We start from the raw sequence: 56,359 nt of genomic DNA on the forward strand, positions 1-56,359 counted from the left end.
CACCCCTGGGCAGCGTGGCGATGCGCCACTCGCTCCGGCTCTGCTCGACGGCCTCTCGCCGCGCCGGGTGCTCGCCGGCAAGGCCTATGATTCCAATGCCCTGCGCGACCTGATCGCTGCGATGGGAGCCGAGGCGGTCATCCCCTGCAACCCCACCCGCAAGCAGACCATCCCCTATGACTTCGAGGCCTACAAGGTCCGCAACACCATCGAGCGGTGCTTCAACAAGCTCAAGCACTTCCGCCGCATCGCAACACGCTTCGACCGACGAGCCGTCCACTTCCTCGGCTTCCTACAACTCGCCGCAGCTTTGCTCTGGATGCGTTGAATGTCGATTCAGCCTAGAGCAATCCAGGACAAATGTGACGGTTTTCCGTCCGCAATTGCGTAAAAACAAAGAGATAGAGCGGTCCTGACCTTTTAGATTTCCAGGGCTTGCGCGGCGCGTTTTATGAGCGCGCCGCGTTCCAGGGTAAAGCCCGACTCGACCCATTCCCTCTCAAGATTCTTCAGTGTGGCGCCGAGCTTCGGCCCCGGCGAAGCGCCAAGCGCGGTCAGGTCGGCGCCCTTGATCGGAAACACCGGCTTTTGCCATTTCAGGGTGAAATTGAGCAGGCGTGAGAAACCGCCGGCCTCCATCATCGCCTGGTTGTCCTCGACCGCGCGCGTCCGCGCCGCGGCGAGCGCCAGCCGGATGCGATCAAAATAGCCTTCGCGATTGCCGTAATAAAGTTTCTTGGCCAGTTCGGTCTCGGTCGCCTTGGCATCCGGCGTGACGGTCAGCGCCCAATGCCGTAGCCGGTCGGCATCGTCGTTCGACAATCGCAGCCGCTCGCCAAGCGTCTTCATGCGGATGGCATCGGGCGGGACGATCGCCTCCAGTCTCAGCATCGGATCGGCGGCCCAGCCGAGATCTTTTCCAGCCTTGACCAGGCCATGGATGGTGTCGATGCCCCATTTCTCGCTTTCCGGCAGCACGGCGGAAAGCACGCCGGCCTGCCGCATCCAAAGCAAGGCGCGCGACGGATCCGCGGCCGACAACAGCTTCTTCAGCTCGGACCAGACCCGTTCGGCGGAAAGCTGGGCAAGCCCGTCCTTCAGCCTTGCGCAGGCCTTCAGCCCTTCCGCGTCCGGCCGTCCCTCGCCATACCAGGCAAAGAACCGGAAAAAGCGCAAGATGCGCAGATAATCCTCGCGGATGCGCGCTTCCGCGTCGCCGATGAAGCGCAGCCGCCGCGCCTCGACATCGGCGATGCCGCCGACGAGGTCGACGATCGTGCCGTCGGCTTCGGCATAGAGCGCGTTGATGGTGAAGTCGCGCCGCGCCGCGTCCGCTTTCCAGTCACGTCCGAAGATCACTTTTGCCCGCCGCCCGTCGGTCTCGACATCGGCCCTGAGCGTCGTCACCTCGTAAGGCCTGCCGCCGGCAATCACCGTGATCGTGCCATGCTCGATGCCCGTCGGCACCGTCTTGAAGCCGGCCGCCTCGGCGCGCCGCATCGTTTCCTCGGGCACGGTGGTCGCGGCGATATCGATGTCGGCGACCGGCTGACCGATCAGCGCGTTGCGCACCGCGCCGCCGGCGACACGCGCTTCCTCGCCGCCCTGCTTCAGCGCCGCAAGAAGTTTCTGCAGATGCTTTTCGGCCAGCCAATCGGCCCTGCCCGAGAGTGACGCCTCAGCGCTCAACCATAAAGCCTTTCATAGAGCGTGCGAATGATGCCGGCGGTGACGCCCCAGATGCGCTGGCCGCCATAGGGCATCTCGTAGAAGAACCATTCGAGCTCGTTCCACATGCGGCTGTCGCGCGCGTGATTGGCCGGGTCCATAAGGAAGCTCAAGGGCACCTCGAAGGCGGCGTCCACCTCATCGGCATTGAGCGTCAGCGAAAAGCCGGGCTGCACGATGGCAAGCACCGGCACGATGCGATACCCGCTGCCCGCGACGTAGTCCGGCATGCGGCCGATGATCTCGATATGGCCACGATCGAGGCCGATCTCTTCGAAAGTCTCGCGCAAAGCGGTGGCCTCGGGGCTTGGATCGGTCGTATCGATGGTGCCCCCCGGAAAAGCCACCTGGCCGGAATGGCTGCGCAGCTTCTCGGCGCGTTTGGTGAGCAGCACCATAGCGCCCTCGGCGCGGTCGATCACTGGGATCAGCACCGCCGCGTCGCGCAATGGCTTGACGCGTTCGAGCCTGGGATGGCCGGGATTGAAGCGATGATCGCCGAAATCATCACCCGGCTGCGCCTCGGCTTGCGCCGCGACGCGCGCCCGAAAATCCGCAATTGAAAACGGCGCCGGCGTCACCTGGTCCATCACGCGCTCAGCCGCTTCAGCTTCTCGGCCGGCATGATCGGATAGACCTCGCCGCCCGAGCGGACCGAGAACATCGTCTTGCCGTCGATGTCGATCTCCTCGCCGTGCTCAACCAGTTCGTACATCACCGGCCGCGCCACCAGGGCTTCCAGCCGCCCGCGCACCAGCACATAAGGCTTCAACCCGCCGGTTTCGTCCTCGTCGACGAAGCGCAGCGGATGGCCGGGCCCGGCGGCGACGACGTCGCCGACGTTGGTGCGGAAGGTGATGACCTGGTCGTCCCCGCTTCCGGAAACGTTCATCTCGACGGCGATGAAGGGCGCATCGGCGACGCGTATCCCGACCCGCTCGACCGGCGTCACCAGATAGGTCTTGCCGTCGGCATCCTTGCGCAGCACGCTGGAAAAAAGCTGCACCAACGGCATGCGTCCGATCGGCGTGCCAAGGTAGAACCAGGTGCCGTCGGCCTTGATCTCCATGTCGAGGTCGCCGCAGAAATCCGGGTTCCAGCGCTCGACCGGCGCCGGTCCCTTGCCGGCCCGCGCCGCGCGCGAGATCAGCGCCTCCAGGCCGCGCGCCTCCGTGGCGCCAACCAGGCTCTGTTTGCCCAGGCTCTGCCCGCCCCGGCTTTGTTCACGATGTTCGCTGCGTTCGGCCATGGTCACGAAATAGTCACTGTTCTCCCGATTGTCAGCCTTGTCCGCCCGAGTCTGTGATTTAAGTTCAATTACAAGCGTCAGGTGAGGCCGAATCGCGGCATTCTGCGCCATCGAGAATGCAGGCCGGTATCTCCAACCACAAGGATCGAGCGGCATGAGCGTGATGATCAAGGAAAGCCCGATCAGCGAAAAAGCGATGATCGAGGAAGCCGAAAAGGCGCTGGCTGACATCTCCAGGGTCCGCGATGCGGTCGGCCGGGTGATCTTCGGTCAGGAATCCGTGGTCGAGCGCACGCTGGTGGCGCTGCTGGCCGGCGGCCATGCGCTGCTGGTCGGCGTGCCGGGCCTCGCCAAGACCAAGCTGGTGGAGACATTGGGCATCGTGCTTGGCCTCGATTCGCGCCGTGTCCAGTTCACGCCCGACCTGATGCCGTCGGACATTCTCGGCTCGGAGGTGATGGAGCAGGACGAGTTCGGCAAGCGCTCTTTCCGCTTCATTTCCGGGCCGATCTTCACGCAATTGCTGATGGCGGACGAGATCAACCGCGCCTCGCCGCGCACGCAGTCGGCGCTGCTGCAGGCAATGCAGGAATATCACGTCACCATCGCCGGCGCCCGCCACGACCTGCCCTCGCCCTTTCATGTGCTGGCCACGCAGAACCCGCTGGAGCAGGAAGGCACCTATCCGCTTCCCGAGGCGCAGCTCGACCGCTTCCTGATGCAGGTGGATATCCTCTATCCGGAAATCGAGGCGGAACGCCGCATCCTGCTCGAAACCACCGGCGTCGACGAGGCAAAGGCCGACAACGTGCTGCAGCCGGCCAGGCTCAGGGAAATCCAGACGCTGATCCGCCGCATGCCGGTGCCGGAAAGCGTCGTCGAGGCGATCCTCAAATTGGTGCGTTCGGCCAGGCCGGGCCAGGGCAATGCCGAGACCGACAGGCATGTCGCCTGGGGGCCGGGCCCGCGCGCCAGCCAGGCGCTGACCCTGTGCGCCCGCGCCCGCGCCCTATATGATGGCAGGTTGGCGCCCTCGGTCGACGACGTCCGTGCCTTGGCCGAACCGGTGCTGCAGCATCGCATGGCGCTGACTTTCGCCGCCCGGGCCGAAGGCACATCGGTGCGCGACGTGGTGGCGAAGCTGGCAAAAGGCATCTGATGGGTCGAATAGGCGAGGTCCAGGCACCGGTTGCGACGCGCGACGCGCTCGCCCGCGGCCGGTTGCGGGCTTCACTGGTGCCGGACCTGCTGGTCGAGGCCCGTCGTATCGTCAACACGGTGATTGCCGGCTGGCACGGCCGCCGCAAGCGCGGCATCGGCGAGAATTTCTGGCAGTTCCGGCCCTATGTCGAGGGCGATTCCTCGCGCATCGACTGGCGCCGCTCGGCGCGAGACGACCATACCTATGTGCGCGACCGCGAGTGGGAAGCCGCGCACACAGTCTGGCTCTGGGCCGACCCCTCGCCTTCCATGCTCTACAAATCCGCCGGCGCAAGCGTCTCCAAGGAATCGCGCGCGCTGGTGCTGGCGCTCGCCTTGGCCGAGCTTTTGTCGCGTAGCGGCGAGCGCATCGCCTGGCCGGGCCTGACCGACCCGTTCACCGCCCGCAACGGCGCCGAGCGCATCGCCGCCCAGTTGAGCCACACCGCCGCGCTGCCCGCCAAGCCGGATCTGTCGGCCATCCGCCGCTTCTGCGATATCGTGCTCGTCAGCGATTTCCTCGATCCGGTCGAGGAAACCAAGGCTTGGCTCGACGTCCTCGCCCGCCACGGCGTGCGTGCGCATCTGATCGAGGTGGCCGATCCGGCGGAGGAAACCTTCCCCTACGCCGGCCGCACCGAGTTCACCGATCCCGAGACCGGCGACAAGCTGACCGCCGGTCGCGCCGAGATGCTGGCCGAGGAATATCGCCTGCTTTACCAGGCCCGCCGCGAGGAACTGGCCGCCTGGTGCAAGCGTCTCGGCTGGAGCTACACCGTCAACCACACCGACCGCCTCGCCTCGGAGGCGCTGGTGCGCGTCCACCTGGCGATGACCGCTGACGGCGTCAATTTCGGAAAGGCGGTCGCATGAGCTGGCTGCCGCTTTCCTTCGGGGCGCCCATGGTGCTGTGGGGCCTTCTGGCGCTGCCGGTGATCTGGTGGCTGCTGCGCCTCACCCCGCCGAGGCCGCAGACGGAGGTTTTCCCGCCGCTGAGAATTCTCGCCCGGGTCCTGAGGCGCGAAGAAACCCCGCAGCAAAGCCCTTGGTGGCTGACGCTGCTTCGGCTGCTGATGGCGGCGCTCGTCGTGATGGCGCTGGCCGAGCCGGTCTTCAATCCGCGCGAAAAACTACCGGCGGAAGGTGCCGCCCTGGCGCTTGTCATCGACAATGGCTGGGCGAGCGCCGCCGACTGGAACAAGCGCATCGCCACCGCCGAGCGGCTGATCGCCGACGCCGGCTCGAACGGCGTGCCGGTGGTCATCGCCTTCACCGCCGAGAAGCCCAATGCCGAGATCGGTCCTTTCGACGCCTCGGCCGCGCTCGACCACCTGCGCGCCACCAAGCCGCGGCCGATCCCCACCGACAGGCCCGCCGTCTACGCCCGCGTCGCCGCCGCATTGGAGCGCCTGCCGGGCGCCAGCGTCGCGGTGCTCGCCGATGGGCTTGCCGCCAAAGGCGACGAGGCCGCTTTCAAGACGCTGCTCGAAAAGCACGCGACACGGCTGGTCTGGGCCACATCCGACCGGCCTTCGGTGACCGGCCTGATCGGCGCCGACAACCAGGTCGACGGTTTCGCGCTGACTGCCATCCGCGCGCCTGGCAACCCGGCGCCGGCGCAGGTCACCGCGGGCGCCTTCGACGACAAGGGCCGCCGCATCGCCGATGCGACGCTGACCTTCGCGCCGGGCGAAGCCACCGCCACGGGGACGATGGCGGTTCCCTTCGAGTTGCGCAACGATTTCGCCTCGATCGCGCTCGACGGCGAGCACCAGGCGGGTGCCGTGCGCGTATTGGACGAGAGCTCGAAACGCCGCCGCGTCGGCCTTCTGTCGCAGGCCGAGGCCGATCGGGCGCAGCCGCTTCTGTCGCCGCTCTACTATATCCGCCGTGCCCTGCAGCCCTTCGCCGACCTGGTCGAGCCGTCGAGCGCCGATCTCGCGGACGCCATTCCGCAGCTTCTCGACCAGAAGCCGGCGATGATCATCATGGCCGATGTCGGCACCATCCCGGCACAGGTCAAACAGCGGCTGGTCGACTGGGTCGACAAGGGCGGCACACTGGTGCGTTTTGCCGGTCCCCGCCTTGCCGCGGCCGGCAATGACGACGACCTTTTGCCGGTCAGGCTGCGCGGCGGCGAGCGCGCGCTGGGCGGCGCGCTGTCCTGGACGACGCCGCAGGCGGTGACCGAATTCCCGAAGACCGGTCCTTTCGCCGATCTATCGCCGCCCTCCGAGGTGACGGTGAGCCGGCAGGTTCTGGCCGAGCCGACGCCCGACATCGTCGAGCGCACCTGGGCCACGCTTGCCGACGGCACGCCGCTGGTGACGGGCATGAAGAAGGACAAGGGCACGCTGGTGCTCTTCCATGTCACGCCCGAGGCGACCTGGTCGAACCTGCCGATCTCCGGCAGCTTCGTCGAAATGCTGAGACGCGTCGTGCAGCTGTCGCGCAACCAGGGAGCGGCGATCGCCAATGCCGAGGCCACCGCCGCATCGCTCGCGCCATACCGCATGATCAGCGCCGACGGCATGCTGACGCCTCCCTCGCCGGATGCCCGGCCGCTGGTGCCCGGCGCCGGCCCGCTGCCGGTGACCTTGGAAAATCCGCCCGGCCTTTATGGTTCCGAGACGGGCGTCTTCGCGCATAATCTGCTCGATGCTTCGAGCACGTTCGCACCGCTGCTCCGTCCGCAGGTTTCGCTGCCGGTGACGGCCATCCCCTATGCCTTTGACGAATCGCAGAATCTCAAGGGGCCGTTGGTCGCCATCGCGCTCCTGTTGATGGTGCTCGACACTTTGGCCGTGTTCTGGATGGGCGGCCTGCTGGCGCGCCGGCCACGCCGCGCAGGCACGGCGGCGACAGCCGCGGCCGTTCTGGTCGTGCTGGGCGGCCTCTTCGGCCATGCCGATCTTGCCCGCGCCGACGATTCGAAGCCCGGCGACACCCAGGCGATCGAAGATATTTCGAAAACCCGCATTGCCTATGTCATCACCGGCGAGCCGGGCGTTGATTCGATCAGCCGCGCCGGCCTCGAGGGCCTCACGCGTTTCCTGATCGAGAAGACGGCGCTCGAGCCCGGTCCGCCGGCCGGCGTCGATATCGCCAAGGACGAACTGTCCTTCTTCCCACTGATTTATTGGCCGATCGATGCGACGGCGCCCATGCCGAGCCAAGCGGCGATCGCCCGCATCGATGCCTATATGCAGCAAGGCGGCACGGTTCTGTTCGACACGCGCGACCAGTTCTCGAACGGCATCGGCGCCGGCTCGGCAAGCCCTGCGACCGAGCGGCTGCGCGACATATTAGGCAATCTCAACGTGCCGCCGCTGGAGCCGGTGCCCTCGGACCATGTGCTGACCAAATCCTTCTTCATCCTTCCGGAATTCCCCGGCCGCTTCAACGGCAGCCCGCTCTGGGTCGAGGCTTCGCTCGACGCCAGCAATACCGAGAACCGCCCCGTGCGCACCGGCGACGGCGTCTCGCCGATCATGATCACCGCCAATGATTTCGCAGGCGCCTGGGCGATCGACGAGAACGGCGATCCGATGCTGCCGACCGTGCCGCCGGACCCAATGCAGCGCGTCTACGCGCTGCGCGCCGGCGTCAACATCATGATGTACATGTTGACCGGCAACTACAAATCCGACCAGGTGCATGTACCGGTGCTGCTCGAACGGCTGGGGCAGTAGATCATGAACTGGTCGATCTCGTTCGAACCGCTGGTCTCCTGGCCGCTCTTCGGCCTGCTCTTCGTGCCGTTGCTCCTGCTTGCGCTGGTCGGCCTGTGGTTCCGCCAGCGCGGCTCGGCTTTGCGCTTCATCGCGCTGCTCGCGCTTGCCGCGGCTTTGCTCAATCCGGTTTTCCTCGCCGAGGAGCGCGAGGTGCTGAAGAGCGTCGTCGCCCTCATCGTCGACCGCAGCCAGAGCCAAGACATCGGCGACCGCGCCAAGCAGACCGACGAGGCGCTGGCCGGCCTGCAGCAACGTCTTGCCCGCTTCAAGCAGTTCGATGTCCGCGTCGTCGAAGCCGGCAAGTCCGAAGCCGCCGACGACCGCACCGAAACCAGGCTGTTCAGCGCGCTGGAGGGCGCCTTCCGCGACGTGCCGCCGTCGCGCATCGGCGGCGCGGTCATGATCACCGACGGCGAGGTGCATGACGCGCCGGCCGGCGCGCCGGAGTTCAACGCTCCGCTGCACGCGCTGATCACCGGCAACGAGCACGAGAAGGACCGCCGCATCCGTTTCGACAACGCACCGCGCTTCGGCCTCGTCGGCAAGCCGCTCGACATGACCTACCGCGTCATTTCGACGGAAGGCGACGGCGCGCCGGTGGACGTGCGCGTCTCGGTCAATGGCGAACAGGTCTCGGTCGAGCACGCGACCATCGGCCAGCCGATGAAGCTCTCGGTCACGATACCCAATGCCGGCCGCAACATCGTCCAGCTCGGCATCGACCGGGAGCCCGGCGAGCTGACCGACGCCAACAACCGGGCGATCGCCCTGGTCGACGGCATCCGCGAGAACCTGCGCGTGCTCCTGGTCTCCGGCGAGCCGCATGCCGGCGAACGCACCTGGCGCAACCTTTTGAAGTCGGACGCGTCGGTCGATCTCGTCCACTTCACCATCCTGCGCCCGCCGGAAAAGCAGGACGGCACGCCGATCAACGAATTGTCGCTGATCGCTTTCCCGACGCGCGAGCTGTTCGTCGAAAAGATCAAGGATTTCGACCTGATCATCTTCGACCGCTACCAGCACCGCGACGTGCTGCCGATCCTCTATTACGACTACATCTCCGAATATGTCGAAAAGGGCGGCGCGCTGCTGATTGCCGCCGGCCCCGAATATGCCGGCGAAAACTCCATCGCCCGCACGCCGCTCAACGCCGCGCTGCCCGCCTTGCCGACCGGCGAGGTGGTGGACAAGGCCTTCTATCCGCGCCTGACCGATCTCGGCCAGCGCCACCCCGTGACGCGCGGGCTCGACGGCTCGGCGAGCGAGCCGCCGCATTGGAGCCGCTGGTTCCGCACCATCGGCGTCAAGAACCCGGAAGGCGAAGTGGTAATGAAGGGCGCCGACAACCGGCCCCTGCTCCTGCTCGACCGCAAGGGCGAAGGCCGTGTCGGCATGCTGCTCTCCGACCAGGGCTGGCTGTGGGCGCGAGGCTTCGAAGGCGGCGGCCCGCATGTCCAGCTCTACCGCCGCATCGCGCACTGGCTGATGAAGGAGCCGGAGCTGGAAGAGGAACGGCTGACCGCCGACGGCCGCGGCATGGTGCTTGAAATCCGCCGCCAGACGATGAGCGACGATCCGGGTCCCGCCCAGGTCATCACGCCGTCCGGCAAGACTGTGACGGTGAAGCTCGAGAAAGCCGAGCCCGGCATCTTCACCGGCAGCCTGCGGACCAGCGAGATCGGCCTTTACCAGATCGGCAATGGCGATCTCACTGCGCTTGCCCATGTCGGCCCGATCAACGCGCCGGAATTCCAGGACGTGGTCTCGACCGAAAACCGGCTCAGGGCGCCGGCTGAAGCGACCGGGGGCAGCGTACGGCGGCTGGCGCCGTCATCGACGCTCGCCAATCTCGCCGGCGGCGTGGCCCTGCCGTCGATCGTGCCGATACGCTCCTCGGCAGCCACCTCGGGCGACGATTGGATAGGCCTGCGCACGACTGACGACAGCACCCTCAAGGCCGTGTCGCGCGTGCCTCTGTTCGGCGGCTTTCTCGGCCTCGGCCTCTTGCTGCTCGCCATCGGCTCGATGTGGTATCGCGAAGGGCGGTGACTTTCTTACCTTCCCCTCGTGGGGAAGGTCGGATTGCCCCCGATTGTCCTTCACAAATCGGCTGGCAATCCGGGTGAGGGGTAGCGGCGCCAAACTGGAACACCCTCATCCGTCTCGGCGCTGCGCGCCGATCCACCTTCTCCCACGAGGGAGAAGGAAAAGCGTCTGCCCCTACTCTTCCGGCTCGGTCGTGAACAGCAGCGGATAGCCCTTGGCCTTGCCGGCATCGGTCGCGCGCGTCGCCTTGGTTTCGGCGACGTCGCGCGTAAACACCGCGACCACGCACACGCCGCGCGTATGCGCGGTGATCATGACACGGTGCGCCTGATCCTCGCTGAGCTTGAATTCGCCCTTCAGCACCGTCACCACGAACTCGCGCGGCGTGAAATCGTCATTGACGAGGATGACCTTGTAGAGCTTCGGCCGCTCGGTCTTCGGCTTGGTCTTGGTGCGGGGCTTGAGGACGGTTTCAGGCATCGGAATCCACCAGTGATGAACTGGGTTCGTCTCACTTTGTCACGCAGGAACGCGCACGTCCATTTGTCCGCGCGACGGCAACGGGGCCAAGACGATGAAAACTCTATGTGGGGAAGCGTCGCCTGCCGGTCAACGCCCCTGCCGCCCGGCCGTGCGCGACCTGCCGGGAGCGCCCGATCCGCGCTCCAGCAGCGCGAAGAGCATCCAGCCCACAAAGCCGATCATCGTCGCGCCCGTTAGCACGAGCAGAATCCAGGACTGCGCCGGCGTGATGTAGTCGAAGCTTGAAGAGATCAGCGGCGCGAACAGCTCAGGCTCGGTCCTGCCGCTGGCGGGATCTGGCACGGGGCTTGCGGTAAACATGATCAACGATCGCGCGGCCGCGGTGACGATCAGGCCGCCGAGTGTCAGCAAACGCATCGGGGAGGAAAACCGCTTCTTCATGCGGATTGTCCTACAGCACTGGCATTGCAATCAGGTTAAGGGTCGCGCCAGGCGCGACGGAAATTGCCGGTTGAGAAGGCTTCCGTCGCGCGTAAGCCGCTCCGGCCGAGTTGGCCGGAACGGCTTTGCAAGATGATGCCGAAGCCTGGATCAGGTCTTCGGGGCGTCCTTCTTGTCGGTCTTCTTGACGACCTTCTTGACAGCCTTCTTGTGCTTCTTGGCCTTCTTGACGACTTTCTTCGCCGGCTTGGCGGTGCTGTCGGCCGGAGCGGTCGTGGTGGTCGCGGTCGAAGCAGCCGGAGCGGTGGTGGTCGTCTGGGCATTGCCGAGAGCCGGCATCGCGAAGGCGAGAGCAACACCGAGGCCAAGGGCGGAGAGGATGGACTTCTTCATGGCTTCATTTCCTTTTCTTGCAGGTCTGGATGAGCGTCACTGAGCGGGATCGATCGGTGTCACTCCAAGCAGCTTCAAAGCGTTTGCGAGCATCCGGATTCCCTGTGCCTGTTTCTTGTTGGCGCAGAACCGGTTTCCCTTTCTTTGCAGTGCCTTCGCCGCGGTGACCTGCGTTGCCGCGGCATGGGTTTCGAGGGCTTCGTCAACCTGACGGCTCAGATTGGTGCAGCGCTCGGTCCGGGTGAGCGGGGCGACCTTTGCGGTGGAGGCGCCGGCCGCGGCTGTGATGAGCGATATGCTGAGCAAAGCACCCATCACGCTGATCCAGAACCTCTGCATTGGTCTTGTCCGTTACTCCGAAACTTGCGTCGCAGCCGATGACCTGACCGCCACGCCACCGGTTATGACCTTTAAATTTTTCACCAGTTTTTCCCGACTGTAGAATTTTGTTTCTGGATTGTTTCTGGGGAACCCGGCCGGCGCGGAGGATGCGACCACTGGCCAAGATGTGGCCCGAATTCTATCGTGTGGGTGTTCCGCGAAGAATGTCCGGCAAAATAGAATGATAGGTTTCGAGTGAAATCCGATGCGCACATACTGATCGTCGACGACGACAAAGGCATACGCGACCTGCTGCAGGAATTCTTCCAGAAGCGCGGCCTGCACACGACGGTGGCCGGCGACGGCACCGAGATGGAAGCGGTCCTGCGCCGCACGCCGGTGGACCTGATCGTTCTCGACGTGATGCTGCCCGGCAAAAGCGGCCTCGAGCTTTGCCGCGAGATCCGCGCCAATTACACGACGCCGATCATCATGCTGACCGCGGTCACCGAAACGACCGATCGCGTGGTGGGCCTCGAAATGGGCGCCGACGATTACGTGCCCAAGCCCTTCGATCCGCGCGAGCTTCTGGCCCGCATCCGTGCGGTGCTCAGACGCAACGGCAGCACCGAGCCGCGCCGTCCCGACGCCAAGCAGGTCTACCGCTTCGCCGGCTGGACGATGGATTGCGCGCGGCGCCGCCTGACGGCGCCCGACGACGTCCGGGTGGAGCTGACGATGGCCGAGTTCAACCTGCTGCAGACCTTCGTCAAGAGCGCCCAGCGCGTGCTCACCCGCGAGCAGCTGATCGAGCTTTCGGGCGGCGACACCGGCTACAGCTTCGACCGCAGCGTCGATATCCTGGTGAGCCGTCTGCGCCGTAAGATGGAAGACGACCCGAAGACGCCGAAATTGATCCTGACCGTGCGCAGCGGCGGCTATCAGTTCCTGCCCGAGACCACCTCCGAATGAAACGCTTCCTGCCGCAGACCCTGCCAGTCTGGGTGCTGCTCATCGTCATTGCCGGCCTCATGATCAGCCAGGTGGCGACGCTCTATATCGTGGCGCGCGACCGGGCCGCCGCCAACGGCATCGTCGATCTCTACCGGCTGAACGACCGCGCCTACTCGCTGGTGCAGCTGATGCACGACGCCACGCCCGAAGAGCGCAAGGCGACGGCGTCCGGCCTGTTCAACTCGACTTATGCGCTTACGGTTTCGGACACGCCCGCCGTCACCTCTTCGATCGCCGGCGATGACGAGCTGGCCGAGCTCGAGGACATACTGGTCGGGCGCCTGTCGAAATTCGGCATCACCGACGCACGCGTGCGGCGCGATCCGGCCACTCAGGAATCCGACGTCCCGGACGGCGAAGCTGTCAACAAGGATGTTGGCCAGGTCGAGCGCGACCTGCTGGTGCTGGGCGCGGATTTCGCACAGAGCGACAAGCTCACCGCATCGTTGCGCTTTTCCGATGGGCAATGGCTGAATTTCACCGAGCCGATCACGCCTCCGGGGCCGATCCTCAGCCTCGACAGCTTGCCGCTCTACTCGCTGATTGCCGGTTTGATCGTGGTGATGTCGATCTGGTCGCTGCGCCGCCTGACCGCGCCCTACCGGATGATGGAAACCGCGGTGAAGCGCATCGGCAACGACCTGAAAAGCCCGCCGATCGCCGAGAGCGGCAGCCGCGAGATCCGCGCCGCGGCGAAGGCGATCAACGCCATGCAGATGCGGCTGCGCGATTATGTCGAGGATCGCGAGCACCTCGCGGCGGCACTGGCGCACGACCTGCGCACGCCGCTGACCCGCATGCGCCTGCGCCTTGAACTGCTGCGCAAGTCGCCGGCGCGCGAGGCGCTCGCGCACGACCTTGCCGATATCGAAAGCATCGCGAGCTCCGTCATCGACTTCGCCAAATTCGAGGTGACCGAGGAAAAGGCCGAGCGGATCGATTTCTGGTCGCTGGTAGAATCGGTGGCGGACTCCTTCGACGGCGCGTCCTTCGACGAGGACGTGGTCCCTTCGCGTGGCCTGATCTGCATCGCGCGACCGGTGGCGCTGCGCCGCTGCGTCACCAATCTGATTCAGAATGCGGTGATTTACGGCAAGAAAGCGCATCTCGGCGTGCGTCGATCGGGCGACACGATCACGCTCTCGATCCGCGACGAAGGCCCTGGCATCCCGCAGGCCAAGCTGGATGCGGTGTTCGGCTCCTTCGTTCGGCTTGAGGAATCGCGCAACCGCACGACCGGCGGGCTCGGCCTCGGCCTGACCATCGCCCGCAATATCGCGCGCGGCGCCGGCGGCGAGGTCAACCTCTCCAATTATCCCGGCGGCGGCTTGTTGACGGAGCTGAAACTACCGGTGGCAGCTTGAGTCAGCAGGTCGTCGTTCCGCCGCATTGCGTCACTGGATCGGCCGCCTCTTCCTTGTGATAGTGCAGCCCGCTTGGTCACGAGGGAATCCATCCATGTTCTACGCCGTCCTTGCCTATCACGCGGAAGACACCGTGCAGTCCTGGACGCCCGACGAGGACGCGGCACTGATGAAAGACCTGCTCGCGGTCAACGACAGGCTGACCCGCGAGGGCAAGCTCGGGCCGGCGGCCCGGCTTGACGCGACGACCAAGGCCGTGACGCTGCGCGGCCCGGGCGACGGCATGGTCATCGACGGTCCCTTCGCCGAGACCAAGGAACAGTTGCTCGGCCTCTATGTCCTCGATTGCGCGAACCAGGACGAGGCGATCGCCGCCGTGCGCGATCTCAAGCGCGTCAACCCAACCGCCGTCTACGAGATCCGGCCGATCATGCTCTATCTGCCGGGCGCCGCGCTGCAGGCCGGTTGAAATAGGCCCAAAGCGCCTCGCGATCTTTCAGATTCGCTCCCTGCGCTTTAAGTCTTTGTTTTGATGCATGTCGTTGTCCCAGAACCGCTGCACACTTCTGGGCGACATGCATTAGGCTTTTGATTTTCCGCATGTCTTTGCCCCGAAACAGGTTTCCACTTTCGGGAGACATGCTTAGGCAGCACGCTTCACAGTGATGTCGCGACAGCCGCGATTTCCCGCCCCAGCCGAAGCATCTCGCCGACCAGCAGGTCGAGATCGTCGCGTCGCGTGCGGTGATTGGTAATCGCCACCCTCAGGCAGTGCCGGCCGTGGACAGTCGTGTCGGACAGAGCCGCGATGCCCTCTTCCTGGAGTCTCAGCATGATCTCGGTGTTGAAGGCCTTAAGCCGCTCTTCGGACGCGCCGGCCAACCGGGAACGGAAGCTGACGATGTTGATGGTGGTCGGCGCCATCAGTTCGAACGCCGGCTCCGCCTCGATCAGCCGGGTGAGGTAGCGGGCCTGGGCGATGTTCTGGTCGATCAGCCGGCCGAACTTTTCGACACCATGCTCCTTCAGCGCCATCCAGATCTTCAGCGCCCGGAAACCACGCGACGTCTGCAGCCCGTAGTCATGCAGCCACGCCCCGGAGGCAAGGCCGCGCGGCGTCGATTCCAGATATTCCGGCGTGACGGCAAAGGTGTTGCGGTGCTGGGACGCGTCCCGCACCAGCGCGCAGCCCGCCTCGAACGGCGCATGCAGCCATTTGTGCGGATCGAGCGCGATCGAATCCGCCTGTTCGATGCCGGCAACGAGCGATCGGCTCTCGGGCGCGATAGCGATCAGCGCCCCGATGCAGCCGTCGACATGGAACCAGAGGTCTTCTTCTGCCGCAATGGTTGCCAACGTTTGAAGATCATCGACGGCGCCGGTGTTGACCGTGCCGGCGGTGCCGATCACGCAGGCCGGCTTGAAACCCGCGTCGCGGTCCTCGGCGATTGCCGCCTTGAGAGCGGCGATATCGATGCGCAACCCTGCGTCGGCCGGGATCCGCCGCAGCGCACGATTGCCGAGACCCAGCGCCTCCATCGCCTTGCGGTGACAGGAATGGACCTGGTCCGAGGCGTAGTAGCGCAAGGGTTTCGGCATTGCCCCGACGCCGCGCTCGCGAACGTCGACGCCCGCCTTGACATTGCGCGCCACGGTCAGGCCGATGATGTTGGCCATCGAGCCGCCGCTGACCAGCGTGCCGCCGGCCGTGGCCGGGAAACCCACCATCTCCTTCATCCAGTTGACGACCTGGCTGTCCATCAAGCCTGCGGCATGGTTGCCGCCGCCGAGATTGGAGCCCTGGACCGCTGCCAGGAAATCGCCGAGCGCGCCGGTGAAGTTGCTGGCTCCCATATACCAGGCCCAGAAGCGCGGATGCACGTTGCCCATCGGGTAAGGCATGACGTTGCGGGCGACATCGTCATAGACCTCGGCCACCGGCGCCGGCGAACGCGGCAACGGCGCCGAGAAGAAAGATCGCACCTCGGCCGGCATTTCGCGCCAGACCGGGCGCTCGCGCACATCCTTAAGATAGACGATGGCGTCGTCGAGGACCCGGTGCGAGAGTGCTCCCACCTCCGTCCAGTCCGGCGGATCGAGCGTTTCGTCCGTAGTCGTCGCTTCCTGAAGGCTGTCCATCCGTATCTCTCGCCGGCATGTGGATGATGATGTGCACGTAGCGACGCCGCCATTTCGAACGGCGGCGTCGCGCTATCGATCTTCAGACCTCGAACTGGCAGCTCGGCGTCGAGCGCGACAGCGCCGTCTCCTCGGCGTCCATCTCCGCCTCGATGCCGTCGAAGAGCGGCGTCGACATGTAGCGCTCACCGGTATCGGGCAGCATGCACAGGATCACCGAGCCGGGCGGAGCCTTGCCCGCGATCTGGCGCGCGACGGCGAAGGTGGCGCCGCCGGAGATGCCGGTGAAAATGCCTTCCTGCTGCGCCAGCGCCTTCGCCCATTTGATGCCTTCGGGACCCGGGATCGGCACCACCTCGTCATAATAGCGCTGGTCGATCGCTTCCTGCAGGACATTGGGGATGAAGTCCGGCGTCCAGCCCTGGATCGGATGCGGCTCGAAAGCCGGATGGCTGGCGGCCGGCGCACCGCCGGCGCCGCGCTCCTGGGCCTTGCCGCTGCCGATCAGCTGCGCGTTCGCAGGCTCGGCAAGCACGATCTTCACCTCCGGCCGCTCGCGGCGCAGCACCCGGCCGACGCCGGCGACCGTGCCGCCAGTGCCGTAGCCGGTGACAAGCACGTCCAGCCTGGAACCGGCGAAGTCGTTGATGATCTCGCGCGCCGTGGTCGCCTCGTGGATGGCGGCATTGGCCTCGGTCTCGAATTGGCGCGCCAGGAACCAATCATTGGCCTCGGCAAGCTCGACCGCTTTGTTGTACATGCCGAAGCCCTTCTGGGCGCGCGGCGTCAGCACCACCTTGGCGCCGAGCATGCGCGTCAGCTTGCGGCGCTCGATGGAGAAGCTGTCGGCCATCGTCACCACCAGGGGATAGCCCTTCTGCGCGCAGACCATGGCAAGGCCGATGCCGGTGTTGCCGCTCGTCGCTTCGACCACGGTCTGGCCGGGCTTGAGCTTGCCGCTGCGCTCGCCCTCCTCGATGATGTTGAGCGCCAGCCGGTCCTTCACCGAGGCCGCCGGATTGAAGAACTCGGCCTTCACATAGATCGTGGCGTGACCCGGCCCGAGATTGTTGATGCGGATGACCGGCGTGTCGCCGACCGTGTCGAGAATGCTGTCGAACAGCCGGCCGCGCCCGGCCGTGGTCCGGATTTTCAACTGATGCAACATGGGGCTTTCTCCTCGAAATCTCACATACCGGTTACAAACCGGCGGATTGGGCGGCGCGGTTTCGACACCTTGCCGCGTTAGGTTGCTTGATCTGCCGCAAAATGCGGCAACGGCGGCGTTCCAGCGCGGAATGGGCTGCCGGCTGCCTCCTGTCATCTTTGGTGATAGTATATGGACCAACTGGCCAGCGTTGGAGAAAGCGTGGAAACATACGTGGAATCCACCCGATCGAGCCTGAACGATTCCGTTGGATTGTCCGTAAGGCTGCTCGGGCAACTGACGATTGCTCGCGACGGTATGCCCATTACCTTGCCGTCGTCACGCAAGCTGCGCGCGCTGCTCGCCTACCTCGCTCTGGCGCCCCACCCTGTTAGCCGCGGCCGTCTTTGCGAACTTCTCTGGGATGTGCCCAACGATCCGCGCGGCGAGCTGCGCTGGTGCCTGAGCAAGCTGCGCGCCGCGCTGGACGAACCGGGCTTGCGCCGGATCGAGACGGAAGGCGACACCGTGGCGCTTCGCCTCGGCGGTGCGAGCGTCGATGCCGTCGAGGCGGCTGCTGCGGTGGCGGAAGGGATCGAGACGCTTGGCCTCGACCGTCTGCGGACGCTTGCGCAACTGTTCGCTGGCGACTTTCTCGACGGGCTGGAGCTCGATCGCAGCCCGCATTTCGGCAGTTGGCTGACGGCGCAACGCCGCCGTTTCAGCGCTTGCCATGTCGCGGTTCTGGAGCACATCATCGGCCTTGTCCCGCAAGGAGCCGACGAGGCCGGCGCCTATATCGACAAATGGCTGGAGCTGGCGCCGTTCGATAGCCGCGCGCATGTGGCGCTGCTGGAAAACCTGGCCCTGCACGGGCAGTTCGGCGCCGGCGAGGAGCACCTTGCCACGGCGGCCGAGCTGTTCCACTCGGAAGAACTGGATTTCACGCCATTGCGCGAGGCCTGGCAGGAGATAAGAGCCCGCAACGCCGGCGCAACGCCATGCGCCCGGTCCGGGCCGGCCTTCCCGGCCACGGACCTGCCGGTCGCCACGATCGAATCCGAACCGGCGGCGACGCGCCGGGCGTCGCTCGCGGTGATGCCGTTTGCGGAGAGCGCCGGCACTGGCGGTTTCCGTGGCGGGCTCGCCGACGGCCTCACGCATGACATCATCACGCGGCTTGCCAAGCTTCGCGATTTCTTCGTCATCGCCCGCGGCTCCGTCTTCGCGCTCGCCGAAAAGAACATCGCGCCGGAAGACGCCGGACGCAGGCTGAATGTCGACTATGTCGCGACAGGCGCGGTGCGGTCTCTGCCGGGCCGGTTCGTCATCTCGATCGAGCTTGTCGAGGTCCGCACGGCGAGGATCGTCTGGGCCGAGACCTTCGAGCACAAGCCCGACGACATCTTCATCGTCATCGAGGATATCGGCAACAGCATCGTCTCCTCCATCGCCGCCGAGATCGCGACGGTGGAGCGCAACCGAGCATTGCTGAAAGCGCCCAATTCGCTCAACGCCTGGGAGGCCTATCATCGCGGCCTCTGGCACATGTATCGCTTCACCCGCCAGGAAAACGAGCTGGCACAGCATTTCTTCGGCGAGGCGTTGAAGTTGGACCCCACTTTCGCGCGCGCCTATGCCGGCATGTCCTTCACCCACTGGCAGAATGCTTTCCAGCGCTGGGGCGACCGCGACCGCGAGGCCGCGCTTGCCTTTGAAAGCGCCGGCCAGAGCCTGCTGGTCGACGACCGCAACCCTGCCGCCCACTGGGCGATGGGCCGCGCGCTATGGCTGCGCGGCGAGCAGGACGGCGCGCTGCTGGAACTGGCGAGCGCCGTCGACCTCAGCCCCAATTTTGCGCTCGGCCATTACGCGCTGTCCTTCGTCCATTCGCAGTCGGGCGATCCGCGATCGGCGATCGGTTCGTCCGACCATTCGCGCCATCTCAGCCCCTTCGATCCGCTCTTGTTCGGCATGATGGGCGCGCGCGCCATGGCGCATGCAAGGCTCGGCGAATTCGAAGCGGCGGCCGAATGGGCGCTCAAGGCGGCCGCAAGGCCGAACGCCCATGTCATCATCCTGGCGATCGCCGCCCATTGCCTGGCGCTGGCCGGCCGGCAGGACGAGGCGCGCAGCTTCGCCAACGCGATCCGCAACACATTGCCGAACTATCGCGCCGACGATTTCATCGCCACCTTCCGCTTCGACCGCGATGCGGAAGCCCTGTTCCGGAACGGCGCCAAGCTGATCGGGCTGAACTGAGCAGCCAGGCCAGCATCGCCTGCAATCGGCAGACTCCTAAGGTGTGTTGAAATTCAGGTCAGGCCGAGTCGAAAATGGTGGGTTCCGGGGAACCGGAGCGGACGTACTTAAGTACGTGAGCACCGGAAGCGCAGGAAACCGCCATTTGCAGGCCAGCGTCACCTGAATATCAACACACCTTAGTGCATCAGCGGGCCGCTGGCCTTCCGCCATGCATCGATGCCGCCCTGGATGTGGCGGGCGCTGGAAATGCCTACATCCTGCGCCGCCTGCACCGCCATCGCCGAGCGCTCGCCGAAGGCGCAATAGAACAGGAGCTGCTTGCTGGTCGATTTCGCTAGCTCATGCAGCATGCCGCCGGCGGCGATGTTCTCCTGCAGCCGCGCATAGGGCAGATGGATCGCGCCGGGAATGACACCGTGCCTCTCGCGTTCCGACTGCTCGCGCAGATCGATCAGCGCGACGTCGGGCCGCCCGACCAGCGCCAGCGCCAGCTCCGCGCTCACCGCCCAGCCGCGGGCGGCGATATCGTCCTGATGCAGCCCGACCCGCATGTTCGCCGGCACGGCCACGTCCATCATCTTCGGATTGGACAGGTTGAGATTGTTCATGATGTGGACGTACTCGTCGACCGATTTCACCTGCAGGCGCGGGTTGAAGGCCTTCTCCTCGCCGATCGTCGAAACGGTCTCGCCCTTATAGTCGTGGGCGGGGAAGATCATCGTCTCGTCGGGCAGCTTGAGCAGGCGGCCGAAGATCGATTCATACTGCTGGCGCGGATCGCCGTTCTGGAAATCGGTGCGACCGGTGCCGCGGATGAGCAGCGTATCGCCGGTAAAGACCCGGTCGGGCAGGACGAAGCTGTAGGAATCGTCGGTGTGGCCTGGCGTGTAGATGACGTCGAGCGCCAGCCCCTCGATGCCGAGCTTGTCGCCGTCGGCAAGCCGCATCGATACCACGTCGGCCTTGGTCTGCTCGCCCATGACGGTCACGCAATGGGTCTTGTCACGCAGCGCGCCAAGGCCGGTGATGTGGTCGGCATGAAGATGCGTGTCCACCGCCTTGACCAGCCTCAGGTCCAGCTCGTTGACCAGTTGCAGATAGCGATCCACCTTCTCCAGCACCGGATCGATGATCAGCGCCTCGCCGCCGCGCCGGCTGGCGAGCAGATAGGAATAGGTGCCGGAAACGGAATCGAACAGCTGACGGAAGATCATTCGCGCCTCTCTCGCCTGAGGCCGGTGGCCCGGCTGTCGGCCAGTCTAGAACAAGCGCGCTGTGCCCGCCAGCAGCAGACCGCTTGCCCGTCCAAAGGCTGGAAACCCCTACCGCCTCAGCACCGCGCTCAGCACGTCGCGGATGCCGATCGCGCCGACGAAGCGCGAGCCCTCATCGAACAGCGCCACCGGCGCCGTCTGCGAGCGATGCATGGCGAGCATCACCGTTTTCAGCGGCGTGCCGGGATTGGCCCAGAACACCTGGGCCCCTTCCTCCGGCTGACGCTCAACATCCGCGCAGGAGACCCACACCGCCGGCTTGCCGTCGCGTTCGGCTGCCGCCACCAGGCCATGCTCGTCGATCTTGAAGCGCGTCGTCTTGCGCCGGTCGAGCCACACCCATCCATTGTCGCCCTGCTCAAGGTCGCGGCGGTCCCGCATCACGTTCCACGCTGTCAGCACCGACAGGGGATTCACATTGGCGATGAAGTCGCGGACATAATCATTGGCGGGCCGCAGAACGATGTCTTCCGGCGCGCCGGTCTGCACGATGCGGCCACCTTCCATGATCGTGATGTGACTGCCGATCTTCAGCGCCTCCTCCAGGTCGTGGCTGACGAAGATGATGGTCTTCTTCAACTCCGCCTGCAGCTGCAGCAGTTCGTCCTGCAGCTTGGTGCGGATCAGCGGGTCGAGCGCCGAGAACGGCTCGTCCATCAGAAGGATCGGCGCCTCGGTGGCGAAGGCCCGGGCGAGGCCGACGCGCTGCTGCATACCGCCGGAAAGCTCATGCGCGTATTTCTTCGACCACTGGTCGAGATGGACAAGCTGCAACTGCTTCTGCACCCGCGCCTTGCGTTCCGCCTCCGGCACGCCGGCAAGCTCGAGGCCGAAGCCGACATTTTCCTCGACCGTGCGCCAGGGCAGCAGGCCGAACTGCTGGAACACCATGGCGACCTGCTTCTGCCGCAGCCGCCGCAAGGTCGCCTCGTCGCAGGTGACGACATCGACGATGCGGTCGCCGTCCTTGACCAGCACCTGGCCGCGCGACACGACGTTCAGCCGGTTGACGGCCCTCAGCAGCGTCGACTTGCCGGAGCCGGACAGCCCCATCAGCACCGAGATCTCGCCTTCGTGCACGGTGAGGCTGGCGTCGGCGCATCCGAGCACATTGCCGGTCTTTTCCAGGATCTCGGCGCGGGTGGCGCCCTGATCGATCAGCGCCAGCGAACCGGCCTGATCGGCGCCGAAGACGATGTCTACATTTTTGAAATCAACCGCGACGGTCATTTCTTGCCTCCAACGCCGATGCGGGTCATGCGGTCGAGCACGATGGCGAGCACGACGATCGCAAGGCCCGCCTCAAGCCCGAGATCGATGCGGCGCGAGCCGAGCGCGCGGTTGATTTCCGTGCCGAGACCGCCGGCGCCGATCAGCGCCGCGAACACCACCATCGACAGCGACAGCATGATCGATTGGGTGAGACCCGCCATGATGGTTGGCAGCGCCGAGGGCAGCTCCACCTTCCACAGAAGCTGGCGCTTGGTGGCGCCGAACGCCTCGCCCGCCTCGATGATCGCCTTGGGCACTGAGACCACGCCGAGATGGGTGAGACGCACGGCCGTCGGGATAACGAAGATGATGGTGACGATCAGGCCGGGCGCGTTGCCGAGCCCGAACAGGGTGAGCACCGGTATCAGGTAGACGAAGGTCGGCAGCGTCTGCATCAGGTCGAGCACCGGCAGCATGACACGGTAGACCTTCGGCTTGTGCGCGGCCCAGATGCCGAGCGGCACGCCGATCGCCATCGCCATGGCGGCAGCGGCAACGACCAGCACCAGCGTCTGCACCGTCTGCTTCCAGAGATTCTGATTGATGATGAAGATCAGGCCGAGGAAGACGCCGATGGCGAGCGGCCGCGAACGCTGCAAGAGCCAGGCGATGATCGCGATGACCAGCGCCAACAGCACGGGCGGCACCATCAGCAGCAGGTTCACCGCTCCGTCCAGGATGAAATTCAGCCCGTTTGAGAAGGCCCGGAAGATGGTGTCGAAATTATCCGTCAGGAAGTTGAAGAAGGCCTTGCCCCATGGCCCGATCGGGATCTTGTAGTCGGTCAGCAATTTGGAAATCGGATCCATCATCCCCTCTCAGCCTCGCCACGCTTGCACGGTCATCTTCACACGTCCGGGCATATGAAAAAGGGCAGCCTCTTCCAGGGCTGCCCTTTTTCGGAAATCATGCCGGTCCCAAGCGGATCAGCCTCCGAGCGCGGTCTTGATCGCAGCCGCCGCGTCACCGCCGTCGAAGGTGGTCACGCCGGCGATCCATGGCTTGACGGCATCCGGGTTTTTCTTGAGCCAGTCGGTCGCCACAGTCTGCGGATCGCCACCCTTGAGGATTGCGTCCATCATCTGGCCTTCCATATCCAGATTGAACTTCAAATTGGCGATGAACTTGCCGGCATTGGGGCATTCCGTGGTGTAGCCCTTGCGCACGACGGTATGAACGGTGGCGGCGCCGAAGCCGCTGTCGCCCATGCCGTCGAGATAGGTGATCTTCATGGCGCCCATCACCGGATGCGGCGTCCAGCCGAGGAAGGCGATCCACTCATTGTTCTTCATCGACTGCTCGGCCTGCGTCAGCATGCCAGCCTCCGAGGACTCGACCAGCTCGAACCCGGCCAGATTGTCCTTCGGGTTCTTGATCATGTCGAGGATGATGCGGTTGCCGTCATTGCCGGCCTCGATGCCGTAGATCTTGCCGTTGAACTTGTCCTTGAACTTGCCGAGATCGGTCAGCGTCTTGACGCCGGCATCCGCGACATAGGTCGGCACGACGATGCCGTAGCCGGCGCCGGTCAGATTGGTGCTGATCGTCTCGATCGAGCCTTCCTTGGTGTAGTCCTTGATGTCGTTGGTCATCGACGGCATCCAGTTGCCGAGGAAGACGTCGAGGTCCTTGTTCTTCAGCGAAGCCATGGTCACCGGCACCGAGAGCTGGATCGTCTGCGGCGCATAGCCGAGCGCGGTGAGCAGCACCGAGGCGAGGCCCGTCGTGGCCTGGATGTCGGTCCAGCCGACATCGGACAGACGGACCGCCTTGCAGCTCGCCGGATCGCCGGCATAAGCGGCGGTCGTGGATAGAAGCGCCGCGAGGCCGAGGCCTGCGACGAAGGATTTCATACGCGACATGAACTTTTCTCCCATTGGAACTTCGAGGCAAAGCGAAGTCACGGTTCTTGCGCCCGCCTTGTTTCGTCAGCCAAACACCATTTTGAAGTTGTTTCAAGCGGTTCAACGTCACGACGAGCGGCGCGTGCTGGCCATTAAGCGACATGACAGGTTTTTGAACGACATCGAGTTTTGGACGGCGGGGAGTTTTTGGTGGACGGAGCCTCGGGCCCTCTCCCTGTGCGCCGATATGTGGGCGTAGAAGGACGGCATGGCCAAGCTTTACTTCCACTACGCGACGATGAATGCCGGCAAGACGACCATGCTTTTGCAGGCGTCCTATAACTATCGCGAACGCGGCATGTCGACGATGCTGTTCGTCGCCGGCCACTATCGCAAGGGCGACAGCGGCCTGATCTCGTCGCGCATCGGCCTCGAATCCGAGGCCGAGATGTTCCGCGACGGCGACGATCTTTTTGCCAGGGTCGCCGAGCATCACCAGCATGCCCCGGTGCATTGCATCTTCGTCGACGAGGCGCAGTTCCTCAAGGAGGAGCAGGTCTGGCAGCTCGCCCGCATCGCCGATCGCCTAGGCATTCCGGTCATGTGCTACGGCCTGCGCACCGATTTCCAGGGCAATCTGTTCCCCGGCTCGCGGGCGCTGCTCGCCATCGCCGACGACCTGCGCGAGGTGCGCACCATCTGCCGCTGCGGCCGCAAGGCGACGATGGTGGTGCGCTTGGGGCCTGACGGCAAGGTGGCGAAGCAGGGCGAGCAGGTGGCGATCGGCAAGGATGTCTATGTTTCGCTCTGCCGCCGCCATTGGGAAGAGGAGATGGGCAGGGCCGAGCCTGATGACTTCATCGGTTTTGTCGGCTCCTGAGCCGGAGCCTTATGGCTGCCGGCCGTTGGGTAGCCGGCTGCCACCGGATGCAGTTGCGCGGCCTTATGCTGCCTTTGTTAAGGCCCGCGCCCTATCTTTCGCTGCAGCTGAATGCCATCGGGAGGATCCCTTCAATGCTTCGAACCATCTCGTCCGCCGCGGCCCTGCTGCTTGCCGGCGGCCTTGCCGCGCATGCCGGTGGCGATGCGGCGCTGGGCAAGAAGGTCTTCAACCGTTGCATCGCTTGCCATGAGGCAGCGACGGATCGCGACAAGGTCGGACCGCATCTGCTGGGTGTCGTCGGCCGCAAGGCCGGCTCGGCGGAAAGTTTTCAGAGCCATTATTCGCCAGCCATGAAGGATGCCGGCGCCGCGGGCCTCGTCTGGGACGAAGCCAACCTCACCGAATATCTCAAGGCGCCCAAGCAGAAGGTTCCCGGCAACAGGATGGCCTTTACCGGCCTGACCAGCGATGACGACATCGCCAACGTGATTGCCTATCTCAAGGCCGACCCCAAACCATGATCGCTATCGGAAGAAATGGGGATTGCAGCGCAAGAGCAATTCCCAGGAAAAGTGTGAGCGGTTTTCGTCCGGAATTGCGCAAAAACAACGAGATAGAGCGGTTGGCCGTTTCCGGGAAACGGTGAACCGCTCTAGAGATTTGCCGGCGCTGCTTCATCGCCTTGGCCGTCCGTAAAAACAACAACTTAAGGCATATAAGCTGAAGCTGTTCGAGGCGGCGTGCATTATTGGACACCATGCGCATGCTTGCCTTGTCTTTCAAGAGTCTAACCAAGTCTTTTGTTTTGACCCCTCTGTTTGTCTTCCTTCTTTCAATCGCTTGAAGCCCCACATATATTCGCCGCCGCGACACGGAAACGGATGCCGAAGCGGGAGACCCCAATGGCGACATTGCAGAATTTCGATGCCGAAATTGCCAAGACCAAGCAGGTCGTGCAGGACATGCGCACCAAGATCGAGCAGTCCGGCACGGTGCTCGACACGCTCGCCCAGGCCGACAAGAAGATCGGCGACGCCAATTTCGACATCGAGAACGCCCGCATCGAGGACGTGCTCAAGCAGCAGAAGGTCATGGAAGGCAACATCGCCGACCTGATCATCGGGCTCGAGGACGCAACCAACGTCTTCGGCGCCGAATTCGAGAGTATGAAGAACTACACCGGCTGGGAAAACTTCGTCGGCATCTTTTCGGCGCACCGCAAGCAGCGCATGCGCACCGACCGCGTGCGCAACATGTCGCTGGCCGGCAATCTGCAGGAGCTTTTGGCGAAGTCGGATACCATCGTCGGCATCCTGAAGGCGCAGAAGCAAGTTCTTGACCAGCGCTACAAGACCTCCGAGACCAGCCTGTCGCAGGTGATCGAGCGCCGCAAGACGACCATGTCCAACCTCGAAGCGGTGCAGAAGCGCATCGAGGAACTGAACCCGCTGCTGCTCGACATCGAAAACAAGATCGCCGCCTCCACGACCCAGAAGGAGCGCACCGAGCTCGAGGGCGAGCGCTCGAAAATGGCGACCGAATACAACGAAAAACAAGCCAAGGAGCAGGAGCTTCTGGCCGAAAGCCAGACGCTCGAGCGTTACACCTCGATGTTCCAGACCTTCGTCGATTCGCTCAACAATCAGATCGCCGCGCAGTCGACGCTGATCAACAAGCTGACCATCGACACCGAGCAGCGCATCGTCCTCTACAAGGCGCTGGAGGATTCGCTGAAGACCGCCGCCCAGCAGGACGTCGCCCACAAGATCAACACGCTGGGCAGCCAGGTCGACAACACGGCGGAAGAGACCATGGCCGGCATCGGCGCCGCCTCGCAGAAGCACATCGGCGACCTGCTCGAGATGCATGAGAAGAACATGGTGGCTTCAGCCGACATCCAGCGCCGCAAGAAGCTTGCCGACGATGCCTTCGCCCGCCGCTTCGACGAGATCATGAAGAAGCACAATGCCGCCAATTATGTGCAGTCCTAAGCAGGTTCCGCAAAAGTGTCCCACGGTTTTGCGGTCAGAACCTGCGAAAAACAAAGGAATCCAAGCAGATGTTCGTGGAGCATTCCACGAATATCTGCTTGGGCGGCGCCGCTGATTTCATTGCAACGGCAGTTCCCATGACACCTGAGAACGACGCGGCGGCACGCTATTTCTCCGCCATCACGGCGGCGCTGAGCGGGCTGGAAGTGTTCATGCGCGACGACCGCTCGCCGCTTTACCGGCACGGCATCGTCGCCAGGATCGTCGCCGAGTATATCGCACGGCTGGACAAGTCCTTTGCCTGCTGGCGCAACCGGCTCGGCTTCATGGACACCTTCCGCATCTCGCGCGCCGAGAGCGGCTATCCCGTCTTCCAGAACCTGCTCGAATTGGAAAACGACCGCCAGCAGGCCGATGCCCGGCTGGCCAATATCCCGCAGGCCGCCGAGCTGCGCGAGGAGATGGCCGACTTCATCCTGCGCCACAAGGAGTTTCCCGCAGCGCTGCAGAAGTCGATGGCCGAGTGGCTCTATCTGGAGGACGTCAAGAGCGAGGCGACTTTCGGTCCGTTCACGCTTGCGCAGACGGCCAAGGTCTCGGTCAACCCGAAGACCATGCGGCCCTATTACCTCGTCCATTGGGCGACGTTCGACGGCAGCGCCAACCTGCCGCTGATCTACATGGTGACGGTGGAGGACTCCTCCGAAAGCATGGTGCGCCAGCTGGTCGACAACGGCACCGGCAAGCTGAACGAGAAGGTCGAGATCCCGCTGCCCGTCGACGGCCTGCTCAACCCCGAGCTTGCGCACCGCTTCGACGACTTCACCGAGAAGAACTCCGCCTACACGCTCTCGCCGGTGACGATCGCGGTCAATCTCGACAAGGATTTCGAGCCGCTGCATCCCAAGCAGTTGCGGCGCGTCGTGCTCGGGCCCTTCTACTCGGCCGGCATCACCGACAACAATTCGACCGTGGCCGAGGTGCTCTCCAAGGTGCGGAAGCCCGAGAACGCCTGGCTGCTCACCTGGACCATTCAGGAGGTCTTTTCCAAGAGCGAGAAACCCGGCCGCAAGGGACTGTTCTCCAGCGAGAAGACGACGCAGGAATTCTTCATCAACACCGACGATCTCGAAGCGGCGCGGCAGGGCGTTTCGAGCTACGAGAACCACGCGCTGATCCCGCACGAGGCCTACCAGGCACTTTACGCCGCGGGCGAGGCGCAGAAGATCTTTTCCGGGTACAAGGTCCACATCCTGTCCAACGGGCAGGTGATCAGCGACGTCTGACCGTCAAATCGCGGAGCATCCTTCATGGACACCGGCCTGACAACGATCTCGGAAGTCGCAATCGGAAAGCACCGCGCGACCGCGCAGAGCTTCATCACCCGCATCGTCGTGCTGGAGGATCCTGCGCGCGAATCCGGCACGGCGATTGCCGGCACCAACCGCCGCTTCGTCTCGACCGTGTCGGTCGGCTCGGTGCGGCGCACGCGCGAGGTCGAGCTCACCAAGACGGTTGCGGCGATACATCCCGACGACCAGTTGATGACGATCCCGCAGCACACGCTGCTCTACCGCGCCCGCCGCGGCCTGGCGATCGCGCTCGCCATAGCGGGTGTCTTCGCCGAAGGCTCCGACCTCGAAAGCCTGCAGGCGAAAAATGCCCGGGCGCCGCTGGAAGGCGACGAGGCAGCCACCTTCAAGAAGCTTCTGTCGGCCTCGGCCTACGTCTCTGCCTTCAGCTTCGCCTCTTATTTGTTCCAGCTTATCGACAGCGACGGCGAGGCGCCGAACGACATTCCCGAGCCCGACTTCCTGTTTGACACGCCGCAGGACGCGGTGAAGTCGATCGTCGCGGGCCTCGACAAGGCGATCGCCGGTTCGAAGGATGACGCCGATCTGACGACGCGGGCGCGGGCCTTTGCTCGCGTCGCCATCGACGGGCTTCTGGCGCGCAAGGGCCGCTTCGACGGCATCGGCCCGTTCGAGAACGCGCATATCCGCATCGATGTCGATGACTTCACTCTCGATGGCTTCGACGTCGCGCCCGGCAAACGCTCCAAGCCGCTGGTGATGACCTTCAAGAAGCCGGAAGAGGTCGTCGGCAACCATATCGCCAAATACCAGTCGGTCAAATTGGCCAAGATGCTGATGGCCTATGATTTCGAGCGTGAGCTCAACCCCTTCGTCGAGCTCGGCGGTTTCCTGTTCACCTTCATCGGCGACGGCGCGCCTGGCACCGGCAAGACGACGCTGATCCAGATGATCGCCGGCCTCGTCAATGGCTACTGCCAAGTCGCCGGGTATCCGTTCGCCTACGAGAATTTCGGCGTCGACCAGATCTCGTCCTATCAGGGCAAGTCGGGTCAGAACTGCCGCCGGTTCATCAACAATGTGCTCAATCCGCGCGTCATCGGCTTCGGCACCATCGACGACATCGACCAAGTGGCGGCGCGCCGTTCCGACGACCGCGCATCGGCCGGCCAGCAGGAGATTACCGGCGTCTTGATGGACGCCTTCGCCGGCGCCTCGACGGTGGTGCGCGGCAATTGCTCCTTCGGCATGTTCTCCAACTATCCGGAAAATGTCGACGACGCGCTGCGCCAGCGCGCCGGCGCCCGCTGGCTGGTCGACGGCCCGCAGACGCGCGACGACTATATCGACATCTTCGTGCTGCTCGCCGGCAAGAACCACAAGATCCCGCTCGGGGACCACGAGCTCTATGCCGCGCAGGAAATCCAGCGCACCGTGGCCGAAGCCTATGAAGAGCACGAGAAGCCGCAGGAAGACGGGCTGATGAAGGTCTATGAGCGCTACATGAAGGAGAATGGCGCGCCCAAGACCATGGCCGATGTCGGCACCTACCTGCACCTGATCAAGGACGCCGAGCCGCGCTTCACCGGCCGCGCCATCAAGAACGTCACCGATGCGATAAAAATGCGCGCCATGGACATCGAGCTGCCGGACGATTGGTTCGAGAAGCCGGAAGCCTTCATGCATAAGAGCTACGACGACAAGAAGGCGATGATCGAGGAACTGCGCGGGCCATTTTCGATGGACATGGTCATGCAGGAGATCAACCGCTACGCCGATTCCGAGTTCCGTTATTCCGACAAGTCCGACGATGCCGCGGTGGAGAAGCTCCTGCGCGACGCAAGGCTGCGCGAGCGCGCCACGCGGGAAATGGAGGAGCTGAAGAAGAAGGGGGCGTGGTGATCTTTTCCTTCTCCCCGTTTACGGGGAGAAGGTGCCCGAAGGGCGGATGAGGGGCAGCGCCATGCGTGGCAGAAATGAACCGAAAGTAGCGAGAGCCCGCGAGCTGCGGCAGGTTGAGAACGATGCTGAGGAACGGCTGTGGCATGAATTGCGAGGGCGACGATTGAATGGCCACAAGTTTGTTCGCCAACTACCCATCGGCCCCTATTTCGCGGATTTCGCTTGCCGTGAAGCCAATCTGATCGTGGAAGTCGACGGCAGCCAACATGCAGGTCGGTCCCGGGATCGATACAGAGATGAGACGATGAATGGAAATGGTTGGTCGGTACTGAGAGTTTGGCATGCGGATGTCTTGACCAGCCTCGCGGGCGTGCTCGACACGATCGTTGCAGCCTTGGATGGTCGGCTGGATCGCAAGATGATTGGTGTCGATGCGAAATTTCTGCCTGCAACGAACTCGGAGCGAAGATGATGAGCGTCTGCGCCGCCCCTCATCCGCCCTTCGGGCACCTTCTCCCCGTGAACGGGGAGAAGGACAGATGAAAGCCGCCAAGAAACCAGACCTTCTGCGCGACAACGAGCTGATCTACGGCCGCTTGCTCGCCATCGACGAGCCGCACCTCATCCAGCGCTACAACAAGGCGCTTGCCGCCTTCGGCCTCGAGCCCACCAAGCTCGCAAGCTTCCAGATCGACCGCACCGGCTTCTCACCGGAGATCGCCGAGGAATGCGGCGACTATGACTATCTCGACCCCAACGAGGTCAACCGCCGTTTCATCATCCTGACGCCGTCGCAGATCGACCTGCCGGTGGTGCATACCGCCTTCTCCAACACCTCGCAGCTGATGTTCGAGTTCATGTCGAAGAACCAGCGCGCCATCGACGCGCTGACCATCAAGGACGTGATCTACGGCGAGATCGAGGACTCGGTTCCCAAGGTCAACGACATCGAGGACCTGCTGTCGATCAACCAGGTCGAGTTCAAGGTACTGTCAGCCGAGGACGTACTCGGCAAGGCGGCCGAGCTCGGCAAGCTGGTCGACCGGCTGAAGCAGGAGCCCGACGCCTGGCGCGACAACGCCATGCTCCAGCGCATGGTCGATCTGGCCAAGGTCTGCGGCGACATCCGCGAGAACGCGCTGGTGCCGGACCAGGTGATCTTCCGTCACAACGCCTACTGGACCAGCCATTTCGGCGGGCTCTACGTCTTCGTCGACCCCGATATGACGACGGTGATCAGCGATCCGGCCGCCCCCGGCTTCCGCCGCTCGCGGCCCTGGCAGGTGAGCTATCTGTCGATCAACGACGCCGACAAGGTGTTCCACTTCCTGGCCGCCACCGGCCGCCTCGACCTGCCGCGCGCTTCATGGATCGAGGCCTCCGGCTATCTCGAGCACCGCGCCGAGATGATCGTGCGCGCGCTGATCCGCGATGCCGAGCCCAACCGCAATCTGACCGATGTCGACAAGGTGTGGCTGCAGACCTGGATCCACGGCCATGCCGATCTGATCGCCCAGGACGGGAACTTTCCCTTCCTCAATGCCGCCAAGCGCGAAATCGCCCAGTTCGGCCATCTCAAGATCGAGGATGTGCGGCCGCGCCAGCGGTTCCTCGTCGTGCGCGCCAAGCCCGACCACCCCGATGCCTGGCTGACCGACCAGTTGATCTCGGATTTCGTGCCGCAGGACTTCGTTTCGCGCTACGTCTTCAACAAGCCCGGTTTCTACAAGGACTATGACGGCTTCAGCGACGCCTGGCGAAGCCATGTTGTGGACGTTCTGAAAACCACATATTTGAAGGACAAGGCGGCGTTCCGCGCGCGCCTTTACGGCTTGACTGACTGAGGGGGTGACGAGAGCCATGCTTGACCCGATCGTGAACTTCTTCACCCGGATTTTTCAATGGATCGGTCGCGGCATCGGCTTCGTCATCGGCGTCGTTCTGTGGCCGTTCATGTGGGTCGGTCGCTGGTACGGGCAGCGCGGCTGGATCGTCAAGGCGGTGGTCGGTCTTGCCCTCCTGGTGCTGATCGGCCTCTATGTCAATTTCTTCTACGCCACGCAGTGGTGGAATAATTTCGATCCGAATTATCCCGACAAATATGCCTTCGAGAAACGCAACGTTTCAGCCGGCGAGCAGGTTTCGGCCGGCACCGGCACGGATACCGCAAAGACCTGCGGCAACTCGGCTATTGCGCAGGTCGCGGCTGACCTGACCGACTTCAACGTCAACCAGAATGCCTGGATCTCCTCGATGATCCTCTACAAGCTGGGCCTGTTCAGCATCAACTGGGACGACACGCCGTGGATGGACAACAAGGCGTCCTTCCAGCGTGGCATCAACCAGGCGGTGCGGCGCACCGCGACCGAGCTTGCCGACAACCTCGGCCGCGTGCGCACGACCTCGCAGATCGACGCTGACCTGCAGGATGCGCGCGGCAATCTGCAGTTCGACGAATACACTTGGTATTTCGGCCTGAACCCGTTCGGGCCCAAAACGCCGACGCCGAGCTACTATCGCGATGCGGTGCGCAAGCTGCGCTCCTTCAACGCCCGGCTCGCCACCTGCCAGGCAACCTTCGATGCGCGCGCCGACAATCTCAAGCAATATATCGACCGCATCGCCAGCGACATCGGCTCGACCTCCGCCATTCTGAAGGAACGCGCCGAGAACCATAATGACGGCTGGTTCGACTTCCGCGCCGACGACCGCTTCTGGTTCGCCTATGGCCAGCTCTATGCCTATTACGGCCTGATGAAGGGCGCCCAGGCCGACTTCGAGGACGTGATCAAGGAAAAGCACCTGCAGAACCTGTGGGACACGATGGACCAGCAATTCGTTTCGGCGCTGCGCATCCAGCCCTTCATCATCGCCAATGGCCGCGAGGATGGCTGGCTCCTGCCGACGCATCTGACGACAATGGGCTTCTATATCCTGCGCGTTCGCTCCAACATGGTCGAAATCAGCAACGTGCTGACGCAATAGCGCCGTATCGAGACGGCAGTGCGGTGGCGGATTTGCGTCGTCGCCTCTGTCGCTTTTCGCGTATTCAGCGGCTGTTTTGAGACGGCGAAGCGGCATCCGCTCTGGCTTCTATACGCCCCAACGACCAGGCCCGGAATGATCGCCTTGAAGAGGCCAGGCGACAGGAACGCTCTTTCTTAACAGGAAACATAGTTGCATGGAAGTTGACGTCGTGAGAGCGACAGGGTTACATGCCCTTGCGTCCGGGCGGCGTTTCGACCATGCACGAATGATCGAACCCCTCCCCTCCACCGCCTACCCCAGAGGAAAGCCGTCATGGCCGAAGTGAAGTCCGACATCGAGATCGCCCGCGCCGCCAACAAGAAACCGATTCAGGAGATCGGCGCCAAGATCGGCATCCCCTATCAGCACCTTTTGCCTTACGGCCACGACAAGGCGAAGGTCTCGGCCGAGTTCATCAAATCGGTGAAGGGCAACAAGGACGGTAAGCTGATCCTCGTCACCGCCATCAATCCGACGCCGGCCGGCGAAGGCAAGACCACCACCACGGTCGGCCTCGGCGACGGTTTGAACCGCATCGGCAAGAAGGCGATCATCTGCATCCGTGAAGCCTCGCTCGGCCCGAACTTCGGCATGAAGGGCGGCGCCGCCGGCGGCGGCCTCGCCCAGGTTGTGCCGATGGACGACATGAACCTCCACTTCACCGGCGACTTCCACGCCATTACCACCGCCCATAACCTGCTTTCGGCGCTGATCGACAACCACATCTACTGGGGCAATGAACTCGGCATCGACACCCGCCGCGTCGCCTGGCGCCGCGTCATGGACATGAACGACCGGGCGCTGCGCGAGATCATCTGCTCGCTGGGCGGTGTCGCCAATGGCTTCCCGCGCGAGGCCGGCTTCGACATCACCGTGGCTTCCGAAGTGATGGCGATCCTCTGCCTTGCCACCGACCTCAAGGACCTCGAGAAGCGCCTCGGCGACATCATCGTCGCCTATCGCCGCGACAAGTCGCCGGTCTATGCCCGCGACCTCAAGGCCGACGGCGCCATGGCAGTGCTGTTGAAGGACGCCATCCAGCCCAACCTGGTGCAGACGCTGGAGAACAACCCGGCCTTCGTGCATGGCGGCCCGTTCGCCAACATCGCGCATGGCTGCAACTCGGTCGTCGCCACCACGACCGCGCTCAAGCTCGCCGACTATGTCGTTACCGAAGCCGGCTTCGGCGCCGACCTCGGCGCGGAAAAGTTCTTCGACATCAAGTGCCGCAAGGCAGGCCTGAAGCCGGCGGCGGCCGTCATCGTCGCCACCGTGCGCGCCATGAAGATGAATGGCGGCGTCAAGAAGGAAGACCTCGGCAAGGAAGACATCGAGGCGGTGAAGAAGGGCTGCCTCAACCTCGGCCGCCACATCGAGAACGTGAAGCAGTTCGGCGTGCCGGCGGTGGTGGCGATCAACCACTTCACCACCGACACCGAGGCCGAGATCCAGGCGATGAAGGACTTCGTCAAGGCGCAAGGGGCCGAGGCGATCCTGTGCAAGCACTGGGCGCAAGGCTCGGCCGGCATCGAGGATCTCGCCCGCAAGGTGGTCGAGATCGCCGAATCCGGCGCATCGCAGTTCTCGCCGCTCTATCCGGACGAGATGCCGCTGTTCGACAAGGTCAACACCATCGTCAAGCGCATCTACCGCGGCGGCGAGGCGATCGCCGACAAGTCGATCCGCGACCAGCTGCATGCCTGGGAACAGGCCGGCTACGGCAACCTGCCGGTCTGCATGGCCAAGACCCAGTACTCATTTTCGACCGACCCGAACCTGCGCGGTGCGCCGACCGGCCACACCGTGCCGGTACGTGAGGTCAGGCTCTCGGCCGGCGCCGGCTTCGTCGTCATCATCTGCGGCGAGATCATGACCATGCCGGGCCTGCCCAAGGCGCCGTCCTCGGAAAAGATCTTCCTCAACGAACAGGGTCAGATCGAAGGCCTGTTCTAAACATCTTTAAGGCTGGAAACGATCAAGGGCGTCGCCTCATCGCGGCGTCCTTTTTGCTTCGACGGCTTTCACGCCACCGTGGGCGAGCCGAACTTCTTGATGCCTGCGACCGACATCGAGACGAACTGGTCGAGGATGGCGAAGAAGATGTCCAGGCTGAAGCCGAACAGGAAAGCGAAGGTGAACAGGCTGAAGCCTATGCCGGTGACCTCGCCGCCGAGCTTGGTGTGCCGGGCGCCATGAACCAGGCGAGGATCATGCCGGCAAGCCCGCCGAGCGCGATCTGGTGGACGAGGCGCGACAGCGGCGGATTGGGCAGAAGCGGGTTCAGGATCATGCGCATGTGGAACATGATGCCGCCAAGCGCGCCGTAGAGCGCGGGCAGGATCCAAAGCGCATAGGGGCTGAGCGCTCTGCCTCGAAATCAGCCGCCAAGGCAAAGGCGCCGCATTCCGGCGGCGCCTTGCCGTGCGAAAGCGGTTCAAGCTGAAGCATGTCTCCCGAAAGTGGTAATCGGTTTCGGGGCAAAGACATGCGCAAATCAAAAGCCTGAAGCGCATGGAGCGAACCTGAAGATCGCGACGCCCTTTAGGCGGCGTTCCGCTGCAAGGCCCGCTGGTTGGACGCGTGGATCGTGTCGCGTTCGGGCAGCTTCCCCGTCTTCAGGCAGTCGATCCATTCGGCGGTCTTCAACACCGCGGCGAAGCGCGACTGCAGAACCACGCTCACCACCTGGTGTATGTCCTCGGCCGACGCATAGCCGGCGCTGTTGGCATAGGGCACCGAGCCGCTGGCATCCGACAGGAACTCGACCGCAAAGCCCATATGCACCGCGTGGATGATGGTCGACAGATCGCAATTGTGAGTCATGTAGCCGACGACCGCGATCGTATCGATGGCACTACCGCGCAGCCAGGTTTCCAGGTCCGTGCCGGTGAAGGCCGAAGGCAGCGTCTTTTCGACATAATGATCGCGGCCGCGCCGGGCGATCTCGGGGTGCAGCTCGCCGCCATGGCTGCCCTTGGCGAAGATCGGCGAGGTCTCGGGCGCCATCTGCTTGACGACGACGATCTTGATTCCGGCCGCCGCGGCCGCATCCATGGCGCGCGCGGCATTGGCGACGGTCTCGGTGAAGGGCGGATGCTGGATGGCGAGATTGCCGCTGTCATAGTCGTTCTGGACATCGACGACGACAAGCGCGCGGCGCGGCTGGGTGGCTGGCTCTGACATGGCGGTTTTCCTTTCGACCGGGTTGATGCGCAAAGCTAGGCGGATGTTTCGGGTCGAGAAAGTGGCCCGATTGACATCAGTCGAAAGAATTGGGACATTCGGCTTTCAACGGAACGATGCCCGCCATGAAGAAGCCGATTGTCGCCGCTGTCGCTTTCGACGGCATCAGCCCGTTCCACCTCTCTGTGCCGTGCCTTGTCTTCGGCGCCGATCGAACCAAGCTTGGACTGCCGCGTTTCGACTTCCGTGTCTGCGCGATGCAGGGCGGACCCGTTCATACCGATGCGGGGCTGAGCATTGTCGTGCCGCATGGGCTTTCGGCGCTCGACGAAGCCGACATCGTCATCATCCCGAGCTGGAAGGATCTCGAGGCGCCCCTTGCCGCACCGTTCGAGGACGCGCTGCAACAGGCGCATCGGCGCGGCGCGCTGATCGTGGGCTTGTGCCTCGGCACCTTCGCCATTGCCGGCGCCGGATTGCTGGCCGGGCGCAAGGCAACGACACACTGGGCCTATACGGAGCGGCTGCAGGCTCTTCATCCCGACATCGCGATCGACGCCGACGTTCTCTACGTCGACGAGGGCGACATCATCACCTCGGCCGGCGTCGCCGCCGGGCTCGACTGCTGCCTGCATATCGTGCGCGCTCGCTATGGCGCGGAGGCCGCGCTTCGGCTTGCTCGCCACGTCGTGCTCTCGCCGCACCGACAGGGCGGGCAGGCGCAGTTCATCGAGCGCCCGCTTGCGCCGACGCCGAACGCGGACCGCTTCGCCAAGGCTCTCGATGAGGTGCGGGCATCGCTCGGCAAAGCCCACAGCCTGGACAGTGTCGCCGAAGCGGCGGGCCTTACCCGCCGCACCTTCACGCGCCGCTTCCAGAAAACCACCGGCACCAGTTTCGGCGACTGGCTGGCCGACCAGCGCGTCGCGCTGGCGCAAAGGCTGCTGGAGCAAACGGACAAATCGATGGACATCGTGGCCTTCGAAGCCGGCTTCGGCAGCGCCACCTCGCTGCGCCAGCATTTTGCCGCGCGGCTCAGAACCTCGCCGCGGCAATATCGCCGAGAGTTTTCCCGAAACACCCAGGCGGCAGCCCGAAACACTCAGGCGCCAGACGGGCTCAGCCTCTTGTAACGACCCGTGCCGGGTTGCCGACGACGGTCGCATTGGCCGGCACGTCGCGGGTCACCACCGCGCCCGCGCCGACGATGGCGCCCTCGCCTATGCTGACGCCGGCGAGGATTACCGCGCTGCCACCGATCCAGGCGTTGTCGCCGATTGTCACCGGCTTTGCGATCTCCAGCCCGGCCAGCCGTCCAGCCGCTTCGCGATGATGCTCGGCGCAGTAGATCTGCACATTGGGCCCGAGCATCGTCCCCTTGCCGATGCGCACCGGCGCGGTGTCGAGGATGGTGCAGCCGGCATTGAAAAAGACGCCCTCGCCGAGGAATAGGTTGAAGCCATAGGCGCAATGGAACGGCGCCTCGATGCGCGCCCCCTCGCCCGCACTACCAAGCAGGGCGCGCAAGGCCGGAGCGACGTTGCCGCGCTGCCGGGGCGGCAGGCCGTTGTGCTCGAACACCGCATCGCGCGCGGTGACGCGCAGCGCCTCCAGCTCTTCGTCGATGCAGCTGTACCATTCGCCCGCCGCCATCTTCATGCGCTCACTTGCCGTCATGGCGACACCTCCGGATTTCGTCTGCTGCCAAAGCATAGTCGCTAAAGCATAGTCGCCAAGGCATAGTCGCCAAGGCATAGTCGATTGTCCGACAAAAGCCTCGTGGCCAAACGATCGGCTTATGCTAGCTTGCCATCACGGAACCGAGCGAGGTTCCGTGACGAGGGGGTCGATCATGCTTTACCTTCTTGCATTGATGATTGGCGTCGTCACCGGCCTTCGTGTCGGAACGGCGCTTGCCGTCACAGCCTGGGGTGCTTGGCTCGGCTGGCTGCCTGTCGCAAACACCTGGGCGAGCTTCATGGGCCACTGGATCGCCGTCGGCATCTTCACCGTCCTGGGAATAGTCGAGCTCATCGCCGATCAACTGCCGTCGACGCCGAGCCGCAAGGTGCCGCCGCAGTTCGGCACGCGTGTCGTCGTCGGCGCCTTCTGCGGCGCGGTCATCGGCGCGACCGCCGGCGCCACCATAGGCGGCCTGATCGCCGGCGCGGTCGGCGCGGTGATCGGCACGCTGGGCGGCGCGGAAGCGCGTGCGCGACTGACAGCGGCTTTCGGCAAGGATCCGCCCGCCGCCTTCATCGAGGACGCGGTGGCCATCGTCGGCGGACTGCTGATCGTGGCGGCGGTCGCATGAGCGCAAAGAGCTTCGACGCCATCGTCATTGGCGCCGGCCAGGCCGGGCCGCCATTGGCTGGCCGGCTCGAGGCCGCCGGCATGAAGGTCGCGCTGATCGAACGCAAGTTCATCGGAGGCACCTGCGTCAACACCGGCTGCATGCCGACCAAGGCGATGGTAGCGAGCGCCTATGCCGCGCATCTCGCCCGTCGCGCCGCCGACTACGGCGTCGCGCTCTCGGGTCCCGTCGGCGTGGACTACAAACGCATCAAGGCGCGCAAGGACAAGGTCACCAACGACGCTCGTGGCAATCTGGAAAAGTGGATTGGAGGCATGAAGGGCTGCACGCTCTATCGCGGCCATGCGCGTTTCGTCACCGCCGATACCGTGCGTGTCGGCGACGAGCTGCTCACCGCGCCGAAGATATTCCTCAACACCGGCGGCCGCGCCTCGGTGCCCAACCTGCCCGGCGTCAACGACGTGCCCTACCTCACCAACGCCTCGATGATGGATCTCGATGGGCTGCCCAGCCATCTGATCGTCGTCGGCGGCAGCTATATCTCGCTCGAATTCGCGCAGATGTTCCGCCGCTTCGGCTCCGAGGTCACGGTGATCGAAAAGGCGCCGCGGCTGACCGGCCGCGAGGACGAGGACACCTCCGCCGCCATCCTCTCCATCCTCGAGAACGAAGGCATCGCCGTTCATGTCGGCGCCGGCGACATCAGCTTCGCAAAACAAGGCAAGGAGATCGCCGTCACCTTCGCCGCCGGCAAGCCGGCGGCGGTCGGCTCGCATGTGCTGCTGGCTCTGGGTCGCACGCCCAACACCGACGATCTAGGCCTCGACAAGGCCGGCGTCGCGGTCGACCAGCGTGGCTACATCGTCGTCGACGACCAGTTGCGAACGAATGTACCCGGCATCTGGGCGATGGGCGACTGCAACGGCAAGGGCGCCTTCACCCACACTTCCTACAACGACTTCGAGATCGTCGCCGCCAACCTGCTCGACAACGATCCGCGCAAGGTCAGCGACCGTATTGAGGCCTACGCGCTCTACATCGACCCGCCGCTTGGACGCTGCGGCATGACGGAAGCCGCGGTGAAGAAATCCGGCCGCCGCGCGCTGGTCGGCCAGCGGCCGATGACGCGTGTCGGCCGCGCCGTCGAGAAGGGCGAGACGCAAGGCTTCATGAAGATCCTGGCCGATGCCGACACCGGCGAGATCCTCGGCTGCTCGGTGCTCGGTCCGGGCGGTGACGAGGCGATCCACTGCGTGCTCGACCTCATGTATGCCAAGGCGCCGATCTCGACGCTGGCGCGCGCCATGCACATCCATCCGACTGTCTCGGAGCTGCTGCCCACCATCGCCCAGGAGCTCAAGCCTCTGGGCTGAGATCCGCGGTAGCGTTCTCCCGTTTCTGCATTGCAGCGTTGCAACAATGGCGCTTGCGCGTCGGCATGTCTGCAGGACAGTTTCGATTTTGAACCGATTCAGTCCGGATATCCCATGCCGCTGCCGATCCTAGCGCTCGCCATTGCATCCTTCTGCATCGGCACCACGGAATTCGTCATTATGGGCCTGCTGCCGGAGGTGGCGGCGGATCTCGGCGTCTCGATCCCCTCCGCCGGCCTCCTGGTCACGGGCTACGCGCTGGGCGTCGTCTTCGGCGCGCCGATCGTCGCCATGGCGACCGCGCGCTTGCCGCGCAAGCCGGTGCTTGTCGGCCTCGCCGCCCTCTTCGTCATCGGCAACCTCTTCTGCGCCATCGCCCCGAACTACTGGCTGTTGATGGCGGCCCGCGTCTTCACCGCTTTCGGCCACGGCGCCTTCTTCGGCATCGGCTCCGTGGTCGCCGCGAGCCTCGTGCCGCGCAACAAGCGGGCGAGCGCCATTGCGCTGATGTTCGCCGGCCTGACGCTCTCCAACATCCTCGGCGTCCCCGCCGGTACGGCGCTGGGCGAAGCTTTCGGCTGGCGCGCCACTTTCCTCGCGGTCGTCGGCATCGGCCTCGTCTCGGTCGCCGCCATCGCCTGGCTGGTGCCGTCGGATGTCGCGGAACCCAGCGGCGGCGGCCTGGTCGGCGAATTGCGCGTGCTCTCCAAGCTGCAGGTCTGGCTGGCGATGCTGATCGCCTCGCTCGCCTCCGCCAGCCTGTTCGCCGTCTTCACCTACATCAAGCCTTACCTCACTGGCGTCTCCGGCCTGTCGACGGCGACCGTCACCTGGGTGCTGCTTCTCTTCGGCGCCGGCATGACCATCGGCAACATCATCGGCGGCAGGCTGGCGGACTGGAAGCTGATGCCGACGGTGATCGCCACGCTGCTCGCCATGGCCCTGCTGTTCGTCGTCTTCACCGGGCTCGGCACTATCGCAAGCGTGGCCGTGGCCATCGTCTTCCTGTGGGGCATGCTGATCTTCATCGTCGTGCCGCCTTTGCAGATCCGCGTCGTCGAGGCGGCCGCCGAAGGACCGAACCTGGCCGCCACGCTCAACCAGGGCGCCTTCAATGTCGGCAATGCCGGCGGCGCCTGGATCGGCGGCCTCGCTATCTCGTGGGGCGTGTCCTACGCCAACCTGCCGCTGGTCGGCGCGGCGCTCGCGCTTCTCGCCGTCGCTGTGGCCGTGCTGTCGCAGGCACTCGACCGCTCCACGACCCTGCAGCCGCAGCCGGCGGAATAGCGGCGTCTGCCCCGACAGCCGGGAGCGGCTGGACCACTCGACAGCCCGATTGCAAAAATGCATGGGTGAACCTCTTCACGCGGAGGTATCCCATGCAGAAGACGATCGAGCGCATCGCCGGCGACAGCGAAGGCGTCGCCTACGAATTCCCGGTCTTCCGCTTCGAGGGCAAGGACAAGGCGGCCCCATCCGCCTATCTGCAGGCCGCTCTCCATGCCGGCGAGCTGCCGGGCGTCGTCGCCATCGACGCGCTGATGCCGATGCTTGCTAAGGCGGAGGCCGAGGGCCGCATCAAGGGTCCGATCACCATCGTGCCCTGGGCCAACCCGATCGGCCGCGCGCAATATCATTTCGGTGAGCACCAGGGCCGCTTCAATCTCGGCACCCGCACCAACTTCAACCGCTCCTTCCCGCTGCTTGCCACACCCGACGCCAGGCTTCTGCCGGATGTCAGCCTGGGCGGCGCCGATCGCCGGTTGAAGAACCAGCTCGTCCAGCTGTCGCTCGGGCAGGACATCGTCCTCGACCTTCACTGCGACGACGAAGGCCTTGCCTATCTCTACATCCACACCAGCCTGTGGCCGCATATGGCCGACTGCGCGGCCGCCATGGGCGCCGAGGCCGTCCTGCTGTGGAGCGAGGACAACAGCGGCACCTTCGAAGGCGCCTCGATCATGCCCTACCAGAACGCGCCCGCAAGCGTCGCGCGCTTCGACCGCCGCGCTGTCACCACGGTGGAATATCGCGGCATACTCGATGTCGACGCCGACCTGGCGGCGTCCGATGCCGAGGGACTTTACCGTCTGCTGGTGACGCGTGGCGTTATCCAGGACTCGTCCGTACCGAAATTCGAGAGATTTTCCGGCCCTGTCGTGCCGCTGGAAAACATCGACATGATGCCCTCGCCCCGGGCCGGCGCGATCCTCTACGACGTCAAGCCCGGCGACCGCGTCGAGAAAGGTAACAGGTTGGCGACGATCGTCCATGCGCCCGGCGAGGCCGGCGGCCGCACGGAAGTGTTTGCCCCGCAATCGGGCTTCATCCTCACCCGCCGCTCACGTCGCATCATCCGCGCCGGCGAGGATATTCTGAAGCTCGCCGGCGACGCCAGGAGCAGCGACGCGCGCTCCGGGACGCTGGAAGACTGAGGCTGAGCGTTCGGCATCGGCGTGAAATCCAGTTGCATGGACCTCCATTCGCCGCTATGGGAGTCCCCATGAACATGCGTTCGAACAAGACCATTTGGTGGTGGGCTCGCTGACAGCGGCCTGTTCGTGCGTGTGCGCGTGAAAAAGAGGGTGGCCGCAGCGGAATGTCCGGGCGGCCATTTGTTTTTTAACGCCATTCCCGGGTCCGTTGCCCAAGACGCTGATGGAGACGGCAATGACGACTAAAGTTCTGGACAACGGGGCCGAGCGCTTCGTCACCGCGGGCGGCGTGACGATCACCCGCGAGCGGCACGACCGGCCCTATGAAGGCGCGATCGATGCCTATGTCGACGGTCTGAATTCGCGCCGTGGCGCCGTGTTCTCCTCCAACTACGAATATCCGGGCCGCTACACGCGCTGGGATACGGCCATCATCGATCCGCCGCTGGTGATTTCCGCGCGGGGACGCACGATGCGCATCGAAGCGCTGAACAAGCGCGGCGAAGTATTGCTGCCGGTGATCGGCAAGGCGCTTGGCGAACTCAGCGAAGTGACGGTCGTCGAAACCTCGAAGACGCTCATCCGCCTCGACGTCGCCAAACCAGGCCGCGTCTTCACCGAGGAGGAGCGCAGCCGCGTTCCGTCCGTCTTCACGGTGCTGCGCGCCATCACCGCTTTGTTCAAGACCGCCGAGGACGCCAATCTTGGACTCTACGGCGCCTTCGGCTACGACCTCGCCTTCCAGTTCGATCCGGTCGACTACAAGCTCGAGCGCAAGGAAAGCCAGCGCGACCTCGTGCTGTTCCTGCCCGACGAGATCCTCGTCGTCGACCATTATTCGACCAAGGCCTGGACCGACCGCTACGACTATTCCGGCGACGGCTTTTCGACCGAAGGCCTGGCCCGCGACGCCCAAGTCGAGCCGTTCAGGACCGCCGACCGCATCCCGCCGCGCGGCGACCATGAGCCCGGCGAATATGCCAACCTGGTGCGCCGGGCGATGGAGAGCTTCAAGCGCGGCGACCTGTTCGAGGTCGTGCCCGGACAGATGTTCTACGAGCGCTGCGAAACCCAGCCCTCCGACATCTCGCGCAAGCTGAAATCGATCAACCCCTCACCCTACTCCTTCTTCATCAATCTCGGCGAAAACGAATATCTGATCGGCGCCTCGCCGGAGATGTTCGTGCGCGTCAACGGCCGCCGCGTCGAGACCTGCCCGATCTCCGGCACCATCAAGCGCGGCGACGACGCCATTTCCGACAGCGAGCAGATCCTGAAGCTGCTCAACTCGAAGAAGGATGAGTCCGAGCTCACAATGTGCTCGGATGTCGATCGCAACGACAAGTCGCGCGTCTGCGACCCGGGTTCGGTGCGCGTCATCGGCCGCCGCCAGATCGAGATGTATTCGCGCCTGATCCACACCGTCGACCATATCGAGGGGCGGCTGCACGAAGGCATGGACGCCTTCGATGCCTTCCTGTCGCATGCCTGGGCGGTCACCGTCACCGGCGCGCCGAAACTGTGGGCCATGCGCTTCATCGAGCAGAACGAGAAGAGCCCGCGCGCCTGGTATGGCGGGGCGATCGGCATGGTCAACTTCAACGGCGACATGAACACCGGGCTCACCTTACGCACCATCCGCATCAAGGAGGGCATCGCCGAGGTGCGCGCCGGCGCTACCCTGCTCTTCGACAGCGTTCCCGAGGAAGAAGAAGCCGAAACCGAATTGAAGGCATCCGCCATGCTCTCCGCCATCCGCGACGCCAAGACCGGCAACGCCACCGGAACCGAGCGCACCACTGCGCGCGTCGGCGACGGCATCAACATCCTGCTCGTCGACCACGAGGACTCCTTCGTCCACACGCTCGCCAACTACTTCCGCCAGACCGGCGCTAACGTTTCCACCGTGCGCACCCCGGTGCCGGAAGAAGTCTTCGAGCGGCTGAAGCCCGATCTCGTCGTGCTGTCGCCCGGCCCGGGCACGCCGACGGATTTCGACTGCGCCGCCACCATCAAGAAGGCAAGGAGCCGCGACCTGCCGATCTTCGGCGTCTGCCTCGGCCTGCAGGCGCTTGCCGAAGCCTATGGCGGCGAGCTCAGGCAGTTGCACGTCCCGATGCATGGCAAGCCGTCGCGTATCCGCGTCTCCAAGCCCGGCATCATCTTCTCAGGGCTTCCCAAGGAAGTGACCGTCGGTCGCTATCACTCGATCTTCGCCGATCCCGTGCGCCTGCCCGACGGCTTCGTTGTCACCGCGGAGACTGAGGACGGCATCATCATGGCCTTCGAGCACCGCAAGGAGCCGATCGCGGCGGTGCAGTTCCACCCTGAATCGATCATGACGCTCGGTCACAATGCCGGCATGCGCATCATCGAGAACATCGTCGCGCATCTGCCGCGCAAGGCCAAGGAAAAGGCCGCTTAGGAACGATGACGGAAGCGCCGGACAGGACGACGGCCGCGGCCAAGGCCGCGACCAGGCAGAAGGTCGCAAGACTGGCCTTCTGGTCGATCGTCGTCGCCGGCGTGGTGCTCGCCCTCAAGCTTGCCGCCTGGTACATAACCGGCTCCGTCGCCCTCTATTCCGATGCGTTGGAATCGATCGTCAACGTGATTGCTTCGGCCGCCGCCTTCTGGGCGATCCAGGTCAGCTACAAGCCCGCCGACCAGGATCATCCCTTCGGTCATCACAAGGCCGAGTATTTCTCGGCCGTGCTCGAAGGGGTGCTGATCGTCGTCGCGGCGCTCCTGATCCTCAACGAGGTCTGGCGGTCCTGGCAGCACCCCGCGCCGCTTGAACAACCGTGGCAAGGCCTTGCCGTCAACGGCGCGGCCACTGTAATCAATGCGGTCTGGGCCTGGATGCTGATCCGCACCGGCCGGAACGCCAAGTCGCCGGCTCTGGTTGCCGACGGCCAGCACATCATGACCGACGTGGTGACCTCGATCGGCGTGTTCGGCGGCCTTGTCGGCGCAATCCTGACCGGCTGGCAGATCCTCGATCCGGCGCTCGCCGTCATCGTCGCGCTCAACATCCTGTGGCAGGGCTGGCATGTCATCGGCTCGTCGATGAACGGGCTGATGGACCGCGCCGTCGACAACCACGAGCACATGCAGATCCGCGACATCATCTCGGCCAATTCAAAGGGCGCGCTCGAGGTGCATGACCTGAAGACGCGCATCGCCGGCCGCGCCACCTTCATCGAGTTCCACCTGGTGGTCGACGCCGACATGACGGTCGGCGCCAGCCATGTCATCTGCGACCGCATCGAGGACGCGCTGAGGGCCGAGATTCCCTCGGTGCGCGTCACTATCCATGTCGAGCCGGACGACGAGGCGAAGCTGCCCAAAGGCACCACGGCGGTACCTTTCGCTTAGAGCAATTCCAGGAAAAGTGTGAGCGGTTTTCCGTTCGGAATTGCGTAAAAACAAAGAGATAGAGCAAAAAAATCGTCACCAGGGCGAAGCAGGAGCGAAGCTCCTGGAATGAAGAAGTGAACGTTAAGGCGCGCAGGCCGATTGCGGCATTGGCTGCAGCCGATAGACCTTGTCGTCGGACTTGGTCTTGCCGTTCGCCGCCTTCGAACAGAGATCGACGACCGCCACCGCATTGTTGGGGTTCGAGACCATCATCGTGCCGTTGGGGCCGCGCTTGAGGAAAATTTCCTTCTGCGAGATGTCGCAGGAAAAATCGCTCATCTTCGCGCTGGCCGAGCAGCGCCACTGGTCGGCCTCGCCCTGACAGGAATAGGTCTGCGTGATCTTGGCTCCCTTCTGCCTTGTCGTCACCGAAACGGCGATATCCGCGCCGTCGGGCCAGTTCACGGCATCGCCGCCGGCGGCGAAGGCGGCAAGCTCGATCGGCCCGCGGAAGACGCGGATCGATTGCGTCAGCTGGCCGGGATGCGACTTCAGGTGCGCGTCGTCGTAGTCGCGTCCGAAGCAGAAGGGCTGATCGGGCTTCAGCCGCACGCGCAGCGGATCGCCGAGCGCCGGATCGATCGGATCGATGCGCGCGAACTCCGCCTTGCAGCTGTCGGCCGGCATCGGCTCGAGCTTGAAATTGTCGTCCTCGCTGCCGAGCGCCTGCTTGTTGTATTCGGCCTTGCTCATCGATTCCGACGCGTCGGGATCGAGATAGATATCGGGCGACAGATCGGACAGAAGCAGCTTGCCCTTGTCATCGACCTTCAGCGAAGCCAGGGTGCGGTCGCAATCCATGCCGCAGCGGATGCCGCTCGACGGGTCGCCCGGATCGTTCTTGTTGCACCAGCCGCTTGCCCACTCCGGCTTCTTGGCGTCACGCGCCGTTGTCGTGAGGAAGCCGTTATGAGAGTTATCCTGGTTGGCGAGCGGCTCCTCGTTCGGCCGGCTGACCGGATCGTGGCCATAGTAGAAGAAGATGCGCGCCACCTTCTGATGCGGATGCGCCTTGAGATGGGCTGCGTCGTAGATGCGGCCGAAACAAGCGTCGGCGCCATTGGGACTGAGTTCTTTGAGGCTGAGAGCATTGTCGGCGCGCGCCGCGCCGGCAAGGGCAACGCAAAGCATAGCGCCCATGGTCCTCGCTACCATGGTCCTCGATGTCATGTGATCCTCCTCCCACCGACAGGACTTGGATATGCTAGTCTAGGAGTGCCGCCCGGGCCATGCAAAATCGTGCTGGCGGGCGGGCGAACGGAGGATAGGATGCTGCGCCGTGACATTTTTCGCGCCGGTCTCGCGGGCGCCGCAGGCCTTTTCGGCCTGAGCCGGGCAAATGCGACAACGGGTGAGGAAAGGCTGAAAGTCGCCTATCACCTCAGCGACGCGGACAAGGTCAACTTCGTCCTCGGCAACATCAAGAACCATTACGAAGGCACGGGCGGCAATGTCGATATCGTGCTTGTGGTGCACGGCCCGGCTCTGGCCGCCTTCAAAGCCAAGGGTGCTTCCGGCGCTGTTTCCAGCCGCTTTGCCGGCCTCGTCCGGCAGGGGCTCGTACCGCAAGCCTGCGGCAACACCCTGCATGGCATGGACATCACAGTGACCGATCTGCTTTCGGGCTTCCAGCTTGCCGAAAGGGGCGGCGTCGTGAAGCTCGCCGAACTGCAGCACCAGGGCTATGTCTATCTCAGGCCCTGAGCGCGACGATCCCCACTTGAACGCAAGGCCGGCAATGGCCTACGAAAGACGGCAACGCGGAGGCCGGCCGACATGACGACACTTGCCATCCCCGATCTTGCCGGAAAGACGGTGCTGGTCACCGGCGCTTCGACCGGCATCGGCGCGGCGCTCGCGCTGGCCTATGCCGGACAGAAATGCCGCGTCGCGCTACACTACAATTCAAGCCGCGACGCCGCAGAGAGGCTCGCCAAAACCATCGGCGACGACGGCGGCGAGGTTTATCTGACGCAGGGCGACTTCTCCGTTCCCGCCGATGTCGAGCGCGTGGTCGAGGAAAGTGCTCAGCATTTCGGCCGGCTCGACGGCCTGGTCAACAATGCCGGCGGCATGCTCGGCCGCGTCGCCTATGCAGATCAGGACGAGGCGCACTACGACGCCGTGATGGACCTCAACGCCCGCTCGGTGCTGACCGCCTCGCGCAAGGCGATCCCGTGGCTGAAGCGCCAGGGAGGCTTCATCATCAACACCACCTCGATCGCCGCGCGCAACGGCGCTGGCGGTGGCGCCGGCCTCTACGGGTCGTCCAAGGCCTTCGTTTCCAACGTGACGCGCGGCATGGCCAAGGAGCTGATCGGTTTCGGCATCCGCGTCAACGCCGTGGCGCCTGGCACCATCCTGACGCCCTTCCACGAACGCTATTCGAACGCCGAGCAGATCAAGGCCATGGTCGCCACCATTCCTCAAGGGCGCGCCGGAACGCCCGAGGACTGCGTCGGCGCCTATCTGTTCCTGTCGTCCGATCTGTTGAGCGGCTACATCATCGGCCAGGTGATCGAGGTCAATGGCGGCCAGTTGATGCCGTGAGCCGGCGATTGCATACTTGATGCGGCGTGCAATCTGGAGGGAGAGCAAGGGCATGTACGGACTGATCGGCAAGATGCGGGCGGCGCGCGGCCAGCGCGATACGGTCATGGACGTGCTGCGCGAAAGCACCACCGCGCTCCCCGGCTGCCTGAGCTACATCATCGCCACCGATCCGGCCGACGCCGACGCGATCTGGGTCACCGAAGTGTGGACCGACCAGGCGAGCCACAAGGCCTCGCTGCAATTGCCGGAAGTCCAGGCGGCGATCGCCAAGGCGCGTCCCTTCATCGCCGGCTTCGAATTCCAGATCGAGACCAATCCGGTCGGCGGCTTTGGATTGCCTGCGCCGGAACAGGCCGGCTGATTTCCCGGACGCGGATTTTTCCGCGAGAAGCGGGTTCGCATTGTCTGCGTCCCGTCTAAGGGCCCGATATGGACTCCTCGCCAGAGCAACCATCCCAGGATCAGCCGCCGACCGAGCGCATGGCGCGTCTGCGCCCGCCGCTACAGTGGCTGGTGCTTTTGGTGTTCTCGCTGCTCTTCGCCGGTGCGCTGGAGCTTGCCGCCCTGCCCGCGGCGCTTCTGATCGGCCCGATGCTTGCGGCGATCCTCGCCGGCACCAACGCGGCCACGGTGCGCGTGCCGCGACCGTTGTTCGGCTCCGCCCAGGCGATCGTCGGCTGCCTGATCGCCGGCTCGATCTCGGCCGACATCTTTCCGGTGCTCTATCACGAATGGCCGCTTTTCCTCGGCGTGGTGGTCGCGACCGTCGCCGCCTCCAGCCTGCTCGGCTGGCTGATCAGCCGCTGGCGCATCCTGCCCGGCACCACGGCGGTCTGGGGCTCCTCGCCCGGTGCCGCGACCGCCATGGTGCTGATGGCCGGTGCCTTCGGCGCCGATCAGCGTCTCGTCGCCTTCATGCAATATCTACGTGTCATCTTCGTCTCGATGACGGCCGCGCTCGTCGCTAAGATGTGGGTCGACACATCCGGCGTCGACGTGCCGCCGATCGTCTGGTTTCCGCCGATCGATGCCTTCGCCTTTACCGCCACGATCGGCATTGCGGCCGTTGGCGGCCTGGCCGGAAAGCTGGTCAGGCTGCCCTCGCCGTTCTTTCTCGGCACCTTCATCTTCGGCGCGGTGATCCATCTCGGCCTCGGCGTGCCGATGCAATTGCCGCCCTGGCTGCTGGCGATCAGCTACACCATGGTCGGCTGGTCGATCGGGCTGAACTTCACCCGGCCGATCCTGCGCCACGCGGCGCGCGCCCTGCCGCAGATCGTCGGCTCGATCGTCGCGCTGATCGCCTTTTGCGGCGGCATGGCCTTCGTCATCAGCCGCCTGCTCGGCATCGATCCGCTGACGGCTTACCTGGCGACCAGCCCGGGCGGCATGGACAGCGTGGCCATCATCGCGGCGGCGGCGCGGAACGTCGACATCTCCTTCGTCATGGCCTTGCAGTCTGCGCGCTTCCTGGTCGTGCTGCTCATTGGGCCAAGCGTAGCCAGACTGGTGGCGCGAAACGTCAAGGCCTGATTCGCGGTAATGCAAGGGGAGCAGAGGATTTGCCAATGAACCGTCGTCAGAATGCCGTCGATCTTTCCGGCCGCGTCGCCGTGGTGACGGGCGGCGCGCAAGGCATCGGACTTGCGGTCGCGCGACGCTTGTTGTCGTCGGGCGCCAGCGTCGCCATCTGGGACGTCGATCAGGCCGCAATGAGCAAAGCGGTCGCCGAGCTCGCTTCGCTCGGCCGCGTCGAGGCCCTCCTCTGTGACCAGTCGCAGATCGAGGCCGTCGATCGCGCCGCCGCCGAGACCGAGCGGACGCTCGGTCCCGTCGATCTCCTCGTCAACAATGCCGGCATTGCCGGGCCGGCGGCGACGGTGGTGGACTACGACCCCGCCGCCTGGCGCCAGATCGTCGATATCGACCTCAACGGCGTCTTCTACTGTTGCCGGCGCCTTGTGCCCGGAATGGTCGCGCGCAATTACGGCCGCATCGTCAACATCTCCTCGGTGGCCGGCAAGGAAGGCAACCCGAATGCCGCCGCCTATTCCGCCGCCAAGGCGGGCGTGCTGGCACTGACCAAATCGCTCGGCAAGGAGCTCGCCGGACACGACATCGCCGTCAACGCGCTGACGCCCTCGCCCGCCCGTACCCGCATCCTCGAGCAGCTCACCGAGGCGCAGGTCGCCTATATGCTCGGCAAAGTGCCACGCGGCCGCTTTGTCGAGGTCGAGGAGGCCGCCGCCATGGTCGTCTTCATGCTGTCGGACGAGAACTCCTTCACCACTGGCGCCACCTTCGATCTCTCCGGCGGACGCACCACCTACTGATCATCGCCGCGGGCTCTCTTCCCGCCCGACCGCAAGCCGTTCAGGTAGGAAATCGACGAAGACGCGGACCTTCGGCGAAAGATGGCGGTTGGACGGCCATAACATGCGGAACTGGCCGCGGCCGTCGACATGATCGTCGAGCACGGTGCGTAGCTTTCCCTCATGCAGCGCCTCCCGCACCAGGAAATCGGGCATGCAGGCGATGCCGAGACCGGCGATCGTGGCACCCTTCAAAGCCTCCATGTTGTTGCAGGTCAGCATCGAACGGATCTGCGGCGCGGCGCTCCCCGTGATGAACGGCCAGTCGAGCAGCCTGCCGCTGTTGAGGAAGCGGAAATGTATGCCGAAATGCGCCTCGAGATCGGCAGGCGTGGCGGGCGTGCCATGCCGATCGAGGTAGGAGGCGGCCGCGCACAAGATCATCCGAAAGGGCGCGACCGGTCTCGACACCAATCGTGAATCGGGCAGCTCGCCGCTGCGGATCGCGACGTCGATACCCTCTTCGATGACGTCGACGATGCGATCGTTGAAATCGATGTCGAGCTCGATTTCCGGGTATCGCGCCATGAATTCCGACAGCACCGGCAAAAGCAGATGATAGGTGACGATTGGGGTGGAGATGCGCAGTCGTCCGCGTGGCGTCTCGCGTGTCCGCGACAGCATCGCCTCCGCATCTTCGATATCGTCGAGGATGCGGCGCACGCGCTCGTTGAACAGCTTGCCCTCCTCGGTCAGGCCGATACGCCGCGTGCTGCGCTGCAGGAGCCGCACGCCAAGCTCCTGCTCGAGCCGGGCGACGCTCTTGCCGACGGCGGAAGCCGAGATGCCGAGTGCCCGTCCGGCGGTGACGAAGCTGCCAAGCTCGGCGGTGCGGGCGAAGGCAAGAAGGCCGTTGAGACGATCCATTGCTTGAATCCATTCGAGCGCTTCATTCCGGGATGACCGGAGATTTAATACTATTCCGCCGTAAATGTCGCCGCCCTATCTTGTCGTTGCGATCGGCGCCGTCAGCTGGCGGCACGCCGGCAACCCGCCTGAGATAGGAAATCCATGACTTCGATGACCAGGACCGGCCCGGCCGGCAGATGGCTTGTGCTGTTGTCGGTCTGCCTTGCCGCCATGACGATGCCGTTGAGCTTTACCGGTCCCGCCGTGGCGTTGTCCCGCATTGCCGCCGATCTCGGCGGCAGTCCGCTCGCCCTCAATTGGGTGACCAACGCCTTCATGTTGACCTTCGGCGCCGGCTTGATGGCGGCCGGAGCATTGGCCGACAATCGTGGACGAAAGCGGATCTTCCTTGCCGGCCTCGCCACCTATCTCTTTGCCGCGCTGGGCTGCATGCTGGCGCCCGGCATCGTCTGGTTCGACATGTTCAGGGCCCTGCAAGGCATTGGCGGCGCCGCCGCTTTCGCCGGCGGCGCCTCCGCGCTCGCGCAGGAGTTCGACGAGCAATCGCGATTGCGCGCCTTCAGCTTCCTCGGCACCAGCTTCGGCATCGGCCTTGCCTTCGGTCCCGTTGCCTCCGGGCTGCTCATCGACGCATTCGGCTGGCGCGCGATCTTTCTTCTCGTGGCGGTGCTTGGCACAGCCGCCGCCGCGCTCGGCCTGCGCACGATCGTCGAATCGCGCGACCCGGATGCAACCGGGCTCGACTGGGCGGGAGCCGGCACCTTCACCATCGCGCTCGCCGCACTGACCTGCGGCGTGCTGCGGGCGCCGCAGAGCGGCTGGGCCAATCCCTTCGTTATCGTGCTCCTCGGTGTGGCTGCCGTCTTCTTTGCCGCCTTCGTCATCGTCGAGCGGCGCGGGCGCCGGCCGATGCTGGACCTGACGCTGTTTCGCTTCCCGCGTTTCGTCGGCGTCCAGTTTTTGGCTGCGGCGCCTGCCTATGCCTTCGTCGTCCTGCTCGTGCTCTTGCCGATCCGCTTCATTGGCGTCGGGGGGATGAGCGAGATCAAGGCGGGGCAATTGATGATCTGCCTCTCCGGCCCGCTGCTGATCTTGCCGCTGCTGGCCGGCCAGGCGGCACGCCGGATCGCTCCGGCGACGATCTGCGGTGCGGGCCTCCTCGTCGCCGCGGCCGGCCTGGTCTGGCTGAGCCGCGTGCCCGCGGCGGGCAGCGCGCTGGTGGCCCCGCTGATCCTGATCGGCATCGGTATCGCCTTGCCTTGGGGGCTGATGGACGGGCTTGCGGTCAGCGTCGTGCCGAAGGAACGCGCCGGCATGGCGGTCGGCATCTTCAACACCACCCGCGTCGCCAGCGAAGGCGTGGCCCTGGCGATCGTCATGGCGACCTTGTCCGGTTTCACGGCCGCGCAGCTTAGCGCTCAAGGACTGGCCTCGCCTGCCGAAGCGACCGCGGCGGCGCAGCTGCTGGCAACCGGCAGTATGAGCGAAACGGTGCAACATCTGCACTTGGCCGGCGTCACTGCCCTGGTCCAAGCCTATGAGACGGCTTTCGACCGGTTGCTCGTCGTGCTGGCGACGATCACCGTGCTCACCGCCATCGTCGTCTTCCTCGGCTTGCGTCGCGGATCGGCGCCGGAACAAGACGTCGCTCCCGTCCCCGCCTGCCAGGAAGGTTAACCGAGGCCGAACCTGCGCCGGTCAGGGTCTTCGCCGGCCGGTCCGAGCTTGCCGCCACATGTGAGTGGCAACCGCCGCGCACTGACCGACGCCGCGCGGAAGACGCGCAATATGCCCCGGTTCAGCTGATGACCAAGCTTGCGATCCGGTCTCCGTCTAGCCTGAAGGCCATGTCGCCTTCGCCATTGAAGCCGTTGCCGGTCACGGCGACGCGGACATGATAGACGCCGTCGTGCAGCGCGACGCGCACGATGCGAAGGTTGGACTGCACGCCGATATTGTCCGACTGGTTCCACCGCGCGACGCCATCGCGGCCACGGAAATCGCGACCCCAGTCGCTCAAGAAAGCATCGTCGCTAAAGATAGCCAGAAAGGCTTCGCTATCGCCGGCGTTGGTGGTTTCGACAAAGCGGCGGATCGGATCGGGCGTGGCCATCAGTCCAGCCTGTGCATCAGATCGTCATCGAGCCAACGGCCGAAGAAATAGACAAGCTGCTTGTGCCACCACGGCCAGTCGTGGCTGACGTCGCCGCCCCAATAGTCGATCCAGGCGGGAATGGGATTTGTCGCGCAGCACCTGTTCCAGCTCGCGCGTCTCGACCAGCATGCGCTCTTCCCAGGCGCCCTGGCCGCAGCAGAAGATCAGCCTGAGCGCCCTGAGCCGCCCGAGCAGCTTCTGGTCGACGATGCCGGGCAGGTAGTCGAGCGGGGAGTTGAAATAGATGTTGCCTTCCAGCGCCCGGCCGAAGAAATCGCGGGCCGAATAGACACCCGACAGCGAGATCACGCCGCTCGCCAGCTCGGGAAAGCGGAAGACGAAGTTCGACGAGTGGTAGCCGCCCATCGAGCAGCCACAGAACAATGGCTTCAAGGTGCGGCCGCCATTGGACTTGGCGGCTACCGCCTGCAGCTCCGGCAGCGCCTCCTCGCGCACATAGCGGAAATAGGCTTCGTGGCGGGCGATGCGGTGCGCCGCGTCGGCATGCTTGTCGAAGAAGGATTCCGTATCGATGCCGTCGAGCGTGAAGAGCTGGATGCGGCCGGTGTCGATGAACTCGCCAAGTGCTGCGACCCCGCCGGAATCCTCGAACTGATAGAACCGTCCTTGCGAGGTCGGGAACACCACCACCGGCCGCCCGGCATGGCCGTAGCGCTTGTATTCCATGTCGCGGCCGAGATTGCGGGCATGGCCCTTGTGATAGGAGACGTCCATCGGCTCAGGCCTTTTCCGCGTGGATATAATCGACCGCCTGGCGCAGCGCCTTCGGATCTTTGGATCGCATCTGATAGGCGTAGTTGCCCATGGCGCGGCTGAAAACCTCTTCGATGGCCTGGTGATGGACGATCTTGTCGCCATGGGCGGCTAGCACGTCCGTATGGCTGTGCAAATAGTCGATATGGCGTTTGCGGCTGGCATAGGCGGTGAAATACTTACCCTTGTAAGGGCCGCCGGCCGCATCCTTGACCACCATGTCGGCCCAGGCTGCATAGACGTCGATGTCGAACGTGTAGTTGATGGCGTCCGTCATCCAGGCGCCGGGCGGGCGCATGTTGACCTCGAGCGCGATGATGCGCTTGTCCCTGGTCTCGAACAGCTCGATGTGGAAGAAGCGCTCGCGCACATCGAACGCCTTCAGGATCTTGCGGCCCGCTTCCTCGACCTCCGAGCTGATCTCGGGAAAGCAGGTGTAGCTCATATGGCGATCCTTGTTCACCGCCTCCATGATGCTCTGGTCGTAGCGGTGGCTCGCCGCCAGCACCACCTCGCCGTCGCGGTTGACCAGCCCGTCGAAGATCACCACCAGCCCCTCGATGAACTGCTCCATGACGAAGGTGACGCCCTCCGGCTTGTCACGGAAGAACTGGTCGAGCTCCCTGGCTTTGGAGATATTGAAGGTGTTCGAGGCGCCGGAGCCCGAATCCGGCTTGACCACGACCGGGTAGCCGACACGCCGGATGAAGGTCATGGCGCCGGCTCGGCCGGAGCATTTGCGCTGCGGGATGGTCTCGACGCCGCTCTTGCGAAAGAAGGCGCGCATGCGGCTCTTCCGCTTCAGATTTTTCACGAAATCGACCTTGGTGCCGTAGATGTTGAAATCGGTACGGATGTTGGCTTCGAGCTCCAGCCAATGCTCATTGAGCGACTCGAAGCGATCGATGCGGCCCCATTTGTGGATGAAATGCCCCATCGCCCGCAATACCGCGTCGTAATCTTCCATGTCGGTGACGCGGTAATATTCCGACAGCGCCGCCTTCAGCTTGTCGTTCAAAGCCTCGTAAGGCGCATCGCCGATGCCCAGCACCGTGGCGCCGGCCTTCTTCAGCCGGTCGCAGAAATCGGCGCCGTTGGCCGGAAAATGCGGTGAGAAGAACACGAAATTCATGGGCGACCCCCTCCCCGGAGCTTCGCTCGATAGCCAAGCCTTCAGGCCGAGTCTGGCGCATTTGCGAGGCGCGGGGAAGACATCAGCATCCGCGACGAGACCAGGCTCCATGCATTCGCCCCTGCGTCCCGCTTGCCTCCGCCGGGCCGCTCCTGTAAGAGAGCCGCCATGACCACGCGCGTCCGCTCCGTCGCTTCCTCTCGCCCCGGCTTTGCCGGCGAGACCGCGCGCGCGCTCGCTTCGACCCTGCTTCTTCTCGGCCTTATCGGCGATCGCCGGGTTCGCTGAAGGAGCGCCCGGCGGTCGTACCCGCCGCCTCAGGCGCATGCTCCTTGGCAAAATCACAACAAGCGAACAAAATTCTGGTAGAGGCGACGCTCGCCATCAATCCGCCCAAGGCGAACATGCGAGCCGCCCGGAGAAGAGACGATGAACGCACGAGAAGAAATCCGCGCCGGCGAGTCTGAAGGCAAGCATGCCGCTCAGGGCATGCCCAACGCGACCCGAAAATACCAACCCTATCCAACCGTCGGCCTTGCCGATCGCATTTGGCCCGACAAGGTTATCGACAAGGCGCCGATCTGGTGCTCGGTCGATCTGCGTGACGGCAACCAGGCGCTGATCGACCCGATGGGCCAGGAGCGCAAGGCGCGCATGCTGGCGCTCTTGCTCGACATGGGCTTCAAGGAGATCGAGATCGGTTTCCCATCTGCCTCGCAGACCGATTTCGACTTCGCCCGCTGGTGCA

Annotated in this window: 52 protein-coding genes and 1 pseudogene (1 of these 53 cut by a window edge); 32 read left to right on the forward strand and 21 right to left on the reverse strand. The window is 64.4% G+C overall.

Features of this window, described 5'->3' with window-relative positions:
• Positions 1-328 (forward strand): transposase (locus FJW06_RS00005; protein WP_140746100.1); only part of this gene is annotated, 328 nt, incomplete at its 5' end.
• A gap of 92 nt (positions 329-420) precedes the next feature.
• Here the strand turns inward: FJW06_RS00005 and FJW06_RS00010 are convergent.
• Genes FJW06_RS00010 through FJW06_RS00020 form a run of 3 tightly spaced genes read right to left on the reverse strand, consistent with a single transcriptional unit; the run spans position 421 to position 2,977 of the window.
• Complete coding sequence (locus FJW06_RS00010) at positions 421-1,689, reverse strand: CCA tRNA nucleotidyltransferase (protein WP_140746103.1); 1,269 nt, start codon at positions 1,687-1,689, stop codon at positions 421-423.
• Entirely contained in the window at positions 1,686-2,318 is a 633-nt protein-coding gene (locus FJW06_RS00015) for a CoA pyrophosphatase (RefSeq protein WP_140746106.1), read from the reverse strand. The genes FJW06_RS00010 and FJW06_RS00015 overlap by 4 nt, the downstream gene beginning before the upstream one ends.
• Positions 2,318-2,977, reverse strand: coding sequence for a DUF1285 domain-containing protein (locus FJW06_RS00020; RefSeq protein ID WP_140747634.1), 660 nt, complete (start codon positions 2,975-2,977; stop codon positions 2,318-2,320). The genes FJW06_RS00015 and FJW06_RS00020 overlap by 1 nt, the downstream gene beginning before the upstream one ends.
• Before the next feature lie 154 nt (positions 2,978-3,131).
• Between FJW06_RS00020 and FJW06_RS00025 the strand changes: the two genes are divergently transcribed.
• From FJW06_RS00025 to FJW06_RS00040, 4 genes are read left to right on the forward strand one after another with little or no spacing between them, the layout of a single operon-like run.
• A complete protein-coding gene (locus tag FJW06_RS00025) occupies positions 3,132-4,136 on the forward strand; it encodes a MoxR family ATPase (RefSeq protein WP_140746109.1) in 1,005 nt (334 codons plus the stop codon).
• Positions 4,136-5,050 carry a DUF58 domain-containing protein gene (locus FJW06_RS00030; protein ID WP_140746112.1) on the forward strand — a complete coding sequence of 305 codons (915 nt, stop codon included), beginning with the start codon at positions 4,136-4,138 and terminating at the stop codon, positions 5,048-5,050. Before FJW06_RS00025 ends, FJW06_RS00030 begins: the two co-directional genes overlap by 1 nt.
• The gene (locus FJW06_RS00035) at positions 5,047-7,869 is read left to right on the forward strand and encodes a DUF4159 domain-containing protein (protein WP_140746114.1); all 2,823 of its coding nucleotides are present in this window, start codon (positions 5,047-5,049) and stop codon (positions 7,867-7,869) included. The genes FJW06_RS00030 and FJW06_RS00035 overlap by 4 nt, the downstream gene beginning before the upstream one ends.
• Before the next feature lie 3 nt (positions 7,870-7,872).
• Complete coding sequence (locus FJW06_RS00040; protein WP_140746117.1) at positions 7,873-9,960, forward strand: hypothetical protein; 2,088 nt, start codon at positions 7,873-7,875, stop codon at positions 9,958-9,960.
• 171 nt (positions 9,961-10,131) lie between these two features.
• Here the strand turns inward: FJW06_RS00040 and clpS are convergent, their stop codons facing one another.
• The 4 genes from clpS to FJW06_RS00060 form a co-directional block, all read right to left on the reverse strand.
• Positions 10,132-10,437 carry an ATP-dependent Clp protease adapter ClpS gene (gene clpS / locus FJW06_RS00045; protein ID WP_140746120.1) on the reverse strand — a complete coding sequence of 102 codons (306 nt, stop codon included), beginning with the start codon at positions 10,435-10,437 and terminating at the stop codon, positions 10,132-10,134.
• A gap of 129 nt (positions 10,438-10,566) precedes the next feature.
• Positions 10,567-10,881, reverse strand: coding sequence for a hypothetical protein (locus FJW06_RS00050; protein ID WP_246674482.1), 315 nt, complete (start codon positions 10,879-10,881; stop codon positions 10,567-10,569).
• 150 nt (positions 10,882-11,031) lie between these two features.
• Positions 11,032-11,274, reverse strand: coding sequence for a hypothetical protein (locus FJW06_RS00055; RefSeq protein WP_140746123.1), 243 nt, complete (start codon positions 11,272-11,274; stop codon positions 11,032-11,034).
• Between the two features lie 36 nt (positions 11,275-11,310).
• On the reverse strand, positions 11,311-11,613 hold the full coding sequence (locus tag FJW06_RS00060) for a hypothetical protein (RefSeq protein WP_140746126.1): 303 nt from the start codon (positions 11,611-11,613) through the stop codon (positions 11,311-11,313).
• A 237-nt stretch (positions 11,614-11,850) separates the two neighbouring features.
• Here FJW06_RS00060 and FJW06_RS00065 point away from each other — a divergent pair, with 237 nt between their 5' ends.
• The 3 genes from FJW06_RS00065 (at position 11,851) to FJW06_RS00075 (ending at position 14,442) form a co-directional block, all read left to right on the forward strand.
• On the forward strand, positions 11,851-12,567 hold the full coding sequence (locus FJW06_RS00065; protein WP_140746129.1) for a response regulator transcription factor: 717 nt from the start codon (positions 11,851-11,853) through the stop codon (positions 12,565-12,567).
• Positions 12,564-13,973 carry an ATP-binding protein gene (locus tag FJW06_RS00070; protein WP_140746132.1) on the forward strand — a complete coding sequence of 470 codons (1,410 nt, stop codon included), beginning with the start codon at positions 12,564-12,566 and terminating at the stop codon, positions 13,971-13,973. The genes FJW06_RS00065 and FJW06_RS00070 overlap by 4 nt, the downstream gene beginning before the upstream one ends.
• 94 nt (positions 13,974-14,067) lie before the next feature.
• The gene (locus tag FJW06_RS00075) at positions 14,068-14,442 is read left to right on the forward strand and encodes a YciI family protein (protein WP_140746135.1); all 375 of its coding nucleotides are present in this window, start codon (positions 14,068-14,070) and stop codon (positions 14,440-14,442) included.
• Positions 14,443-14,630: 188 nt separating this feature from the next.
• On the opposite strand, the gene FJW06_RS00080 is transcribed toward FJW06_RS00075, so the two are convergent.
• Entirely contained in the window at positions 14,631-16,112 is a 1,482-nt protein-coding gene (locus FJW06_RS00080; RefSeq protein ID WP_140746138.1) for an aspartate aminotransferase family protein, read from the reverse strand.
• An 82-nt stretch (positions 16,113-16,194) separates the two neighbouring features.
• Positions 16,195-17,280 (reverse strand): pyridoxal-phosphate dependent enzyme, encoded by a 1,086-nt coding sequence (locus FJW06_RS00085; RefSeq protein WP_140746141.1) that lies wholly within the window; start codon positions 17,278-17,280, stop codon positions 16,195-16,197.
• A 171-nt stretch (positions 17,281-17,451) separates the two neighbouring features.
• Here FJW06_RS00085 and FJW06_RS00090 point away from each other — a divergent pair, with 171 nt between their 5' ends.
• Positions 17,452-19,521 (forward strand): transcriptional regulator, encoded by a 2,070-nt coding sequence (locus tag FJW06_RS00090; RefSeq protein ID WP_246674483.1) that lies wholly within the window; start codon positions 17,452-17,454, stop codon positions 19,519-19,521.
• Between the two features lie 179 nt (positions 19,522-19,700).
• Here the strand turns inward: FJW06_RS00090 and FJW06_RS00095 are convergent, their stop codons facing one another.
• The 4 genes from FJW06_RS00095 to choX form a co-directional block, all read right to left on the reverse strand.
• Positions 19,701-20,738, reverse strand: a complete 1,038-nt coding sequence (locus FJW06_RS00095; RefSeq protein ID WP_140746144.1) for an MBL fold metallo-hydrolase — start codon at positions 20,736-20,738, stop codon at positions 19,701-19,703.
• Between the two features lie 108 nt (positions 20,739-20,846).
• The gene (gene choV / locus FJW06_RS00100; protein WP_140746147.1) at positions 20,847-22,028 is read right to left on the reverse strand and encodes a choline ABC transporter ATP-binding protein; all 1,182 of its coding nucleotides are present in this window, start codon (positions 22,026-22,028) and stop codon (positions 20,847-20,849) included.
• Positions 22,025-22,879 carry a choline ABC transporter permease subunit gene (choW, locus tag FJW06_RS00105; RefSeq protein ID WP_140747640.1) on the reverse strand — a complete coding sequence of 285 codons (855 nt, stop codon included), beginning with the start codon at positions 22,877-22,879 and terminating at the stop codon, positions 22,025-22,027. Before choW ends, choV begins: the two co-directional genes overlap by 4 nt.
• A gap of 117 nt (positions 22,880-22,996) precedes the next feature.
• Positions 22,997-23,932, reverse strand: coding sequence for a choline ABC transporter substrate-binding protein (gene choX / locus FJW06_RS00110; RefSeq protein ID WP_140746150.1), 936 nt, complete (start codon positions 23,930-23,932; stop codon positions 22,997-22,999).
• 250 nt (positions 23,933-24,182) lie between these two features.
• Between choX and FJW06_RS00115 the strand changes: the two genes are divergently transcribed.
• The 9 genes from FJW06_RS00115 to FJW06_RS00155 all read left to right on the forward strand — a co-directional run bounded on the left by FJW06_RS00115 (position 24,183) and on the right by FJW06_RS00155 (position 34,983).
• Positions 24,183-24,794, forward strand: coding sequence for a thymidine kinase (locus FJW06_RS00115; protein ID WP_140746152.1), 612 nt, complete (start codon positions 24,183-24,185; stop codon positions 24,792-24,794).
• Between the two features lie 134 nt (positions 24,795-24,928).
• Positions 24,929-25,318, forward strand: a complete 390-nt coding sequence (locus FJW06_RS00120) for a cytochrome c family protein (RefSeq protein ID WP_140746155.1) — start codon at positions 24,929-24,931, stop codon at positions 25,316-25,318.
• Positions 25,319-25,699: 381 nt separating this feature from the next.
• Positions 25,700-26,788 (forward strand): hypothetical protein, encoded by a 1,089-nt coding sequence (locus FJW06_RS00125; protein ID WP_140746158.1) that lies wholly within the window; start codon positions 25,700-25,702, stop codon positions 26,786-26,788.
• 137 nt (positions 26,789-26,925) lie between these two features.
• A complete protein-coding gene (locus FJW06_RS00130) occupies positions 26,926-28,074 on the forward strand; it encodes a hypothetical protein (protein WP_140746161.1) in 1,149 nt (382 codons plus the stop codon).
• Between the two features lie 24 nt (positions 28,075-28,098).
• Positions 28,099-30,003 (forward strand): ATP-binding protein, encoded by a 1,905-nt coding sequence (locus FJW06_RS00135; protein ID WP_140746164.1) that lies wholly within the window; start codon positions 28,099-28,101, stop codon positions 30,001-30,003.
• A gap of 61 nt (positions 30,004-30,064) precedes the next feature.
• Positions 30,065-30,475, forward strand: coding sequence for a DUF559 domain-containing protein (locus FJW06_RS00140; RefSeq protein ID WP_140746167.1), 411 nt, complete (start codon positions 30,065-30,067; stop codon positions 30,473-30,475).
• A gap of 67 nt (positions 30,476-30,542) precedes the next feature.
• Positions 30,543-31,847: a DUF6638 family protein gene (locus FJW06_RS00145; RefSeq protein ID WP_140746170.1), complete on the forward strand. Its 1,305-nt coding sequence runs from the start codon at positions 30,543-30,545 to the stop codon at positions 31,845-31,847.
• 16 nt (positions 31,848-31,863) lie between these two features.
• Complete coding sequence (locus tag FJW06_RS00150; protein ID WP_140746173.1) at positions 31,864-32,988, forward strand: DUF2333 family protein; 1,125 nt, start codon at positions 31,864-31,866, stop codon at positions 32,986-32,988.
• Positions 32,989-33,303: 315 nt separating this feature from the next.
• Entirely contained in the window at positions 33,304-34,983 is a 1,680-nt protein-coding gene (locus tag FJW06_RS00155; RefSeq protein ID WP_140746176.1) for a formate--tetrahydrofolate ligase, read from the forward strand.
• 196 nt (positions 34,984-35,179) lie between these two features.
• Here the strand turns inward: FJW06_RS00155 and FJW06_RS29980 are convergent, their stop codons facing one another.
• Both FJW06_RS29980 and FJW06_RS00160 read right to left on the reverse strand, forming a co-directional pair.
• The gene (locus tag FJW06_RS29980; RefSeq protein ID WP_181178097.1) at positions 35,180-35,335 is read right to left on the reverse strand and encodes a hypothetical protein; all 156 of its coding nucleotides are present in this window, start codon (positions 35,333-35,335) and stop codon (positions 35,180-35,182) included.
• A gap of 236 nt (positions 35,336-35,571) precedes the next feature.
• On the reverse strand, positions 35,572-36,213 hold the full coding sequence (locus FJW06_RS00160) for a cysteine hydrolase family protein (protein WP_140746179.1): 642 nt from the start codon (positions 36,211-36,213) through the stop codon (positions 35,572-35,574).
• Between the two features lie 125 nt (positions 36,214-36,338).
• Between FJW06_RS00160 and FJW06_RS00165 the strand changes: the two genes are divergently transcribed.
• Positions 36,339-37,346 (forward strand): helix-turn-helix domain-containing protein, encoded by a 1,008-nt coding sequence (locus FJW06_RS00165; protein WP_140746182.1) that lies wholly within the window; start codon positions 36,339-36,341, stop codon positions 37,344-37,346.
• On the opposite strand, the gene FJW06_RS00170 is transcribed toward FJW06_RS00165, so the two are convergent.
• A complete protein-coding gene (locus FJW06_RS00170) occupies positions 37,333-37,890 on the reverse strand; it encodes a sugar O-acetyltransferase (protein ID WP_140746185.1) in 558 nt (185 codons plus the stop codon). The two genes, FJW06_RS00165 and FJW06_RS00170, sit on opposite strands and share 14 nt — an antisense overlap.
• A gap of 175 nt (positions 37,891-38,065) precedes the next feature.
• Here FJW06_RS00170 and FJW06_RS00175 point away from each other — a divergent pair, with 175 nt between their 5' ends.
• The 6 genes from FJW06_RS00175 to FJW06_RS00200 all read left to right on the forward strand — a co-directional run bounded on the left by FJW06_RS00175 (position 38,066) and on the right by FJW06_RS00200 (position 45,713).
• Positions 38,066-38,527 carry a DUF4126 domain-containing protein gene (locus tag FJW06_RS00175; RefSeq protein WP_140746189.1) on the forward strand — a complete coding sequence of 154 codons (462 nt, stop codon included), beginning with the start codon at positions 38,066-38,068 and terminating at the stop codon, positions 38,525-38,527.
• Positions 38,524-39,900: an FAD-containing oxidoreductase gene (locus FJW06_RS00180; RefSeq protein WP_140746192.1), complete on the forward strand. Its 1,377-nt coding sequence runs from the start codon at positions 38,524-38,526 to the stop codon at positions 39,898-39,900. Before FJW06_RS00175 ends, FJW06_RS00180 begins: the two co-directional genes overlap by 4 nt.
• 114 nt (positions 39,901-40,014) lie before the next feature.
• Positions 40,015-41,187 carry an MFS transporter gene (locus FJW06_RS00185; protein ID WP_140746195.1) on the forward strand — a complete coding sequence of 391 codons (1,173 nt, stop codon included), beginning with the start codon at positions 40,015-40,017 and terminating at the stop codon, positions 41,185-41,187.
• 92 nt (positions 41,188-41,279) lie between these two features.
• Entirely contained in the window at positions 41,280-42,335 is a 1,056-nt protein-coding gene (locus FJW06_RS00190; RefSeq protein WP_140746198.1) for a succinylglutamate desuccinylase/aspartoacylase family protein, read from the forward strand.
• A gap of 235 nt (positions 42,336-42,570) precedes the next feature.
• Positions 42,571-44,760 (forward strand): anthranilate synthase, encoded by a 2,190-nt coding sequence (locus FJW06_RS00195; RefSeq protein WP_140746201.1) that lies wholly within the window; start codon positions 42,571-42,573, stop codon positions 44,758-44,760.
• A gap of 5 nt (positions 44,761-44,765) precedes the next feature.
• Complete coding sequence (locus tag FJW06_RS00200; protein ID WP_140746204.1) at positions 44,766-45,713, forward strand: cation diffusion facilitator family transporter; 948 nt, start codon at positions 44,766-44,768, stop codon at positions 45,711-45,713.
• Positions 45,714-45,836: 123 nt separating this feature from the next.
• Here FJW06_RS00200 and FJW06_RS00205 read toward each other — a convergent pair whose 3' ends face one another.
• Complete coding sequence (locus tag FJW06_RS00205) at positions 45,837-46,925, reverse strand: hypothetical protein (RefSeq protein ID WP_140746208.1); 1,089 nt, start codon at positions 46,923-46,925, stop codon at positions 45,837-45,839.
• Between the two features lie 99 nt (positions 46,926-47,024).
• On the opposite strand from FJW06_RS00205, the gene FJW06_RS00210 reads away from it, so the two are divergent.
• From FJW06_RS00210 to FJW06_RS00230, 5 genes are all read left to right on the forward strand, one after another.
• Positions 47,025-47,459: a DsrE family protein gene (locus tag FJW06_RS00210; RefSeq protein ID WP_140746211.1), complete on the forward strand. Its 435-nt coding sequence runs from the start codon at positions 47,025-47,027 to the stop codon at positions 47,457-47,459.
• A 72-nt stretch (positions 47,460-47,531) separates the two neighbouring features.
• Entirely contained in the window at positions 47,532-48,305 is a 774-nt protein-coding gene (locus FJW06_RS00215) for an SDR family oxidoreductase (RefSeq protein WP_140746214.1), read from the forward strand.
• 52 nt (positions 48,306-48,357) lie between these two features.
• Positions 48,358-48,669: a putative quinol monooxygenase gene (locus tag FJW06_RS00220; protein WP_140746217.1), complete on the forward strand. Its 312-nt coding sequence runs from the start codon at positions 48,358-48,360 to the stop codon at positions 48,667-48,669.
• Between the two features lie 68 nt (positions 48,670-48,737).
• Positions 48,738-49,841, forward strand: a complete 1,104-nt coding sequence (locus FJW06_RS00225) for an AbrB family transcriptional regulator (protein ID WP_140746220.1) — start codon at positions 48,738-48,740, stop codon at positions 49,839-49,841.
• 35 nt (positions 49,842-49,876) lie between these two features.
• Positions 49,877-50,641 carry an SDR family NAD(P)-dependent oxidoreductase gene (locus FJW06_RS00230; RefSeq protein ID WP_140746223.1) on the forward strand — a complete coding sequence of 255 codons (765 nt, stop codon included), beginning with the start codon at positions 49,877-49,879 and terminating at the stop codon, positions 50,639-50,641.
• Here the strand turns inward: FJW06_RS00230 and FJW06_RS00235 are convergent, their stop codons facing one another.
• Positions 50,642-51,547 (reverse strand): LysR family transcriptional regulator, encoded by a 906-nt coding sequence (locus FJW06_RS00235; RefSeq protein ID WP_140746226.1) that lies wholly within the window; start codon positions 51,545-51,547, stop codon positions 50,642-50,644. It abuts the gene before it with no gap.
• 144 nt (positions 51,548-51,691) lie between these two features.
• On the opposite strand from FJW06_RS00235, the gene FJW06_RS00240 reads away from it, so the two are divergent.
• Positions 51,692-53,227: an MFS transporter gene (locus FJW06_RS00240; RefSeq protein ID WP_140746229.1), complete on the forward strand. Its 1,536-nt coding sequence runs from the start codon at positions 51,692-51,694 to the stop codon at positions 53,225-53,227.
• A 121-nt stretch (positions 53,228-53,348) separates the two neighbouring features.
• Here the strand turns inward: FJW06_RS00240 and FJW06_RS00245 are convergent, their stop codons facing one another.
• From FJW06_RS00245 to FJW06_RS00255, 3 genes and pseudogenes are all read right to left on the reverse strand, one after another.
• Complete coding sequence (locus FJW06_RS00245) at positions 53,349-53,663, reverse strand: nuclear transport factor 2 family protein (protein ID WP_140746232.1); 315 nt, start codon at positions 53,661-53,663, stop codon at positions 53,349-53,351.
• Positions 53,663-54,440, reverse strand: a pseudogene (locus FJW06_RS00250) (alpha/beta hydrolase-fold protein). The gene FJW06_RS00245 and the pseudogene FJW06_RS00250 overlap by 1 nt, the downstream one beginning before the upstream one ends.
• Positions 54,441-54,444: 4 nt before the next feature.
• Positions 54,445-55,611 (reverse strand): ATP-grasp domain-containing protein, encoded by a 1,167-nt coding sequence (locus FJW06_RS00255; RefSeq protein ID WP_140746235.1) that lies wholly within the window; start codon positions 55,609-55,611, stop codon positions 54,445-54,447.
• Positions 55,612-56,040: 429 nt separating this feature from the next.
• Between FJW06_RS00255 and leuA the strand changes: the two genes are divergently transcribed.
• On the forward strand, positions 56,041-56,359 hold the start of the coding sequence (gene leuA / locus FJW06_RS00265; protein WP_140746238.1) for a 2-isopropylmalate synthase. 1,418 nt of this gene lie beyond the right edge of the window; the window shows 319 of its 1,737 coding nt (coding positions 1-319); it begins with the start codon at positions 56,041-56,043; the stop codon falls past the right edge of the window.

The organism is Mesorhizobium sp. B4-1-3, from assembly GCF_006439355.1.
Lineage (GTDB): Bacteria > Pseudomonadota > Alphaproteobacteria > Rhizobiales > Rhizobiaceae > Mesorhizobium.

Bases quoted from the DNA above. Each gene is read 5' to 3' on its own strand.
- FJW06_RS00015 (WP_140746106.1), bottom strand. From the start codon at position 2,318: ATGGACCAGGTGACGCCGGCGCCGTTTTCAATTGCGGATTTTCGGGCG.
- FJW06_RS00020 (WP_140747634.1), bottom strand. From the start codon at position 2,977: ATGGCCGAACGCAGCGAACATCGTGAACAAAGCCGGGGCGGGCAGAGC.
- FJW06_RS00025 (WP_140746109.1), top strand. From the start codon at position 3,132: ATGAGCGTGATGATCAAGGAAAGCCCGATCAGCGAAAAAGCGATGATC.
- FJW06_RS00030 (WP_140746112.1), top strand. From the start codon at position 4,136: ATGGGTCGAATAGGCGAGGTCCAGGCACCGGTTGCGACGCGCGACGCG.
- FJW06_RS00035 (WP_140746114.1), top strand. From the start codon at position 5,047: ATGAGCTGGCTGCCGCTTTCCTTCGGGGCGCCCATGGTGCTGTGGGGC.
- FJW06_RS00040 (WP_140746117.1), top strand. From the start codon at position 7,873: ATGAACTGGTCGATCTCGTTCGAACCGCTGGTCTCCTGGCCGCTCTTC.
- clpS (WP_140746120.1), bottom strand. From the start codon at position 10,437: ATGCCTGAAACCGTCCTCAAGCCCCGCACCAAGACCAAGCCGAAGACC.
- FJW06_RS00050 (WP_246674482.1), bottom strand. From the start codon at position 10,881: ATGAAGAAGCGGTTTTCCTCCCCGATGCGTTTGCTGACACTCGGCGGC.
- FJW06_RS00055 (WP_140746123.1), bottom strand. From the start codon at position 11,274: ATGAAGAAGTCCATCCTCTCCGCCCTTGGCCTCGGTGTTGCTCTCGCC.
- FJW06_RS00060 (WP_140746126.1), bottom strand. From the start codon at position 11,613: ATGCAGAGGTTCTGGATCAGCGTGATGGGTGCTTTGCTCAGCATATCG.
- FJW06_RS00070 (WP_140746132.1), top strand. From the start codon at position 12,564: ATGAAACGCTTCCTGCCGCAGACCCTGCCAGTCTGGGTGCTGCTCATC.
- FJW06_RS00075 (WP_140746135.1), top strand. From the start codon at position 14,068: ATGTTCTACGCCGTCCTTGCCTATCACGCGGAAGACACCGTGCAGTCC.
- FJW06_RS00080 (WP_140746138.1), bottom strand. From the start codon at position 16,112: ATGGACAGCCTTCAGGAAGCGACGACTACGGACGAAACGCTCGATCCG.
- FJW06_RS00085 (WP_140746141.1), bottom strand. From the start codon at position 17,280: ATGTTGCATCAGTTGAAAATCCGGACCACGGCCGGGCGCGGCCGGCTG.
- FJW06_RS00090 (WP_246674483.1), top strand. From the start codon at position 17,452: ATGGACCAACTGGCCAGCGTTGGAGAAAGCGTGGAAACATACGTGGAA.
- FJW06_RS00095 (WP_140746144.1), bottom strand. From the start codon at position 20,738: ATGATCTTCCGTCAGCTGTTCGATTCCGTTTCCGGCACCTATTCCTAT.
- choV (WP_140746147.1), bottom strand. From the start codon at position 22,028: ATGACCGTCGCGGTTGATTTCAAAAATGTAGACATCGTCTTCGGCGCC.
- choW (WP_140747640.1), bottom strand. From the start codon at position 22,879: ATGGATCCGATTTCCAAATTGCTGACCGACTACAAGATCCCGATCGGG.
- choX (WP_140746150.1), bottom strand. From the start codon at position 23,932: ATGTCGCGTATGAAATCCTTCGTCGCAGGCCTCGGCCTCGCGGCGCTT.
- FJW06_RS00115 (WP_140746152.1), top strand. From the start codon at position 24,183: ATGGCCAAGCTTTACTTCCACTACGCGACGATGAATGCCGGCAAGACG.
- FJW06_RS00120 (WP_140746155.1), top strand. From the start codon at position 24,929: ATGCTTCGAACCATCTCGTCCGCCGCGGCCCTGCTGCTTGCCGGCGGC.
- FJW06_RS00125 (WP_140746158.1), top strand. From the start codon at position 25,700: ATGGCGACATTGCAGAATTTCGATGCCGAAATTGCCAAGACCAAGCAG.
- FJW06_RS00130 (WP_140746161.1), top strand. From the start codon at position 26,926: ATGACACCTGAGAACGACGCGGCGGCACGCTATTTCTCCGCCATCACG.
- FJW06_RS00135 (WP_140746164.1), top strand. From the start codon at position 28,099: ATGGACACCGGCCTGACAACGATCTCGGAAGTCGCAATCGGAAAGCAC.
- FJW06_RS00140 (WP_140746167.1), top strand. From the start codon at position 30,065: ATGCGTGGCAGAAATGAACCGAAAGTAGCGAGAGCCCGCGAGCTGCGG.
- FJW06_RS00145 (WP_140746170.1), top strand. From the start codon at position 30,543: ATGAAAGCCGCCAAGAAACCAGACCTTCTGCGCGACAACGAGCTGATC.
- FJW06_RS00150 (WP_140746173.1), top strand. From the start codon at position 31,864: ATGCTTGACCCGATCGTGAACTTCTTCACCCGGATTTTTCAATGGATC.
- FJW06_RS00155 (WP_140746176.1), top strand. From the start codon at position 33,304: ATGGCCGAAGTGAAGTCCGACATCGAGATCGCCCGCGCCGCCAACAAG.
- FJW06_RS29980 (WP_181178097.1), bottom strand. From the start codon at position 35,335: ATGTTCCACATGCGCATGATCCTGAACCCGCTTCTGCCCAATCCGCCG.
- FJW06_RS00160 (WP_140746179.1), bottom strand. From the start codon at position 36,213: ATGTCAGAGCCAGCCACCCAGCCGCGCCGCGCGCTTGTCGTCGTCGAT.
- FJW06_RS00165 (WP_140746182.1), top strand. From the start codon at position 36,339: ATGAAGAAGCCGATTGTCGCCGCTGTCGCTTTCGACGGCATCAGCCCG.
- FJW06_RS00170 (WP_140746185.1), bottom strand. From the start codon at position 37,890: ATGACGGCAAGTGAGCGCATGAAGATGGCGGCGGGCGAATGGTACAGC.
- FJW06_RS00175 (WP_140746189.1), top strand. From the start codon at position 38,066: ATGCTTTACCTTCTTGCATTGATGATTGGCGTCGTCACCGGCCTTCGT.
- FJW06_RS00180 (WP_140746192.1), top strand. From the start codon at position 38,524: ATGAGCGCAAAGAGCTTCGACGCCATCGTCATTGGCGCCGGCCAGGCC.
- FJW06_RS00185 (WP_140746195.1), top strand. From the start codon at position 40,015: ATGCCGCTGCCGATCCTAGCGCTCGCCATTGCATCCTTCTGCATCGGC.
- FJW06_RS00190 (WP_140746198.1), top strand. From the start codon at position 41,280: ATGCAGAAGACGATCGAGCGCATCGCCGGCGACAGCGAAGGCGTCGCC.
- FJW06_RS00195 (WP_140746201.1), top strand. From the start codon at position 42,571: ATGACGACTAAAGTTCTGGACAACGGGGCCGAGCGCTTCGTCACCGCG.
- FJW06_RS00200 (WP_140746204.1), top strand. From the start codon at position 44,766: ATGACGGAAGCGCCGGACAGGACGACGGCCGCGGCCAAGGCCGCGACC.
- FJW06_RS00205 (WP_140746208.1), bottom strand. From the start codon at position 46,925: ATGACATCGAGGACCATGGTAGCGAGGACCATGGGCGCTATGCTTTGC.
- FJW06_RS00210 (WP_140746211.1), top strand. From the start codon at position 47,025: ATGCTGCGCCGTGACATTTTTCGCGCCGGTCTCGCGGGCGCCGCAGGC.
- FJW06_RS00215 (WP_140746214.1), top strand. From the start codon at position 47,532: ATGACGACACTTGCCATCCCCGATCTTGCCGGAAAGACGGTGCTGGTC.
- FJW06_RS00220 (WP_140746217.1), top strand. From the start codon at position 48,358: ATGTACGGACTGATCGGCAAGATGCGGGCGGCGCGCGGCCAGCGCGAT.
- FJW06_RS00225 (WP_140746220.1), top strand. From the start codon at position 48,738: ATGGACTCCTCGCCAGAGCAACCATCCCAGGATCAGCCGCCGACCGAG.
- FJW06_RS00230 (WP_140746223.1), top strand. From the start codon at position 49,877: ATGAACCGTCGTCAGAATGCCGTCGATCTTTCCGGCCGCGTCGCCGTG.
- FJW06_RS00235 (WP_140746226.1), bottom strand. From the start codon at position 51,547: ATGGATCGTCTCAACGGCCTTCTTGCCTTCGCCCGCACCGCCGAGCTT.
- FJW06_RS00240 (WP_140746229.1), top strand. From the start codon at position 51,692: ATGACTTCGATGACCAGGACCGGCCCGGCCGGCAGATGGCTTGTGCTG.
- FJW06_RS00245 (WP_140746232.1), bottom strand. From the start codon at position 53,663: ATGGCCACGCCCGATCCGATCCGCCGCTTTGTCGAAACCACCAACGCC.
- FJW06_RS00255 (WP_140746235.1), bottom strand. From the start codon at position 55,611: ATGAATTTCGTGTTCTTCTCACCGCATTTTCCGGCCAACGGCGCCGAT.